This is a genomic window from Gammaproteobacteria bacterium (assembly GCA_013214945.1).
In the GTDB taxonomy this organism is placed as follows: domain Bacteria; phylum Pseudomonadota; class Gammaproteobacteria; order Enterobacterales; family Psychrobiaceae; genus Psychrobium.
This window is the reverse complement of the sequence record JABSRT010000025.1, coordinates 1-57,671: the sequence shown is the minus strand read 5'-3', so window position 1 is coordinate 57,671 and position 57,671 is coordinate 1. Positions and strand designations below refer to the sequence as shown.

Sequence of the window (57,671 nt, the reverse complement as noted above, 5' to 3'; positions counted from 1 at the left end):
ATTGATCCGTCATCTGGCATGATCTTAATGGCCGGTGTTTACTACGGTGCTATTTTTGGCGGGTCGACTTCGTCAATCTTAATTAATGCACCTGGTGTCGCTGGCACTGTAGCAACTTCGTTTGACGGCTACCCAATGGCCCTAAAGGGACAAGCAGGTAAAGCATTAGCGTTAGCCGCTTATTCGTCATTTTGTGGTGGCAGCATTGCAGCAGTATTTTTATTAATTGCCGCACCGGCGCTCGCAAGCGTGTCGTTGAGTTTTCAGTCGCCAGATTATTTTGCGCTGTTACTGCTTGGTTTAACCGCCATTGCCGCGTTCTCAAGCAAAGGCAGTTTCTTAAAGTCGATTATGATGACGTTGTTTGGTTTAATGTTATCGACCGTCGGTACCGATCAAGCGTCGGGAGTTGAACGTTTCACCTTCGGTAAAATTGATTTACTTGACGGTATTAGTTTCTTGTTAATTGCGATGTCGATGTTTGCGTTATCTGAAGCGTTAATGTCGATTATTCGTAAGAATAAAGATCAAGATACCATGAAGCAAGCCACTCCTGAGGTTGGCAGTTTAAAGTTAACTAAAGAAGAAATTAAAGACGTGATCCCAACCATTGGTCGTTCATCTGTCTTAGGGTTCTTTGTGGGTGTTTTACCGGGTGCTGGCGCAACTATCGCTTCTTTCTTGGCCTACGGCATGGAACGTAATCTTGCTTCAGCTAAAGAAAAACTTAACTTTGGTAAAGGCAGTTTACGTGGTCTTGCTGCACCAGAAACCGCTAATAATGCAGCTTGTAGTGGTTCATTTGTACCACTATTAACTTTGGGTATTCCAGGGTCAGGTACCACGGCAGTAATGCTAGGCGCGTTAATGGCTTATGGTATTCAACCTGGGCCTAGATTATTAATTGATAATCCTGAGGTTTTCTGGTCAGTTATCGTTTCAATGTATGTCGGTAACGTCGTGTTGTTAATCATTAACTTACCGTTAATTCCATATATTGCCCGCGCGTTAACCTTGCCTAAGCAACTATTAACGGTCTTGATCTTGTTCTTCTCACTAATTGGGGTATACCTAGTATCGTTTAATACCTTTGACATTGTGATGATGGCTGGGTTTGCTGTGATTGCGATTGGTCTACGTTTACTCGACTTTAGCATGTCACCACTGATCCTTGGTTTCATTCTAGGCGGTATGCTAGAGCAGAACTTGCGCCGTTCTTTAACCTTATTTGATGGTTCAATATCATTTATGTGGGAACGACCTATTACCCTCACCATTTTAATTCTGACCGTGTTAGTACTAATAATGCCATTGCGGGCTGCCTTTAAAAAGGACAATAAACAAGGTGCACAACCTCAGGTAGCTGAACTTTAACCTTGAACTTTAGCTCTGAGCTTTAGCTCTGAACTACAGCTCTGAACTACAGCTCTGAACTACAGCTCTGAACTACAGCTCTGAATTATAGTCCTGTACTTTAGCCATAAGTTATCGTGCATATTAAGCCGAACTTGAATTGCTCAAGTTCGGCGTAAAATAGTTCACTAAAAAAGCAACATAGAAGTTTACTTCTATGTTGCTTTTGTTGTTGTATGACTTGTTACTTTGGTCGCTAAAAAGGCCTTAAAACATCACCACACCAGAGAAAAGTCAGTTGTGATAAGCTGGCTTCTTATTTTGATATCAATACAGGAATTAACGGCTAGGTTATGAAATTTTTGACCTCTTTTAAAAATCAGGGTTTACACAATAAGTTGGCCTTTTTTTCTTCCGGCGTTATTGTGTTGCAAATTGCCGGCTTAGGCCTGTTTAGTATCTATTACTTGCAACAGAATTTAGAACAGCAAATCGGTCAGAAAGCACTTTCGGTCGCGTTGTCTTTAGCCAATAGCCATGAGATAAAGCGCGGACTGCTCAATCATGACAGTGCTTCGGTGCAACAATATGTCGATAATATTCGCACGGCGATTGATGCAAAGTTTATTGTGGTTGGCGACAGTCAAGGTATTCGATATTCTCACCCTGATCCCAACAAGATCGGTAAAAAGATGATCGGCGGCGACAACGATAGGGCCTTATTGCTTGGTCAGTCTTATACGTCTAAAGCACGGGGGTCACTCGGTGTTTCATTGCGTGGCAAGTCACCGATATTATCTAGCGACGGCAAGATCATCGGTTTAATTTCTGTCGGCTATCTTGAAAGTGATATCGACCTGATTGTTGATAAATACGAATATACATTTTTTTATGTTTTTGGCTTTGTGATTTTTTCTGGTGCCTGGTTAACCCTGTACATTGCCAAACGTTATCGTGATGAAATTTTTGGGTTAGAACCCGAAGAAATAGCCCGAACTTACACCGAACGCAAAGCGGTATTAGAATCTATTCCCGAAGGCATTATCGTGACCAATGAGAACGACCGAGTCACCAGTATTAACCCCAGTGCGTTAAAGATGTTAGGCAGTAGCGATGATGAACACATTGTTGGCTCAACTTTGGCGCAATTATTGCCCGATTATCAATCGCTATTTAGTAGCGATTCACTGCAGTCGTGGCGCGATATCGAGGTCGAAGTCAACCAACAAACCATGCTGATGGCCAAAACGCCATTAATCATTGCCGGTATTAATAAAGGCGTCGTCATTATTTTCAGGCTTAAGGACGACATTGAAGTATTAAGTCAGAAATTGTCCCAAGTGCAACAATTTTCGACCATGTTACGAGTGCAAACTCATGAATATTCTAATAAACTCAATACCATCGGCGGTTTAATTCAAATTGGTTCGGTCGATGAAGCACTTGAGCTTATTACCAGCGAAAGTTCAGGTTATCAGCAACTAATTGCTTTTTTAATTCGCACCGTGCCCGACCCAATTATCGCCGGGTTAATTTTAGGTAAATATGATGTCGCCAAAGAGCGCAATATTAAATTTATCATCGATACTGATAGTGGTTTAACCGAAGTACCCAAGCGGATCCCCAGAGAAAAGCTCGTTACTATTTTGGGCAATCTGCTTGAAAATGCCTTTGACGCCAGCATTGCCAATACCAAACAAGAGCCTAAGGTGCTGTTGTCGATGACAGATATTGGTCCGGATTTAATTTTTGAAATTGAAGACTCCGGTAATGGTATTAATGATCAGCAAATACAAGACATATTTGCTTTAGGCCAAACGACCAAAACTGACCCAGGACACGGTATTGGTATGTACTTGGTCAAAAACTGTCTCAAACAAATAGGCGGTTCGTTGTCGATTGCTAAAGCGAAAACTGGTGGTATGATAATGACCGTTTATATCCCTAAAATGAATTCGAAACACTTATCTGGCGAAGACACCCAATGAATGAACGCAGTGTATTAATAGTTGAAGATGATAGCCGCATAGCGAATATTTTAGCTAAAACCATCGGTAAAATTGATAATTTTGAGGTGGTTGGCATTGCAGCCTCCGCCAGTCAGGCAATAGATTTGTTAGATTGCTTTTCCCCCGAATTAGTCTTTTTAGACATTAGTTTGACCGACAGCAGTGGTCTTGACGTCATAAAGCACATTCGCCAAGCAAGCAATGGTGTCAATATCAGTATTGTGATGTTAACGGCGGCCAAAGATGTCGAGATAATTCAAAAAGCGATTTCTTACGGGGTATTTGATTACATTTTAAAACCAATCGCTTTTAGCCGACTTGATCAAACACTGCAACGTTATCTCGAGTATTGTAACCGACTCGACAGCAATGATGCCTTTGAACAAGAAGATCTCGATTTATTATTTCATAGCTCAGACAAGACACCCGCCAAGCCGCCAAGCGCGCCAAAAGGCATCGACACTATTACATTGGATAAAGTACGCCAGGTCTTTAAACACAACGCCAATACACCTTACACTGCTGAAGCAATGTCAGAGTGTATCGGGACTAGCCGCACCACCGCCAGACGTTATTTAGAGTTCTTGCTGTCCAGTAATGAAGTGGTGGCTGACATTGAGTACGGCACTGTTGGCCGACCAGAGCGCCATTACGTCTTAAGTTAAGATCCGCTAGCGCCATTGCACATCAAGGGTAAATAGATAACCAGCGCCATAAACAGTTTTGATAATTCGGGCGTTGGTATCATCTTGTTCTATCTTTTTTCTTAGCCGCGACATCCGCACATCAATGCTGCGGTCGAACGAGCTCACATCGTCACTCAATAAACGTTCTCGCGATAATATTTGCTGAGGTGCATTTAGAAAAATCATTAACATTTGTGCCTCTGCGGCGCTTAACATCTGAGAATGGCCACTGAGCTCGCTCAAGGTCAGCGTTGAGGGTTCAAAGGTCCAACGACCAAAGCTTGCAATTTTGTCGCTGGTTACCTGCTCAGCCTTACTGACTTCAAGGCGACGAATAATACTTTTAACCCGCGCCACTAATTCGCGGGGGTCAAATGGCTTACCAAGATAATCATCGGCACCAAGCTCTAAACCTAACACCTTATCGGGCAGGCTGTTGCGCCCTGACAAGATGATTACACCTATTTTTTTATCGTCAAACAACTCTTTGACAAGCGTTAGACCGTCCATATCAGGTAAACCTAAATCGATAATACACAAAGAAGGACAAGCATTGTTGATCGCGCTTAAGGCCTCGGTGCCAGTATTGAATGATCGAGTATCAAAATTGTAACGTTCGAGTGCTTCACAAACTAGGTTGCAAATGTCGGTTTCGTCGTCAATGACGTAAATTAATGGTCTAGTTTTCACTGCAAGTATCGCCTGTTATACAAATTGCATTCATTGAGTGATCATTTTTTAACGCTGATAAACGAGTTAGCGCGTCGAAAATGCCCCTTTTATTAATGCATTTGTTATTATTATTGTTTTTCTAATGCGGCTCTTAACTCTTCCCCGCTAAAAGGCTTACGTAAGATGCTTATTTTAGGATCTTGTTCGTTAGTTTTTTCATCATAAGCATAGCCACTCATTAACACAACCCTAGTGTTTTCTGAGCTTTGCTTGATTAAGTTTGCCAGTTCAAAGCCATTCTTCGCGCCTGGCATGCTGATATCTGACACCATCGCATCAATACCACTGACACTGGCAATCAGTTGCTCGGCCTCATCACTGTCTTGCGCCTCGATGACGTTAAAACCAAAAGACAGTAGCTGTTCTCGCACCACGGCTCTGACGTCATCATTGTCTTCAACTAATAAAATTAATTGGTCGCTAAAATCAGCCTTAATTTGTGGTTTCTGATTGTTTGAACTGTCAGCTAATAACAGGGGGCTAGCAAGCAATGGCAATAAAAACGACACAATAGCGCCGCCCTCAGCTCGGTTACCCAGTTTAATATAACCTTGAGATTGTTTAATAAAACCAAACACCATGCTCAAACCGAGACCCGATCCCTGCCCCACAGGTTTGCTGGTAAAAAAGGGCTCAAATGCGGTGATAATGCCCTCAGCAGAAAAACCACGGCCGTTATCTAAAATATTAAATTCGACATAACTGCCGCCAATTACGTTTTGATCCCAAGGTTGGAAATCGCCATCGACTTGGTTGATGACTTGTCTTTGCCTAATCTGTATTGTAATTTCACCAGCCTTGCCCATCGCATCTTTAGCATTTAACACTAAGTTTATTAAACAGTTTTGTAATTGACTGTCATCAATATACAGGGCTAAGTCTTCCCGGCTAAACTCAGTTTGAAGCGTGATAGTGCTAGGCAATGAACTTGCCAATAACTCAACCGTTTCGGCCACCAGCTTGTTCACTTCAATCGATTTAGGGCAAAGAGACTGACGGCGCGAGAATGCCAATAAACGATTGGTTATGTCACTGCCGCGCCGCGCTGCCTTAATGGCAGGTTTAAGGTGCTTATTAACTGTTGGATCAATGTCGAAACGTTGTTGTGCCAGCAGTAAATTGCCAATGATAATGGTTAATATATTATTGAAATCATGCGCCAAACCACCCGCTAATTGGCCAACGGCATTGATTCGTTGTGCTTGATGCAGCTGTTGCTGCGCCTGCAAGCTTTGCTCCATTACCTGATGCAGCTGACTATTAGTTTTGGCCAATGCTTGAGTCCTAATGGCGACTTTAGAGTCAAGATCGCTGATATTGGTGCGCAACTGACCCACCATGTCGTCAAAGGCATTCGCTAATACACCAAGTTCATCTGTTCTGGTTATGCCACTCGTCAGCGTTAAGTCGCCCTGACTGACTAGCTTTGCCACCGCGGCTAGCCGACTGATTGGCCGGGTGATCCATTTAGAAAACACAAAGGCGAGTACAATCGCAAAAACTAAGGCGCTTAAACCGATGATTAAAATTCGTTGACTTAACACTTCACCACTACGTTGTAGTTCATCGACATACACGGAAGAGCAGATATACCAACCCAACCCTTCTAAATAGCGAACTAACGACAGTTTATTATGGCTATAGTTGTCTGGATCGGTTGGTCGATCCCACTGATAAATCAGTTCATTTTCCGTGTCGGCGACATCAATTAACTCTTGCAGTATCGACTGATTCGTTAGCGGATCTTTAAGCGTTAACGCATTGGTGTCGTTAATGTTGGCATTGGGGTGGATCAACATATTGCCTTGCTGATCAAAAATAAATAAATAGCCCGTTTTGGCAATCACTATTTGTTCGATGGTCTGGCGTAATTCATTAATAGCCTGAGCCCGGCGCAAGCTAACTTCTTGTTCAATATCGTCAATATAAATGCCGGTGCCGACAAAAATATTCCATTGGGGTAAATAGCGCATATAAGACAGCTTTTCACCCTCGCCCTGCTCACCTAAGCGTTGCCATGGATAACGGTAAAAGCCGTCTCCCTCGGTGAGTACTTGCTTAATCACGGTTGGGATCACGAGATCGCCCTGACTATCGGTTAAGTTTGACGCGTCAAGCTGATGAAATTGGGGATCGGGGTGAGATAAAATAATCGCTTGAGCGTTAGCAATCCAAATGTAATTCTCTTTGCCGTATTTAAACTTTCGTAGCCCTTGATAGGCTTTCTCAAGCGCTGCTTGTTCGGTTAAATTATCTTGGCGGCCTTGGGCAACAATATTGTCAATGTAGGCAACCGTTAACTCGATAGCAGTAACCAAGTTTCGTTGATGACCCGCCAGCGCCTCTTGTCGATAAGCTGTTAGGTTAAGACCCATTTGATTGGCCAAATCGTACACATTATTTAAGGCGAGCCGACTGGCGTTTAATTCACTGTGATAGACCTCTTTATTGATTAATGGCACTGAATACCAATACACCACAATAAACAACACCAACAAAATTGAGGCAATGGCAGAAAAGAAAATACGCGATAGCTTATGTTGCAAAAATCCAAACTCCATTTTTATCAATAACTTCATTAAATAATCCAGATTTATACCATAAGAACATGCAGAATAACATGAGCTTAGCTTTGCGATATTAGATCAAAAAAGGCTGGATAAATCCAGCCAAAGGCCACAGCAAGGGAGAACTGCATAATAACTGTGGCCAACAACGTCCCAATATTAGGACTAAAATTTAATCATTGGCGAGCTCTCGTAATAAAAACTTTTGAATTTTACCGGTCGATGTTTTTGGTAACTCACCAAAAAACACGGATTTAGGCGCTTTAAAACGCGCCATGTTAATGCGGCAAAAATCAAAGACCTCTTGTTCGGACAAATCTTCACCGGGGATTAACGTAATAAAAGCGCATGGCGTTTCCCCCCATTTATCATCTTTTTTAGCCACGACCGCAACCTCCTGTATTTTAGGATGACGATACAAAATGTCTTCGACTTCAACACTCGAGATATTTTCACCGCCCGAGATAATGACATCTTTAGAGCGGTCTTTAATTTCAATGTAACCGTCACTATGCCATACCGCTAAGTCACCTGAATGTAACCAGCCACCAGCAAACGCACTGTCAGTGGTGGAAGGGTTTTTTAGATATCCTTTCATCACTACATTTCCGCGCATGAATATTTCGCCGATGCTGTTGCCGTCTTGCGGTACTGGCTTTAAAGTCTCGGGATCAGCAACCATTAACTGTTCTAACATCGGCGAACGGACACCTTGACGTGACTTTAGCCTGGCCTGCTGCTCGGCACTTTGAGTGTTCCATTTGTCATGCCAAGCACAAATAACCGACGGACCATAGGTTTCCGTTAAGCCGTAAACATGCGTTACTTTAAACCCTGACGCCTCCATCCCTTCAATGACTGATGCCGGTGGTGGCGCGCCAGCAGTCATTACCTTAACCTCATGGCTAATACTGTCCTTTAACGCTTGAGTTGCGCCATTGAGCATATTAAGTACAATCGGCGCGCCGCAGAAATAGCCGACGTTTTCGGTGTTTATTAACTCATAAATTAATTCGGTTTTAACATGCCGCAGGCTGACACTGGTACCGGCGGTTGCTGCTATAGACCACGGAAAACACCAACCATTGCAATGAAACATCGGCAAGGTCCATAAATACACCGGGTGCTCACTCATGCCCCATGACATCACATTGCTCACGGCATTTAAATAAGCGCCGCGGTAATGATAAACCACCCCTTTTGGATCGCCAGTCGTGCCAGAGGTATAATTAAGCGTAATAGCGTCCCACTCATTTTCAGGATTAACCGGACTAAAATCACTAGTGCCTTCGAGCAATAATTGATCGTAAGTTAAGGCGCCAATAAAATCTCCCTCGTTAAAATTGGGATCATCAATGTCGATCACCAGCGGTTTATGTTCGAGCATCCGCAACGCCTTATTTACCACCGGGCTAAATTCACGATCGGTTATCAGCACCTTGGTTTCGGCATGCACTAAAATAAATGCAATGGCTTGGGCATCAAGCCGAGTATTAATCGAATTTAATACGGCGCCGCACATCGGCACTGCAAAATGTGCTTCAAAGTGCTCACTAATATTGGGCGCAATAATTGAAACCGTATCTCCTTTGCTAATACCACGTTGTTGCAGCGCACTAGCAAAACGGCAACATCGCTGATATACCTGCTTCCAACTACGGCGAATATCCCCATTAATGGTGGCGATTTTATCGGGGTAAACAAATGCCGACCGCTCTAAAAATGAAATGGGATTTAACGCGACATAGTTAGCCGGATTAGGTTCTAGATATTGATCAAATATATTATGTTTAGTCATTGGTAATCTCCGGTGCGCTTATGCTTTGTCTGAGTCAGCAGTTGCCAGCTTGCTCGCGGCTTCATCGTCAAAAATGACATCTTCTTGAGCATTGTGCTTACCCAGTAATGTTGGGCGTTCAATGAAGAAATACAGCACTAAGCCAATAACGACCGCGTAAACCGTTGATTTAGGATCTGGCATTGCCAAGGTCACCGCCACAATGCCGGCGACGCCACGCTCAGTTGAATTTTTGAGCTGCTCCATGCCCACCATGATACAAATGTAAGCGGTTAAAATAAGCGTTAAAGACAACGCTATCGGCAATACCGGTTTAAATATCGTCACTAATGGCAAGGCAAATAAAGCCAATAGCCCACTAATCCAGAATGTTCCACCGCCGCTATAAATAGAGTCCATTGACGTGCGCCCCATTGCATAACGTTCGGCAACAGTCGCGTGAGCAGCGGTCCATAACGGCCCAGCAAGTCCAGGCCAAGGAGCAAAGAATGCATGAATTGCATTACGGATAGCGGTCACTAAATGAACACGATCGACATTCTCTTCAATGGCTTCATCGGTCCGAATATGGTCGACCCGTTTGACCAAAGTGAAACCAACAATAATGTCACCAAAGGCGATCACATAAGCAATCAGCGCCGTTGGAATAGCCAGTAAAAATACGTCCCAATCAGGAAAGCCGACACTAAAGACCAAATACTGCCACATTAATGAAAAATCAGGTTCGGTGATGCCCCACTTAACATCTGGTAATGGATATTCACCGACGACCCAGCCGATGACCATCGCAATGATCATGCCTGGGACCATGCCAAAGTTGGCAATTTTCTTGGCTAAGCTATTTTGGGCAACCACATTCTTAAAGGACAACGAAAACAGCACATAAGCAGAGATAATCGAGCCAACAATTAATGAAATTGGGGTGGCATCAATCCGGCCACCAAATTTTAACTCTCCCATCAATGCAGCCATGCCAGCACCAATAATAACGCCAGATTTTAGTGAATTAGGAATGAAATCGACCAATTTAGAGCCTAATCGAGTCACCCCTAAAAATAAGAAAATCAGTGACACTTCAATTTGCAATGCAAACAACGCTTTAATCGCTTCGGGCCCGGGTTCAAAACCTTTAAGATAAAGTAACACGACCGGGATAGCAGGCGTTATCCAGCCAGGCACCAGCGGCACCCCCAATAACGAAGGTAATATATAACCAACACCGGCAATAAAGGTGAAAGCAAGTGCCGCTTCGTAAGGCATGCCCAGATAAGTTTCGAGCAGTGGGATCATCGCCAACCCGACCACAAACATGAAAAATCCCTGAATCATTTCGGGAATTTCCCAGCGGTAGTGAATAAATGGCAATCTAATTTTGAATGGTCCGGCCGGCCAGTATGGCTGTTCGGCGCCTTCTTTACGCTGATTAACTAACATCGACTATCCTTATTTTTATGTAGTTTGGATTTATTGATGTATTAGTGAACTACTAAAGCGTGTCAGAATTTTTACCACAATGTTACAAAATGTAACAAGCGTCGTCGGGATTAAAGCCAATGACTCATTTAATCGAGGTGCACCATGCTCAAGGGCAAGGCTACACGGGCATTAACAAATATTGTTTACAGCGAGATTGATAACAAAAGTACGGCCAATAAATACCCAATTAATCTCACTAACTCGACTAAAGAATAGTGCCAGCATCGACAATTGCTAAGATTGATATTGCGGTAAGTAAGCCAAGTTCAATTGGCAGCAAAGCGCTCTGCAAGTGGCATTGATTAAATCGGAAATTGAACAAATAGGTGGAATGAAACAGCCTGTAGCAAGCTATTTTTAAAAATGAGATTTGAACCTCTGACCCTCACGCCCCCAGCGTGATGCGCTACCAAGCTGCGCTAATCACCGACGTCACAACAATAACGCTGCATAATAACCATTTCAGTATCAATAATATAAATCCAAAACCAGCTTAATTCAACAAACTCTAAATCAGATACTGCGGCAATGAAAAGCTAAAGGTCGTGCCTTGACGTTCAATGCTCGATACCGTGATATTGGTTTGATGCAGCGCTAACAACTCTTTGACGATTGCCAATCCTAAGCCGGCATTCTGGCTCGTGCCATCTTGGGCGTTGGCCGCGCGAAAATGCGCCTCAAATACCCGCGGCAATGCGTCTTTTGGAATGCCCGCTCCGGTGTCTGACACCCTGATTAATATTCGTGGCTGGTGCTCCAGCTCAATTGACTCAAAGGTTATCTCTATTTGGCCATCGGGCGGTGTATGGCGAATAGCGTTGGCGACTAAATTACCTAACACCCGCTCAAGTTTTGCGATATCAGCGTCAACCTGAATGCTCGAATCTCGTGGTGAAACGGTTAGTGTCACCTGAGCCGTTTGCGCTCGCAGCTTAAAGGACTCAATAATATCTTGTGCTAGTTCAGCCACAGCGACTGGTTCGCGATCAAGCTCAACACTGCCCGTTTCCAAATGGGCTAATTCAAAAACCTGTTCCACTAAACTGCTTAACGTTTTGGCATTTTTCAATGCGATATCAATATAATGGTCCTGTTCGCTGGCTCGCTGGGCCACAGGTTTGGCTTGTTGCTGCTGCCAAGTTTCCAAATAACCGGTCAGTGAAGCCAGTGGCGTGCGCAAATCATGAGAAATATAGGACAATAGTTCTTTGCGCTGCAGATCTATGGTGGCTAACTGTTCAAATTGCTCGTTAATAGTAACGGCCATTTGATTAATGACATGGTTTAGCTGCGCGACTTCATTACCCGGCGCTGGGGGCATTACATTGGGGCTAGGATCTAACAGTGCGCCTTGGCGCCAGCCTTGATTTTTATGATAAGAGACGACCTTTGAGTTAAGGGCTCTTAATGGTTTCGTTATCGCTAACACAATGATAATACTGGCCAATAAAGCAAATAGTAGCGCGCCGATAAAAATCGCGCCGGTTTGGGTTGCTATCTTGCTGCCTAAGAGGTTTTGATCGAGGTTATCTTGCAGCTCAGAGCCAATAATGACGTAGAGATAACCGAGTTGATTTTGGTTTTGATAAATTAGCGCTGCTGAAAATATTTTAGTGCGCAGAAGATGGCGCGGATCATCACCAAGTAACGGCCAGCTTACCTTTTGGCCAATGACTTGTTTGCCAACAGACGGCTTGTTTATAGACTGTTTATCAATAAATTGTTTAAGCGGTATCACATCAACCTTGCGTCGTTTTACTTTACCTTCTGGGGCCGAAAATGCCAAAATATTGCCGCTAAGATCGACTACATATATCTCAAAAGCAGGCCCGAGCAACATCATTGAATGAAATACGTGATCTAACACCACGGGATCAATCTTGCCCTTGGTAAATAATTGATTTTCCTTAATCATGTTTTTAGCCAGTTCTTGGTGTAGCGCCTGGGTTGTCACCTGTTGATTATGAACGGTTGATTGGCTAATAAACCACGCAAACAACAGTAAAATTATTACCATTAACGCGATAAATAGCCCAATAATCCGCGTCGCTAATGAGCTGGTTATGTTCATTAATATTTCCTTGGCCAGGTTAAATAAGTTGTTCAAATTTATAACCCACACCCCACACGGTATGGACATATTGTGGTTGCCCAGGGTCTGATTCTAATTTGGCCCGTAGCCGGTTAATGTGTGAGTTAACGGTGTGCTCATACCCTAGGTGATTATAACCCCACACAGAATCAAGTAACTGGGCCCGACTAAAAACCTGACCAGGATGGCTGGCTAAAAAATACAGCAAATCAAACTCGGTTGAGGTCAGAGGCACCGCTTTATCTCCCATCATCACTTTATGACTTGCTGGCATAATAGTCACCGACCCAACACTTAAATTACGCTGTTGCTCTTTAACCAACTCAATACTCGAACGCCTCAATAACGCGCGCACCCGCGCCATAAGTTCTCGCACCCCGAACGGTTTAGTTAAATAATCGTCAGCGCCGATTTCTAGCCCCATTACCCTGTCAGTTTCGGTGTCGCGCGCCGTTAACATCATAATAGGTGTTTGCTGGTCAGTTAACCGAACTTGACGACAAATTTCCATGCCATCAACGCCTGGCAACATAATGTCTAAAATAATTAAGTCAAATTGACCCGACAAGGCCAGTGCAAGCCCTTGAGTACCATCCTGGCTTTGCTCGGTCACAAAACCAGCCTGATTAAAATTGATCGCCAATAAATTAATCAGATCATGTTCGTCTTCAACAATCAGTACTCGTTGGGTCATTAGTTTTCCTTGTTAATCATACTTAATTGATTATTCAATTCGTTCAATGGTGAATTTAGCCACTTTTGATTCAAATCGATGTGACTGATTAAGCACTGAGCTTGTTAAGCCATCATCTTGAGTAACCACACCTTGATGCGCGGTAACAAAACCAACATCGTCTCGCGTCGCATCAAAGCCAATACCATTATCGGCAGGTCCTGGCATAGTGTCAGTACTTTCGGTGTTTTTCTCAGTGCCTGCATCATATACAGTTGCCAGCATTATCATTGACTCACCCGGCATTAAAGCAGAGATGTCATATTGTTTTAGACCGGTAAAAGCATCATTTGTATTCACCAACATGGTTGCCGCGCTATACATCAGCATTTGATGGTATGGAACCGTAATTTCGACCGACTGTGACATGCCGGGTGCAACGATGCCATCGCCAGAGTTTGCGGCCATAATGGCAGAGTCACTGAGAAAATCTGTGGTGTCTCCACCTTCAGCCAGTTTTTCTAGCCCAAGGCTAGCTGCCATTCCAACCTGCCATGGGTTATATTGCGCTTGATGCAACGCAAACGCCAAGGGTGAAAAAGGCTGATTATTGGTTAGGTTGTGCACCGTTAACCGATAACTAGCTTGCTTAGCATAATCATCGTCACTTTCATTGTCGGAGCAAGCCACCAGCGTTGCACCACACAATACCACGGCAGCTATTTTTGTTAATTTGTTCATCACCGCCTCCTATTGCACCGTAATGGTTACTTTTAAGACCGGATTTAACCAGCGATGAACGGTATTGTCTAAATCACTAAGCCCTGCTGCCGCGTCGTCATCGCCTAAACTGCCGCGATGAATATGAACCGCCATATTTTGTTCAGTGCTTGTCACGCCACTACCGCCCGTGCCTGATTTGCCACTGGGATCTGCTGGAATGCCTAATACTCCCGGCGCGCCAGAGTCTGCTGTGATAAGTTCGTTGTTCGCTTCGGTGCCAGCGTCATAGGCATTAACCATTAAAGTATACGTGCCGGCTTGGGTTGGAATTGACCAACTGTCGATCCCGGCAAACGCATCGTTGGTCGGCAGCAACATAGCGGCTAACGACAGATTGTCACCGGCATTAGCACTAATATCAAAACTGGCTACGGATTGCCCTGGCATTAATAGCCCGAGGTTAGGGTTTTTAACCACCATCGCCCCTGCCGCTACGGCGTCGGTATCTAATCCCGAAATATCGCCGCCTTCAGCCATCGCTTGCAGCGAGGTTGATGCTGCCATGCCAGCTTCAAAAAATTGATGGTCGGTTTGATGGGTTGCGACGATAAACGGCGTGAAATGAATACCTTGGGTTAAATTAGTAATCTCTAGGCTTAAGGTGGCGGCATGTGCCACCGAGCCAAACGCAAGCAGTGTGGCACAGCTAAAACTACGCAGTACGGGATATGTTAGTTTATTCATCGAGTTACTTCCTATTAGTGAGTGTGTTTAACACTATACAAAGCAGATCTCGCAAATTTATTCGTTAGTTATCACAAATTCATCACATTTGTTGTTTTGGCTAATAACCTATTCAATTGATCGCCCAACCAATGTCCATAAAGTCGACTGTCCATTCAAGCCAGTATCACTCAAGTGAACTAAATTTATGCTGGCCCCAATGCCAGGCGGTTTTTCGGATCTGTTAATGATTCAGCCTGACGCAGCTGGCTTTGACTGCCGGCGAGGATCAAGATAGCTAATATGCCAAATATTGGTAAATGACCGATAATTTCGGTTGGTCCAGACAATATCGTGGTGATAGTAAAAAACGACAGCAAGCACAACGCGATGAATCTTGTCGCCCAGCCTAACATTAATAAACCGCCTAACGTCGCTTCAAATACACCAGCGGCAAACACAAAATGTAAATGAGTATATTGCTCAAAACCTAGCTCGAACATAAAGTTATAAAAAGGAAAGTCTTGAATAAATAATAAGGCGGCGCCAGGTTCTAGCAATTTATTATTGAAGGCTAAGGTAATTAATTGTGCGCCCAAGGCGAGCCTAACGATCACAAAAGCTAAGTGTTGCAGCTGGGTTTTATTGATATAGCTAAAAATATCTAACCGCTGGTATAACTTGTGATCATTGGCGTTGATGGTTGGCGCAATGCAAAGGTACGCCAAACCAACACCAATAATTTCAAATAAATAATCAAAGCCGGTTGCCATTGAAAAAACGATTGGTAATGACAAGCCGACTAAGATCAACGCGACACCGGTTAAGCTAATCGAGATGCATGACAGTAAAATAGCGGCTACTTGTGCGACAACCCCAAGCATCATCAAAGACGGTGGTAAAATTAAGTTCGGCGCAAAAAAATCGCCCATCATTAAATTAGCAATAAATAATAGGTTTAATAATAAGATTAACACCAGCCATTGGCCGTTAAAAGCAACCTTAATGGGTTCACTAATCAAGTGATAAACTCTGCTAGCAAACGTGCAGGTGCCGATAGTGCAACGGTTGAGGCCATCGAGATATTGACTCACCAGCAGCAGCGTAATAGCCCCGCTTAGGGTCAGTAAGTTGATTGGATCTAACGCAAAACTAACCTGCGGGATCTCTCTGTCGATGATAAACCAACGGACATGAGCCGTGGCACTGCCACTTAACGTAATAGAAAATAACGTCAGTATCTGAATAATATATTTCATAATAAAGCCTTACGATCTTGGATAGCAGATTTTTTTATTGATTGTTGTATTGATGGTTTTTTGTTGGTGTTCATTTCAACAACTGGCGGTTGTAACCAGCTATTTTCGACGGCAGGTGGCGAGCTTAATGTTAATAAAAAAGCCTTGAGCTGTTTTAATTGATGCGGCATTAACCGCAACGGCTCTAAGTCATAATGAACGAGGTTGTTTCTTGGGCTTATCCCAGGCTCTAATTGCGGTTGAGCCTGATTATAATAGGTTAAAACAGCCATTAACGAACTGATGCTGCCATTGTGCATGTAGGGTGCTGTTTGTGCGACATTACGCAATGTCGGCACTTTATACGCAAATTTAAGTTCAGCTGAATTGCGTTTGGCAAAGGTTAACTCAGGGCAATTGTGCGGCGTATCACTGTAAATGCCACGGCAATTAAACGGACTTTGCAGCGCTAATTCAATGCCAGCAATCCGCCCAGTGTTTTTACTCGTCCCTTGATTGACAATGCCAGTCACCTGAAAGTCATGATTGGTAAACATGGGGCCGTTATGACAACGTAAACACTGACTGCTGTCGTCACTAATAAACAACTTTAACCCCGCTTGCTCCTGCACGGTTAAAAGGTTAGAAGTTTGCATGCGATTAAGCTCACTCGCAAAATGGTCAAAGCGAGATTTAGCTGGCATTAATAGCCGTTCGTACGCTGCAATGCTTTTACCAATATTAGCGAATACTTGGTTAACCTGTTGTTGTTGGTGCAAAGGGAAATTATGCCATGTCGCTGCGAGTTGCTTATCTAATGCCGTCGCGTTATTAGCATCAATCAATGGCATGGCATCTTTCGGCACATTAGGATCGCCTAACCAACCGGGCAACTGACCAAAGATAGCTTGATACTCGCTGTGATAATGGCTAAAAATTAAATGGGCTAATTGCAAACGATTAGCGCCGTGCTCGGCCGGATTTTCTAACGGGCCTAATGCTTGAGACCATAGGCTGTCGGCCCGACCGTCCCAAAATAACCACGCGCTGGTTGCCACGCCAATAATCGACGGAGTATGCATTGCCGTTATCCCGATGCCCTGTGACAACACCTGATTATCAGTAAATGCCTTAGCTGGGTGATGACAACTGGCACAAGCAACTTTGCCATTGCCACTCAAGCGTGGGTCAAAAAATAATTGATAACCTAATTTAGCGGCATTAAGATCATCACGCACTGCGTTACCAGGGTCGTAGAGGCTTGTTTTGGCGGCTAAGCTGCTTGGATCGGGTAAAACCAAACTATTAATCAACTTTATCTCATGCGCCGACCAAGACATCTGCTGGGTATTATCACAACTGACCAAAATTAAACTAACCAAGATCAGCATGACATATTGATAAAGTGTATTGCTAATGCCCACTGTTTAAGGCCTTAGTTCAAGGTTTAATTGTGCAAAGTCTGACAGTGTTTCGACGTTGATGTTAATCGTCCACTGGCCAAACATTTGAAATTTTAAACCTTGGATCAAAAAGTGAATTTGTTGATCCGTACCGACGCTAACTTCCCCAATCATTGGCTTGGTCGCTAAGCCATGACCATGAGCTGCCATGCCACCTGTGACTGTAATATTGTGGTGACTTATATCTGCATTGCTAAAATTGTTTGAATCTAATATCACTAAACTTACGCGCCAAGAATGCAGCTTGTTCAGTGCAATTGTACCAACGGGCTGTAGGGTTAACTCAAAGGAACCACCGTCTGAAATGATTTTATATGGTTGAGTGACCTGTTGATCACTAAGATTAATAACCATTTGCGCCGTGCTTTGCCATGGCAGCAACAATAAACAAATCATCACCATAAATCGACAATACCGCACAGCAGCAATTCTAGCCTCACCAATGTTTAAAGGCTGAGGCAATGGTCTATTTAACGGCTTAAATGGAGCGCGGTTGATACACATCGGATGACTTTACAAGATTTTATTGGGGCTCATACTAAAACATTAGAAAAACAAAAACAATGACACCAATCAATATCATTCCTATTAGCGTAACTAGAGTCAGTATGGGGCTAACTTAAAATCACGATGGGTCAGCAGGATTTATTCGAGTAAATGAACAAATTTTATTTCGGCCACTATTTTTGGCCTGATACAACGCAAAGTCGGCATTTTTATACATAACAGTCAAAACTTCACCTGGCGGGATGATGCAAAATAAGCCAATGCTAATGGTGCAGCTTATATATTGTCCTTGGTATTCTATTTGGGTACTTTCAATAGAGAGCCTTAATCGTTCAAGAATCAACTCAGCTTCGTTTAAATCTGTTTCGGCAAACAATAAACCAAATTCTTCTCCGCCTATCCGACCAAACACATCAAAACTACGGATACTATTGGCGCAGCACTGGGTCAGTTTAATCAACACATCATCGCCAGCCGGATGGCCAAACTGATCATTAACCGCTTTAAAGTGATCGATATCTAAAATTGCCAGACTTAATGGCTGTGCACTTCTTACGTGTTTGTTCCAATGTTTCTCTGCGGTCGAAAAAAATGCACCTCGATTGAGTATGCCGGTTAGTGGATCAATCCGGGCGATCATTATCAGCTCTTGTTCTAATTCTTTTCTATATTCTATTTCAGCTTTAAGCTTGATGTGTTCTTCTTTTAAATCAGCACTTATCGCTTCGCTTTTTTCAAGGAAGTAGTGTCTTGAGTTTTCAAGCCACATAGAAATTATGGTGCAAAAAACGTAGGTAATAATAAACCGTACTTTGAAACTAGAAGAATAATTGTAAACGTCTATCGACAGTATGTTTGTTTGGCTAAAAGCAACAATGGCAATAAGTAAAACAAGTGTTGACCACATGCCACCTTCCTTTTTACCAAATAAAAAGCAACAAATTAGTGGCACAACATAAGCCCATAATACTTTTGAACCATCGGTCCCGCCAATGATGATCATATAACCAACTAAAGAAACAAATATGAAAGTATTAACACGGTAGACTAAATTTACATTTTTAACGTGTTTAAGTAACAGCCCTCCTATCATCAAACCAAATGCTGCAACTAATGTGAAAATAAATATAAAATTGTTCGCTATGAATAGGTTATACAGACCAAAAATAAGCATGGTCGGAATACCCAACAGAATAAAAATAATATAGTGCTGAATACGAATTTTTTCTTGTTCAGAAACCTGGGCCGATGCTGAAAATTCGCTAATTTTAGCATGCAGCCATGTCAGGGTTTTTTTAAACATTAACGCTCCCTTACTTTGAAGACAACAAAGTAGTAGATTTAGAACACGGTCTAAAAGAACTATAGTACATGTATTGGTAACTTCGATTTTTGCTGGCACCAATATCTAAATATGGCTAGAAAAACGAGTATCTTTGGCGAGGAGTACTTTGATGTATTGAGAGATAGTGCCCAATAAAAATCTCTAACCGCTGCCGTTGTAAAATAAGCACATTTAAGTGATGGATTAAAAAGAATCAGGCCGTTTTAACGCATAGGGCATTACGGCACAGCAGTCACGTTGAAGATTAAAAATGGTAAGTTAAACCCTTAATGAAGAATTGCTGTTAAAGCGTTGCAGTAGTTTCTGTAATAATACTTCTGGCTACGACTATTATATGTCATGCTATGAAAAACCCGTCAATAAAGCGCATTAACCTGCTGAAATTATAAGCTAAATAATGAAGTTAGCCCAGTTAACTCTATTGAGCTTGAATCGCCTAATGGGACTAAGCTATAATCCAAAAATATAAGATTATTTTTCTCTATATAATATAAATTGGTTCTTAGTTTTATATTGCCGATTGTTGATATCAATCAAATGAGTTTCGCCATGAATCATAATTCTTCCAATATTAAAGATAATAATACCGTAACAGATCAAGCAGTTGACTGGTGCATGCGAAGACACGACAATGAATTAACTAAACAAGAGCAAGCAGAGTTTGATGCCTGGATTAAAAGTGATAACCGTCACGCACATGAATATGACAAAGCACTAAAAATTTGGAATTTAAGTGCCCAACTTCTGCCTGTTTTTTCCGACCAAGCCAAGTTCAATAATGATCTAGTTGATGACTCAAATGTTTACCAACATCCACGCTCAAATTGGAGTACATTCGCGCAAGTTGCTTGCATGGCAATGTTTGTTATTCCGGTTTTAGGCTTTGTTGGCTGGCAAACTAACTTAATACCTAATAGTTTTCATAGCTATACGGCAGAGCAAAGCAGGCAACAGCATACGTTACCTGATGGCAGTGTTGTAGAACTAAACGTAAATACACAACTGAGTTATGCTAATTACCGAGATCGCCGCCAAATTACACTTAATCAGGGCGAAGTCTACTTTGATGTCGCACATAACAAAGAACACCCTTTCAAGGTATCTACTGCCTCAGGAGAAATTACGGTCACCGGGACACGTTTCAATGTATGGAACTATCTAGACAATGTCGCTGTTTCTGTTACGCAAGGGTCGGTTAATGTTAAGAACTCATACGCTGAGACTAACCTAACCCCTGGATTACAAACAAAATTCAGCGCATCAAACCCACAACTTCTCGTTAAAAATGTAGAGACTAATCAGGTGCTTGCATGGCGAAATGGACAATTAATTTTAGATGATCTGTCACTTGCTGAAGCGATACCTCTCATTAATCGTTATTTGAAAGAAACACCTTTATTTTTAGCTAACCAATCAGTCGCTAACCTACGCATTGGCGGTATATATCACATTGAAAAAATGGATAATTTACTAACAATATTAGCGGAAATACTACCAATAAACATAAATCAACAAGATGATGGCAGCATGCTAATTTCTAATCAATACAGCAACTGAAATCGTTAATTTCAAAAATACACGTGTTAAAGACTACAAAAATTAACCCTACTACCAATTTAATAGGCCAGATCACCTAAAATATTGCTAACTTCGTAATACATTGAAAGTGTTAATGTTTGATAAAGCAAGTTTGTGCATCATGGATGCTGCGAGGGTTGAATTACAACGACTTGCTGTTGTAACAGCAATAATACCGAATGACCAATAACTGGCTGTTGAGAACGACATGGACAACGTTATCTATAGAACAAATTTACCTGTAGGTAACGTTACCTACAGGTCATAGGTAACATCGCTAAGGTTAAAATTTTCCTTTATATTATACTGGTGTAACAAATACTAGAGATAAAACAAACCAAGCCAATAGATGTCAGCCATTGTGGTTTATAAGTTAAAAGCAGCGACTGCAACAAGGCCACTAGTGTTAATAACCCCAAATAAACAACCAATCCGTAACCTAGACCTTGTACCGCAATAAATAGACTCATCGCCAGTAACAAAGCGGCATATCCGCAAACTCTAAAAATAAACAACTGCCGTAAAGAAGCCATTTTCTTTTGCGGGTAAAGCTGTTTAAAATGTCGTTTCATTGACAGGCTGATTAAAAAAAAGCCTAAAAGAATCAATCCAACAGCAATGGCGATCATAACCTTGCCTCATTTGTCGTACGCGTTACGTTATTCATGTGAATGTTTTGAGCAGATACAGTAGCAATTATTGGCGTTACTTCTTGCTTACCATGCATTCGATAAGCTGCGAGGCCAAAACACCCAGAAAAAAGCAACATCGTAAAATCAAAACCGGCCAAGACCCAATTCCCATTAACCAAGCTATTAGCCAAATGTACCTCTGTTGTTAGAAAATTAAGCATAGGCAACAAGCCAAAAAGCATGGTGGCAACAGCAAGTTGATCAACCCACATTTGCGTAGTGGAACGTTTGCCAGCAAGAAAATAAGGATAAGCTAACATAACCGCCCAACTAATAAACAAGCCGTTTATTTCCCAATGTTCTCGTCCTTCAAAGCTTGCAGGTAATAGTCGGTTAAGCCAAAAATAAACCGCAATGCCGATAGGTAAACCAACAAGCGTGCCAATGTTAATACGCTCAACAAAAATAAGGCCTTTGCTCGCTAATCCTTTTTTTTGCGCCCGCTCACGTCGTTTGCTGGCCCACAAAATCATGCCCGAAGCGATCATCCCTGCGCCCATTAAGCCCGAAATAAAATATAACCAACGTAACAGATAGCCAGAAAATTTACCTTCATGCAAAATGGTCATCGTGTCACGAAACGTCATTGCTGCACTAGATGACTCACTGCCCTGGCTGCTATGTTCTAATTCAGCCGTTACGGCGTTGTAAGTGAAGCTTTTGCCATCTGACAGGCCGTCATAGCCGTACTGGGAAACCTCAATATGAGCATTGATATCACCACGATTTTCAATACCAATGTAGGCAATATTGTTCTGCCCTATCTGCTTATCTACGTCAGGCAGTATACTGCTAAGGCTAATATTTTCAGCAGCAACGCCAGCAAAATCCTTATGCGCTTCACCTTGTGAATAGACAGCCTCGTAAAAACGGTCTTTATTGACTTCACCAACCCCATAAGAGGCGCCTATTAACCCTGGCATAGTGGTATACATTAAAAAGAGTAAACCACTATAAGTAATCATTAAATGAAAAGGCAGTGGCAAGACACTTAATACATTATGCATATCACGCCATGAATGCTGTTTTTTCCCAGGGCGAAAGGTAAAAAAATCTTTAAAAATTTGTTTATGAATAACAATACCAGTAATTAAACCAACCAGCATGAACATGCTGCATAAACTCGTTAACCAATAAGCTAATACAGTGGGCATATAATGTAAGGCGTAATGCATTCGGTACAAAGTGCGACCGCCCCCCGTCTTCCTAACGATTAATGGTTCACCAGTATCTAAATTGAGCACTTCGTCGTGCCATTTGTCGACCATTTTACCGTCTTTATCTTTAGACTTTTCAGTCCAGTAAATAGCTAACGCCGAGAACCGGCCGATGGGAAAGTCGACCCACCACTGTAACGAATCAGGCGCGACTTTGTTTAACCGCTGCTCTGCAACATTGAGCAACTGTTGTTGGTCAATTTCTGCGGCTTGTGGTATTTCCGGTTGCATCCAATAGGTTATTTCATCATTAAAATAGCCAACGGAGCCCGTAATAAACATAAAATACAACACAGTAGCAACCACTAAACCGGCCCAAGTATGCAGCCACAACATTGATTGGCGAAAATTTCCCTTTGCAGCACTCACTATGTTATCTCCGGCATAAATAGGTAAACAACACTGGCACATACCACACTAACTAAAATGATACTGCGCCAAACTTGCCGTAAAGACGCAACCGAATAAACCCACATAACGATTGCCGCATATATTAAATAACTCACTAACATGCCAGTGATTACACCTGAACCGTTTGGGCTAGCCAGCAGATAAGACAATACAATAGATAGCAAATTGCTCAGTACGTAGCCACCAATAATAGCGGCAAATGCACGAGAGCAAATGGCAAAAGATTCTTTTTGCATAATATTAGCTAAATGATTATTTATTGATGTTCTGTTATTAGCGTTATTCATATTAATGATTAATCTCTGGCGTCATCATCACTGAAAGCGGAATATAAATCGGGTAAATACGGCTGGTATGCTTTCCAGCGTTCTACCGAGCGAGTATATATTGGCTGGCGTACCTGCCAACGACTCGGTGTTTGTACCGCTCGCTCATTTTTATGGAAATTTAAACATTCGTCATGCCAAGGTACTCCAAGAAACTCAATTAAGCCTGACGCTTGACCCGCTAAATCGGCCACGGTGTTTTCATAAGGCATATCAAAAATTTGCAGTGGTAAAACAGCTTGCCAATGTGCCATTATTCGCTGGTATTGCTTTCTGTAAAAAGCTAGATCATTAAAGTCAGTAGACCATTGTTGATCTGGATTAAAGTTTTCCATCCAAATTGACAGCGCATTATCACGCCCATTACGATGACAATGAACCACTTTAGCGTTGGGAAAAAGTAACGCTGCAAAACCAAGTTGGAAGAAATTTAACGGTGATTTATCGCTAATTCTTACATGGTCTGTTTGTGTTCCATCGCGTAACGATTCAAGATATTTGCCTGCCAGCAGCCTACTTTGCATATTGCCATCTTTAGCACCCTCGGCTGTCGGCTCAGCTAACAGCAATGCTGCTTGCCACATCGCACTGTCTGCATCACCATTTTCTGATAATGTTAATGCCGCTAGTCGGCCAAGATCAGCTAATTCGCCAGCACCGTGTAATTGCGGATGTGCCGATAATATTTGTTCGGTTAATGTTGTGCCAGAGCGCGGTAAACCGACAATAAATACTGGTTGGTCGGTGCCTAAACCTAAACGTTTGTGCTTAGTAAAGAATTCAGCGGTATAGGTATTAATCATCTGGTCCACCCGAGCTGCCAAGGCTGCTCGATCTAATCGACCTGCGGTAGCTTGGCGTGCACTGCTCGCTAATAAACCTGCTGATGCTGCCGCTTGATAATCTTTACGTTTATTATGGTATTTAGTTAAGCCATAACCAATCAAGGCTTTGGCTTCATCTTTGACCTTCTCATCACGTAATGTCGACTCACCATATTGCATCCAGTTTGGCGTGTGTTGCTGCTGTGCATGCTTAGCTATCGGTAATAATTCAGGCTCAGCGTCTTTTGGTAATAACGACAAATATTGACCTAAGGCCATGGAATGATCGGGGCGTCGGTTTAATACATTTAAATACGCAGACAATGCACCATCGGCTTCTCCCATATCCTCAAGCGTACGGCCTAAACCTAGCCAACCTTCAAGATGATCAGGATTCATGCCTAATGATTGCCTAAATAGCGATTCAGCGCGTTTTACTTTGCCATTTTGCGACATTTGGTTACCTAAACGGCTACGAGCAGCAACCAAACTAGGATCTTGCTTTACTGCACGCTCTAGACACTCCAAGGCGTCTTCGAACTGACTTGCTTGAATTAATAACGTGCCAAGGTTCAAATATGTTTCAGCGCGGGTATCATCAATCAACAAAGCATTTTTTAGCGCGCTAAATGCTAAGTCGCGTTTACCCATTTGCTTGCATGCGGTGCCAAGGTTATGCCAGCCATCAGCAAATTTAACATCAATCGTTATCGACTCATTAAAACATAGGCAGGCGTTGTCCATTTGCCCTGCTATCGCATAAATTCGGCCTAAATCAGACCATGCCTGGGGATCATCAGGTGTTAAAGCACAGGCACGCTTACCTGAAGTAATCGCTGAGCCGGGTTTATTGCTGGCAGCGTGTAACAAACCAAGGTGTCGATGGGCTTGGGCATCTTCGGGATGTTGCTCAAGGTGTTCATTACAGACACTAAAAGCTAACACCGCATTGTTTTCATCTAACGCGGCATTCATCTTCTCAGTTAATGTTTGGCTGCCACCAGCCACTGTCACCGCGTCATTTTTAGCGGTGTTTTCAAATATTGTATCAGTCATGTTTGAGCTACTCCCCCAACTTGATGGGGTTAAATTATTGGCGTTAAAAGGCTTCATAAAAATATTATGGTTATGTTATATAAACGTACGAGATTCATAATAATTTAATGTATTTTTAATTACCTTTTATTACAACAACTTACAAAGCAAGAGCATGACTAACACATTGGCTAAAAAGCGTAACTGAACTTGGTAAACACCGTTCTATCGGTACGAATAAATTGCTGAGTGTCATCTTCAAAACCATTGTCGGCGTAACCAATATAAAACAACGTTTGGGGGTTAATAGTGTAAGAATATAAAAGTTGAGTCGTTAGGTATTCTTCATGTTTATTAATAGAATCGTCGTACAGGTATAACTCAGGATTTTTTTCAAGTTTGGTATATTGCATAATAAACCGTAATTGTTGACGGCTATTAAATTGCCAAATTAACTTAGTATCAATCACATCAGCATTATATAATTCGCCGCCATCAACCGTTAAATATGAATAGTCATATTCAGCCTCAAGTTGAAAGTTCTGATTAATTTGCCAGTTTATATGGCTCGCTATTTTAAAGCGGGTACCTAATTGCTCATTACTATAATCAATTTGATCGCCGTATCTCATAAAGCTTGAAACGGTAATATCAGCAATCGGCGTAAATTCTAGCCATAGCGTCATTTGATTTTCTCGATAATAGCGTTCTTGGTATAAACTATTAAGACTCTTAATGCCTAACTCGATAGTCGATTGTTTTGCACCTTCGAATGTCATCGAAAAATATGTACCTTGTTCTAATAACCTATTGTCTAGGTCCCAACTTTTATCCCAATCAGCACTGATTTTAAATTGATTCATCGAAATTGCCGACATCCAGGTATGTTCACTTGCAAACCAATCTTTGCTCCCTCCTAAACTTATCCCTTGAAAACTAACCTTTGACTGAAAACCTAAATCGGCACGAAAATCTGTATCAACTCGATTTAACTCGCCAAACAAACTGAAATCTGCACTGCGGTGATCAAGGTTTATCAAATAGGCTTGCCCTGATTGAAGCGCCTTTAAATCATAGTCTTGTTGTACTTGCTCAGGGTTTTTCGTATCACTGTTAGCGAGTTGGTAATTAACACTGGTTTGGTTATTAATCCAGTAAGAGCCATCAATCGATAGTAACCTGTTGTAATAACCGTCTGCTTCACGGCTTGTCAGTAACACACCGATGTTATTGAGTTTGCCCATGTCTAGGCGATAACGCGCTATTAGAGCCGTACTTTTGGCGTCTACTTTAGTTAAACTAGAACCTTGATTACTTGGAATTAATATATTGGTTTGCTGGTCATCAGCAACCATAACGCCATATAAATGGTCATTGGTTTTACCGGTCAATTTCAGACCATAAGTAGGATCTGCAATATTGCGACTATGGACAAAACCAAACAAAGGCGTTGTTAAGTAGTCGGCCCCATCAACAAAAAACTGCCGTTTCTCTTCATAATAAAGGGCATCGTTAGTATTAATCGCTAACTGAGCATCGTCTGCTTCTACTTGGGAGAAATCCGGGTTAAGCGTGGCGTTTAATAGTAAATTTTGGTTTATTCCCCAACGTACATTCAAACCCACATCTTTTTTCACCTTGCCTTGTTGCCAACGCTGTGCATTATTTGCGCCTGCAAGGTCTTTTATATCGGTACGCCCTACTGTTACCGTAGGGGTTACTTGAAAGTTTTGGGTCTTTTTAATATTTTTAAAACCAACCAATGGCTTATACTGACAAATAACACATTTACGGTTGTGATCTTGTTGATAGTTCGCAATTTCGACTAAGTTGTCTCGCGGATAATTACGTTTAACAGCAATATTCCAAGTCAGTTCTTTTCCGGTATCGGGAAACCTTAATACATGAAAAGGAATGCTCATTTCAACCACATAGCCCTCATCATTAATCTTACCGACACTTTGCCAAATAGCATTCCAAGAATGGTCTTCCTCTTCATCCTTATCGTCACTTTCTTTTGTGGTCATATCGGCCTGTGCGCCAAGCGGGTTAACAAAAAAACCAAAACCTGATCGTTTATCATTGTAAGTATCAATAATAATACCGACATTATCATCTGTAAAAATATTGTCGTGCTTACGTAAGTTAGCTCTTATATTTTTAGGATTTGGATCAAACGCTTGAATGGCAATATGTAAATGGCTGTCATCTTGATACAAATAAGCAATAGTTTTAACCGGTGCAAGGGCATTGTAGATAGGTTCGTTTTGATATTTTAATTCAATACGCGTAGATTGCTGCCATACGGGTTCATCTAATACACCGTCTAAAGTCGGGGCATTAGTACCATAATGCAATAGATACTTGGTTTGCATCGGCTTTTTAGTTTGATCTTGAGTAACTTCAACAGAAACAACAGAATAAGATGCTAACAATAGAATACTTGATAATAATTTAAATAACGTTAAGCGCAAGAGTTCACCTTTTTGAAGCCCCTTTACAACTGTTTAAAACTCATAATCAAGCGAAATAAGCATTATTGTTATTAATGCACATATTAACGATTTCATTACAGTGATTCATTAATTGAAAGGGAGTTATAGAATAAATACCATGCCTATATAACGAACTAGAATGTAAAATAGTTAATGTGTTTTGTTAAAAAACAAAAGATTATTCTATTTAATATCTGTAACACTGGCTCCGTCCTAGCGGGCTGCTGGCCCTATATTAATCGTGGAAAAAATCAGATAATAACTAAACTGGCGAATGTCTCTTGCAGTTGGTTAGTTGAAATACCGGTTGGCTGGTTTAAATCGTGGATTGGCACCGCGCAATATTTGCCGATGAAACACATATCTTTGGGTAGCTTTTCATGCAATGAAAAATTCAATCTAAACTGCACTTCTTTAGCTTCGCTGTCCCAGTGAATAACAGTTACAGCATTAAAATCAAAAAAGGCGTTAACGAGTGGGAAAGCCGCTTTATAAAAGCTTTCTTTCATAGAAAAAATAATCGTGAAAACTTGTTCTGGTGTCATTGTTGCGTGGCGTAAAAACTTGAGCTCTTGTGTTTGCAAGATGTAACTACTCGTTTCCTCAACCACGCTTGGTGTAACAGTCTTTTCTATATCAACCCCTAAGCCAACAATAGCTTGATCTTGAGAAACCACGGCAATAGCAAATTGTGCACTATGACTGATAGACCCTTTGATCCCCATTGGCCATAAAGGGTTTCTAAATTTTCCGGTACCTACTGTCGACGGATACCGGCCAAGCTTACTCAACGCTATTTTCGAACAATAACGACCCGCTAAAAATTCAGCCTTACGTTTAAAAACTGACCGCTCGAGTGCTAGCGGAAAGTTAATATTCCAAGATTTAAAGAGCTGGTCATCATAGGTTAACGCGTTAAAACAACAACCGGCTTGAGTAATGTTATCTGCCCCCAGCCAATCAAGCTGACCGAGGGGGTAAATGAAGGGTGTTTTCACACAAATGTCAGCGATCATGGCAATACAAGCGTCTTTCGTTCAATCACTATAGCTTGATTAATCTGCTGTTCGGTAAAAGGTATTATCGGCCAATGCTGTTGTGAAAATAACTTAGTTTGATCATTATAAAATGGCGAAGAAACTTCACTCGATTGAGAAAAGGCTAACAATCCTTTGGCTTGCGGCCCTTCGTTAGTAAAGGTGACCAGTTGAATATAACTGCTGCCTTTTTCAACGTGTAATGGCGCTGGTTTAGTATCATCTTGCTGCGCTGTTTCAAGAACATTATATATCCCTAAATCACCGTAGCCGCCAGGCAGGCTTATTTTATCTTTACCACGAATAGCCAACTGAATATCGCCCCAGCGGGCATTATCTGCAAGTTTGAGCTTTCTAATTCTTTCACCTCCTTCAATAAGCGCCTGCTTAATGCCATTAATGTTCGAAGGCTTGTTTAAATCGATGCCTCGCGGAGTATTTAAAGGGGCTTGAACATCAAAAGGAATACGCCAACCCTGTTTAGCGTTGTGGAAAAAATTCATGAATGCATCAAAATATATAAAACCTAAACCACTATCAATATTAGCCTGACCATCCCAACTTTTCAGACTTGAACAAGCCTGAGTCAAGGATTCATCTGATTGTTGTGTTACACAAAAAGCTAATAGATCAGCTAACACCAAGTCGGCTAAATAGACCTCATTATCAGTGACCATCTGCTCTAAAAATCTTTCGGTTAGCAGGTTATCACCTTGCAGCCGATTTAAAGCAAAGCGAGTTCGCAGCTTTAATTTGCTATCTTGACGCGTTACCAATGGGGAGAATCCTTCAACAGGATGCTTAGGGTTAGTAAGCCAAGCACTATCATTAGAATTTTGGACAAAGTCGTCACGTAATAAGGTCGGCATTTTCGCGGCAGGAGTAATGCCGGCTTGAGCAGAAGAAGGATCGACATGCCAGAGACATTGACTCGAGTTCCCTTTCAATCCAGGTAAGCCTTCGGCAGCAAGTTCAGGAATTTCACATGCTGTTAATTGCTTTTTCAACAAATAAGGAACCACCGACTGGTTCATATATAACGCGTTGCCTTTATCATCTGCAGCCAAGGTATTGACCCAAGGAATACCTTGAATTTTTTCTACGCTATCTCGTAATGACAACGTATCTTTAGCTTTATTAATTGCATACCATTGCTGTAATACTCTGGTATTAGACAGATTGGCATCTTGCAGAGCATAGGCTTGATTGTCACCCCAATCCATTAAACCAGGCCAGGTAATTAATGGACCAAATTTGGACAGGTAAAAATCATGGCTTATGTCTGACAACAGCCCATCGTCATTAAGTACTTTGATCTGTAGCGTTTGTTTCTTTAATGCATAGGATTTACCATCGACCAGGTATTTCTTATCGTCCTGTGGGTCAAGATCTAACCGATATATAGTGAAATGGTTCGAGCTATCAACCGTATGGGTCCAAGCTACATTGTTATTAAATCCGATATTAAGTAATGGTAAACCGGGTAATGCGGCGCCCATAACATCGAGCTGGCCAGGAATAGTTAAATGCATTTGATAAAAGCGTAATGCACCGCTCCATGGAAAGTGAGGGTTAGCTAATAACATGCCTTTGCCGTTGATGGTTCGACTACGACCAACCGCAACGCCGTTACTGCCCACGCCTAATTGTAAATTCCCCTGCCAACTTGACTGAGCAATATCGTATTGAGCTTCGCTAGTCGTGACATTATCAACTTTGTCCATAATCCATTGCCACCAACTTTTAGGTGGCTGAGCACCAACTAACGCCTGTGAAAATTTGCCAATGCCACCTTCTACCAATAACCGCCGGGTTAAACGCACCAAATCTTCATAGGTAATATCACCGACCCACGGCTGTTTATAACAGCTCATACTTTTTGAATTAGCTTGTGCTAAAAAAAGATTAAAACCTGCCGCATACCCCATAAGTAGTTGCTGAATATCATGGGGCTGAGCTTGCCAAAACTTTTCAATTTCTGCTGGTGAATTAAGCCAAGTGAAGAAGAAATCTGAAGTTATATTATTTAGCTTCGCTGACGATTCCCCATGCGAACCTAAATAACGAGCCCGCTCTCCACGTGCAGTTAATACTTCATCCATCAACAAACATGCATTGTCACGAGCATAAACATAACCAATTCCGTAACCTAAACCTTGCTCATCTTGTGCTTTAATGTGGGGAATACCGTAGGTAGTCCACCGAATATCCACTTTAGCCCCGTTGTTGTTTGTTACAGCCCAACTGTTTGTTGCAGCCCAACTATATGATGTAAGGCATAATAAAAAGAGATATAAGCAATTTTTCATTAACAGTAACCTTTGATGACCAATATTTTTTATCGAATATATTTAACACTGTGACTAATGAAACGTTATTAACCAGTTTCTAATAAAGATTGACTAAATGAAGTTGAGTCAGGTGCTGTTTGTTGTGCTAAGTAGGCATGCAAAGACTCTGCTATTTCATCGGAACGAACGGCTAAAACCGATAATAATGTATCACTTAAACCATGAGTCGATTCATTACTGCCTTGTAAGTATATTGCCGGCTTACAACGATCATCGGTTTGTAATCGATAATTTCTGTCTACGTTGTACTCACCAATATATTCAGCCAATGGAGCCAATAAATCTAAATGCTGGTTACGCTCATACCCCGTAGCGAGAATAACAGCGTCGTAACGTTGAGTTATCTCTGCACCAGTCGCACTATTGTGTGAAACGAGATCTATGCCTTGTTCCGTAGCCGTTACCTTAATAATGTTGGTTGAACAATGAAAACTATGACGCTGTACGCCTGATACCTTCTGTTTATAAAGAATATTATAAATTTGCTTGATCATCGGCTCATCAATTACTGAGTAATTAGTATGCTGATATTCTTTTAACTGGCGATCTCTTTCTGTTTGTTCCTTTTGCGTATACATCGCATCTGTCGCCGCCGGCGCAAAGACTTCATTAACAAAAGGGCTTGAGTCTGCAGGTCGTAGCGTCAGACTGCGCGATATCATATCGGCTTGTACTGAAGGGTAAGTATCATTGATATCAATAAATGCTTCTGCAGCGCTTTGTCCACCACCAATAATCGCAATGCGCATTGGCTTACCTTTAGCACAAGGCAGTTTCGACATATTCAACAAATAGCTAGAATGATGAAAAACACGAGAATCGGATTTAAGGTGTTTAAATAGCTGTGGAATACGAGCACTTCCTCCTGGGCTAACAATTAATGAACGGGTTTCACGCTCAAATTTGTTACCATTAATATCTTTAGCAATCACGCGCAGCGTTTCAACATGACCGTTATTTCCCTTAGAAAGAACCGGCTCAACCGACAACACTTCTTCACCATAATTAAACTGTTTAGCAAAATGTTTCGCTATCCACGAAAGGTAATCATTAAACTCTAATCGACTAGGGTAAAATGTGCCCAGGTTAATAAAATCAACCAAACGATCGTGTTTATGTAAATAATTAACAAAAGAATAAGGGCTACTAGGATTACGTAATGTGACCAAATCTTTCAAAAATGATACTTGTAAATCACTTTGTCCGGTAATGGTATTACCATGCCAGCGATAATTAGCCTGTTTATCGAGAAACAGCGTCGACAGTGCACCTTGCGACTTGGATCGCTCTTCTAGAGCAATTGATAAAGCAAGATTTGAGGGGCCGCAACCGACACCAATTAAATCGTAAACAGTAGACACAATAGAATCTTTCATATTCTTATACCTTATTTATTCGTGCGTTATTATTTATATTCCAACAGTCTGGAATACCTAGCAGTAATTATTTCTAAGCAAATATTTATAGTTAATAGATACGAAATTAAGCCAATTAAATTTAGTATTATTCGGCTTAATTTAAATTGTCAGCAATCGGTAAATATATATGTCCTGGCTAGTCCTCAATTAACTGGCAAGGAAATACAATTACTTATTCAGCTTCATGCTCCGTGCATACCATGGCCGACGAGGCACCCGTTTCATTAGGTCTGGCACATCGTCTTCACCACTAAATGCGATACTAAGCGCTAATTTCATCCCTTCAACATCCAGATCTACAGCCTTACTGTTAGATTCGACATTATGAGCACTATGTTCAACCGCCTCATTGCTGTTCCCAACATTATGATCACTATGATCAACCGTCTCATTGTCGTGGCCACCAGTTGGTGTGCTGTATCCAACTGGTGCGCAACCATGAGCTGACGAGCCCAACCAAGGGTCGTCCACTTCTACCCATTTACCGGCCGCAAACCAAGAAATCCCCTTGACTTGCTTTCGGCGTACTTCCCCTGGATGTAACCATTCGTGCGCCCGGAACCAATCTTCAATCCTGTCATCAATCCAGCGATGAAACATCCAAAATACGGGGTTAACATGAGAAGAAAATGGGTCACCTAAATAATCATTTTCGGGTAAAAACCAACGGGAAGAGAAATCTGATGGCCACCTGTCCCAAGGAACTGGCATATCGTTAGTAGGGTCACGCGTTATTGTCGCCCAGCGCATATGTAACCAATCATGCATGCCTAGTTCCATCTCAGAGCCAAACTCTGCTAAGGTTAAACGCGCCAAATATTGAGGGTCTTGGTATTGTGATTCCCAAACTTGATAGTTACTGTAAAAAGTATTACTGCCCTTAACGTCATTTAACCACTGGGTATATTCGTCGTCCCCCTCAGACTCCCAAGCAGGTGGAACTGAGCAACCATCGTTATTTTCGTAATAACGAATAAAACCGGCTAAATCTTGTTCAACAAATGGCGCAGGCAAAGGCAGTTTCGACCAGCCTTTTAAGTCGGGCTGTAACATACGTGCTTTATGAAGCATATCTCGATGCATAAAAAAGAAATCTTCACCAGAGCCATTCTTATGTTTATTATCACCACGTGCTCCACGTTCTTTATCGCGAACGCCGGGTTGCCACCCAAGGCGACGTAAAGCGTCACGTTTATCATTTGGTAGTTTGTGCCATTTATCGCGTACGGCATGCCATAACTGATGAAATAAACGATGCTCTGGCGACACCAGCCAAGCCGTAAGTGGAGCATTAAATTTAATTTTGTCTCTGGCTAAAGGGAAAGCTTGTTTTCGAGCAATAAACGGACAATCGCGTTCAGGTAAATGCAACGCGCGGTCTAAGCGTCGAATGCTACCACTTAAGGTGCCACTGCCTGAGCCACCCCACCGTCCCCAAACCTCATCAAGTAATGCGGTGCAGTCATAACTTGGGATAGCAGACAATGAATCTCTGGCAATTAATCGCCAACGGATCTTTTCAGGCTTGTCATCAACAATATCGCCTATCACACGGTATTGCGGCGTATCGGCACTGCGTAACGTTTCTGGCAAGCCAATATAACCTCTAATACTTCGTCCTGTTACGCCAACGTCAAGTACTAACTCAGCCCCCCTTAGTGGCAACCCTGCTAAACCAGAGTCTTTAAACTCTATATCCCAAATACCCCGTAATCGATTCGCAAGCAAAGTACCTTCATTTGTTGCTGGCTCTGGTACTGCTTCGCCAGAAGTTATGTCTTGCGCAGCGAGCTCATCAAGATGTTGTCGAATTTGACGCTGACCAAAATAAATGCTCGGCAATACGATGCTTGTTGCCGACAACCCCATTAAAAATTTCCGTCGAGAAAACGTCATGACTTTACCTGTAGTTAAACGGCACAGAACTCACTTTAGTCGCGCCTAATGCTTTAATAACGAAAGAGTAGTGAAAAAATTTAAGCTAAAAATTCATCGCTGCTATCACGTAAAAGCGATAAAACGCATTTGCTGGATAAAAACTTTTTAACTCTGATTAAATTTTCTCGTCTTAGGCACGTTTATCTACTAATTGACAACATCACTATTCAAATAGAAAAAGGTAGAGTATGAACACAGCGCACAGTAAAAAATCCCGATATTTTGGCATCCTCGCTCTGGTATTGGTTATCGTTGCTGTTGGCAGCTCCGCAGCATGGTATTTTTACAAACAAGGAATGAGCCTAACCGCTAAAGAGTTATACCCCAAAGAAATCATGAGCCATGCAAAAGAACTACAAGATACGATTATCTCGTTCGATGCCCATATAAATGTGCCTCTTGATTTTAATACTGAGCTAGTCGAAGCAAATACCGATACTCAATACCAATTCGATTTAATAAAAGCCGCGAAAGGTCGATTATCTGGCGGCGCATTAACCATACTTGGTTGGCCTGAAATATGGAATGGCTCTAACGCGCCTCATCGTCCAACGCTGGGCATGTTAGATGAAGCACAACAACAGCAAGAAGTTCGCTACAAAATTATTACCAATATAGTGCGCGACTACCCAAACCAAGCCGGCATTGCGTTTACCCCTGCCGACTTTAATCGCTTATACACGGAAAACAAATTCGCCATTATAATCAGCATGCTTAACGCCTATCCTTTGGGTAATGATCTCTCTCTTCTAGACACATGGGCAGCGCGTGGTATGCGTATCTTTGGCTTCAATTATGTCGGTAATAATAACTGGTCAGACTCGTCACGCCCGATGCCATTTTTTAATGACACAACAGATGCTTTAGAGGGGTTATCACCACTTGGTGAAAAAGCCGTGCATCGCCTTAATGACCTTGGCGTGGTGATAGATGTTTCACAAATGTCGAGTAAAGCGTTAAAGCGTGTTACTCAACTAACCCGCGCTCCTATTATCGCTTCTCATTCAGCGATGCGAGCCATTGTCGACATACCGCGAAACATTAGTGATAAAGAGTTACAACTGATTAAACGTACAGGCGGTATGGTTCATGTTGTTGGCTTTACGACCTACCTAAAGGCCTTAAGTGAACGTACGTTAAACAAGCTGAATATTTTAAGAAAAGAATTTAATTTACAACCCTTAGAAATGCAAGAAAACCTCGCCAATGCGCATATGCCTGGTGACGCAGTTATCGCCATTTGGTCAGAACAAAAATTTGGCGAATACGCAGGTTCTCTCTATAGCATTATGGAAAATGAGCCTAAAAGCACCCTCAAAGATTATTGTGATCATATTGACTACGCCGTTAAGAAAATTGGTATTGACCATGTAGGCATCAGCTCTGATTTTAACGATGGGGGGGGCGTTGAAGGATGGATGGATGTCAGTGAGATCACTAACATTACCGCCGAATTGATTCAGCGCGGATACTCAGACAATGACATACGAAAGCTGTGGGGGGTAAATTTCTTACGCGTTTGGAAAAAGGTACAAACACTAGCCAAACAAAATACTAATACAACAGCTTCCCAGTAACCGTATTACCTACGTCATATTAGCTACGCCACAGTATTTATATACGCTAGAAAATAGGATTTAACATCAATAATAAAAGCCTTGGAGTAGTGGCGGCAAACTTGTTACTCCAACGTTTATTCGGCTTGCACCACCAGCCGAAAATAAAACAATGTTCGCCCATGGCAAAAATAATAGCCTAACTTAAACCAATTATGCCGAGACAAATAATGCCCAACCGCACACACAGCTTGCTGCATGAAACACTGACCATACTTAAGCCCTTCCGGCTACTGGTTGCTTTATCAACTATATTAGGTGTTATTGGAGGGCTTGGTATTACCGCTTTGTTAGCAACAATGAACGAAGCAATGAATATGACTCATGGTCCAGATACCTATTTAGCACTAACATTTGGTGGCTTATGCCTTTTAGTATTAGCCTGTACCACGTTATCAAACCTTAGTATTAATTACATTGGCCAACATGTGGTACTAAAACTACGCCAACGTTTAGCAAAGCAGATCCTAGCAGCGCCAATAGTACAACTTGAGCGCTACCGTAGTCATAAACTCATTCCTGTTTTAGTCGGTGATATTAATATAATTAGTGCTTTTGCGCTTAATATAGCTCCGCTTGTTATATCTTTTGCGGTGACACTCGGCTGTCTCTCTTACCTAGCTTACCTGTCATGGCAGGTATTATTACTAACGCTTGCTACTGTTGTCGTTGGTAGTGGCGCACAATATATAGCTTTTCGCTTTGGTAGCTCACATTTAGGCATTGCACGCGACGCTGAAAATGATCTACAAAAAGCTTATCAAGCGCTTTCTGAAGGTGCTAAAGAATTACGAATTCAACGCCCTCGCCGCTTACATTTATTTTCAAAAAATATTCAAGGAACAACAGATAAAATTTGTAAAGCCAATATCAAATCGGCCAACATTTTTATTGGCGCAGAAAGCTTTGGTTCAATGTTATTTTTTGCCGTTATTGGTATGGCGATCGCCTTTCAAGCACTATGGCCAACAGCCGATAAAGCCATGTTAGGTGGTTTTGTACTTGTTATGCTGTACATGAAAGGACCGTTAGAGCACATAGTAGGTACCCTGCCAGAAATCGCCCTTGCGCAAGTTGCTTTTCAACGTATTGCCGACTTGTCAGAAAAATTTTCATCACCAGAACCTTACCTGCTGTTGAATGAGGATCAAGATGAAGGCCACAACGAAGCTAATAACACCGCAAAGCAGGCAAGCAGCAATACTTCACATGAAGAAACAAAACCCGCGACATTAAAAAGCCTTGAATTGAATCAGGTATTTTATGAGTTTCCCTCTGTTGATAATCTAGCACCATTCAAACTTGGCCCAATTAACATCAAAATAAAACAAGGTGATATCGTTTTTATTGTTGGCGAAAATGGTGGCGGCAAAACCACGCTAATAAAATTACTACTCGGACTTTACGTGCCACAACAAGGTCAAATAATGCTTGACGGTAAAACAGTAACCGCTCAATACATGGATGACTACCGTCAACTATTTACCACTATATTCTCAGACTTCTACCTGTTTGATGAACTGCTCAATGCAGAACAAGACTTGCCACAACAAGCGAACAAATATCTCAAAAAAATGAAGATAGATCACAAAGTAACCATCAAAGATGGTGCATTTACCACCACTGATTTATCAACCGGACAACGTAAACGCTTAGCGTTAATTAACGCATGGTTAGAAGAACGACCGGTCTTAGTTTTTGACGAGTGGGCTGCCGACCAAGATCCTAGTTTCCGCCGCATTTTTTACACCCAACTATTGCCTGATCTTAAAAAATTAGGCAAAACAATTATCGTTATTTCACACGATGATCGCTACTTCAATATTGCCGATCAATTAGTGAGAATGGAAAATGGTAACGTTATTAGTGAAGACGTTATAACTGAACCAGAAATTATTAGCGCTTGAGTTGTATAAAATTGAATAGGGGCGAAGTTCTATAACATTTAACCTTAGTCTTCAACTGGGCTGGTACCATATGCATTAACTGCTGCATATGGTACGCCAGTGGCCGATATTGCACTAACGGTTTAAATTCCTATACGCAAAGATCAGATGAAAACACAATGTAACAAAACCTACAAACATAAGACAATCATAACTATCCCCTGATTTAACGACAATTGAATCATATTTACGATATTTAAAACCACCCATCCCCTATCCTCCCCAGTGCTAACTTTGGCTAGTAGAGGTGATGTATGAACTGTAATCCCCCCGAAATTAATAACAGTCAAAAGTAGAGAAATTCCATATCCTAAATTAAAGGAATTTTTTATGAAAATATCGCGAGTCAGCGATAGCCAAATTATATCTTTCTTAAAAGAAAACGAAGTAGGAACAACCGTGCAGGATCTATGCAGGAAGTACGCTGTGATCAACACCAACCTTCACAAATGGCGCACTTGAAATAATTAAGGCTCCACTGCGTACTGAGCGCTTACCTAACTTGGTGAAAAGAAAAACGCACCATGATTATGATGCGTTTATTGGTTTTAGCTTAGGATTTACAGTTGATTACTAATTAAAATCGTACGACACAGTTAACAACACGGCACGCGGTGACCCGCGAAAGCTACCGAAGGCATATTTTGGTGTTGCTGATTCAATATAATTTTCATCTGTTATATTACGTACCAATAGTGATATATCCCAATTAGGAAGCGCATTATAACTTAAGTGCATATCTGCGCGATGATAACCTTCGAGGTATATTTGTTTCCCTCCCTCTATAAATTTCCGCTCACCAACATTAACAAAAGTTGCGCCAGCAGCTAATCCTTGTAGCGCGCCGGTTTGCCATTCATAACTCGCGTATAAACTAAATTGTTCATCTACAGAACCGTCAATAGATAAACCCTTATTATTATCGTCTTCTAAAAACTCATTTTCCTGCCATGAGGCCGCTGCTGTAACGGTTAACCCTTGATAAGGCGAGCTAGTAATTTCCAATTCAATGCCTTCGGTACGGTGTAAACCCGACGATATCGAGTATTGACCGCTAGTGTCATCGGGATCGATCATTGGTCGATTAGTTAAATCTTGCTGGTAAATAGCAAGTGTTGCACCAAGTTTATTGTCGAGCCAGTCTGTTTTTAGACCCAGTTCATAACCTTCTCCGGTTATTGGATCAAGAATTCCTCCTCCGTTAGCAGGCGATGCTATCTCGCCAGTAGGTTCAAACGATTCTGCATAAACCGCATATGCCGAAAAATTATCGTTAAAGCCATGCGTTAATCCTAATCGCGTAGTAAACGCATCCTGTTTAACTGCTGCTGGCTCATTTAGGTCGCCCCATGAAGTAAATATTAACTTGCTATAGGTTTTATCATAACGGCCGCTAATTAGTAGCTTGGTTTTTTCTTGTAAGCTTAATACGACCTGCGCGTAAATGGCGCTGTTGTCTGTATTATTGTCACGGGTAATAGAAGTTGGCACATCCTCTACAGGGACAAACGGATAATTGGAAAAATCACCAGAAAAAGATTCCGGCTCTCCTACCGTCATATAAGAATACCCCCAATCACGAGTACGGTGCTGATCGTTATGCTCTGCGCCTATAAGTACTTGGTGTGTTTGACCAAAAGCGTCAAATGCCCCTTCTAAGCGTAAATCTACTGCCCAAACGTCGCGTTCCCAAATATCTTTTTCTGCTCCTGTATATAAATAATCATCAAAAACATAACCAGCATTGCCTTTAATAATATCCCGCGTAGATTTATTGGCTTGAAGCAGTACGCTAGCCAACCAACGATCTGAAACTTGATGATCAACCCTAACGATTAATTCAGTGATTTCCGTTTCAGACTTATCACCGGTGCTGCCATAAAGTTCAGTGGGGGAAGAAAAATTATCATATCGCTTAATTTGATCGCCAACTAATTGCAGAGGTATACCTCCATTATTATCAAACTCATCTTTTTGATAAAGCAATTGTGTTAATATTCTGGTGTTGTCATTAATTATTACTTCAATGCTGGGCGCCAGCATAAACTTGTTATTATCTAACTCATCCACAAACGAACCAGAATCCTCATATACCATACTGACATGACCATTTAAGCTAGCATCATTGTTAAGTGCGCCGGTAACATCTATATCAGTACGTTTTGTATCAAAAGAGCCGACCTGAGCACTTACGTTGGCAGAAAATTCAGCCTGTGGTTTTTTACGTACCAAATTAATAAAGCCACCAAGCGAACCCTGACCATAAAAACCCGCAGGCCCTTTAAGTACTTCGACCCGCTCATAAGCAGCTAAGTCAACATTGTTGTTACCCACTTTAAAGCCATCAGAACGTACACTAGTTGGTTGACCACGCATCACAAACTTTTGATCGTATTGTCCAAGTCCGCCAAACATACCTGGGCCAGTTTGAAGCCCCATACTATCAGCACTATTGCTAACGCCGGCGATAAGTTCAACTGCGGTAGATAAGTCTTTAACCTGCCGAGCATCTAAAGAGTCTCGGGTTACCACTGAAATCGCCTGTGGCGTTTCTTTTAACGGCATTGCCATTTTGGTAGCGGTGGTTTGATACTGTGCTTTAAAACCGCCCTCTTCTGCTGGCGCATCACCAAAACTTCCTTCATTGCCGACAGTGGTTAATGCTAAGGTGCCGGCGATATTACTACTAGCGCCATTCATCTTTTTAATAATATAACCACCAGCACTGCCGTGTTTTACGGCCACTAAATTGGTATTCACTAAAAGGGTCTTTAATGCTTGCGCTATGCTATATCGACCTTTGATCCCTTGGGTGGTTTTTTCTTTTACTAACGCTGGCGAGTAGGCCAGCGCTTCACCTGCTAAATGTGCTAATTGATTTAAAGCGGGCGTTAACTGCCCTGCGGGAATATCGAAATTAATCAATTTTTTTGCAAGTGCATGTTCATTCTGATCACTCGACTGATTCGACTCGGCCTGAGCAGCTAATGAAATGCTCGATGAAAAACAAACGGCGGCAATAGCTATTGCTAATGGCTTATAAACAAACGGTGTGGGCATACAAACTCCATAGTTATGAAATTAACCGATATAAAGTGGTTAATTTCATGTTTTATCTTAGTTAATAGTGGTTTCTATTAGCTATGACGCACGACAAAGCAAAAACTATAGTGATAGATAATTTTATTTTAAAAACATTTACTCATCTATAGCCGCTTATCCATATTAAGTTAACGGCGCTTTGCTTTGATAATCGTGAACAATGGCGTGTAGGTAGTTACCTTAATGGGTAAACTACCTGATAACACCTGCAATGATTTCGTTAAATCATTAAGTGGAAACACCCCCGACACCGTATAGTTAGCCAATGCAGCTCTATCAATTTGAAGATAACCATAATGATAGCGACGTAATTGTTCTAACACTTTAAGTACCGGTTGGTTTTCAACAATTAATAATTGCTGTGACCAGTCATGGATAAATTGTGTGTTGATAGGTTGTGGCAATAACACCAGATTATTTTTAATGTGGGTTCGTTGTCCTGCCTGTAGTTGCTGGCAATGATCTTTTTGAAAAGTTGTTTTGTGATTGATTTTTCTTTTATTATTAGTAGCGCAGACCTCTACACGCGACTCAGTAACAGTCACATCGGTAATATCACCGCGTTCTTCAACAATAAACTGGGTACCTAGCGCGCGAGCTGTGCCTTGCGCCGTTTTTACGATTAACGCCCTGTTCGCATCTTTAGCGACATCAAGTTGAATTTCGCCTTGCAATAAATGGATAACACGTGACTTTTTAGTAAATTCAACATTGATTGCTGAAAAGGTATTTAAATGAATACGGGTATTATCACTTAAAGTAATAACTATATTTTCACCAATATCAGTATTGTGATCAGCAAATAAGTAGCCTGGGCTAATGTAGTTAACCAACCTATTATCTTGGTTTATATACGGCGCGCTAATAACTAGCCCAAAAACCAGTAACCCAGCCATGCCAAAGGTGTTAAACACATGCTTTGTTCGTTGTTGTTTGTGCCCGGTTAATACAGCTTGCAGTGTCTCTTTAGCTGGGGCTAAATCAACATCATCAATTTGTTGCCACATTACAGCCATACGTTGATAAGCTTGGGCATTTTCGCTTACTGCATGCCAAGTATTAAATGCCGCTTGTTCTGACTTGGTTACCGCACCTGATCGCATAAGTGTGTGCCAGTGCGCCGCTTGTTCTATCAATGTTATCGATAAATGCCTTTGTTTCGCGCCAGCCTTTACGTTGGTTGAAGTGTTTCTATTCACTGAATCCGTACTCATAGTTAAAACGGGTGCTCATTTCTTTCTATTCCGGCAGTCGCGGTGAGCACGCTATCGTATTCATAACAAATTTTATAATAGGCAACCATTGCTTTGGTAATGTATTGCTGCACCATGCCCGTAGAAACCGCTAACATTGTGGCTATATCTGCATAGCGCATACCATCAAATTTACTCATAATAAAAGCCTGCTGGCATTTTACTGGCAACCCTTCTAGCATTTGAATAATGGTGGCAAGTTTTTCGCTGACTAATGCAATATGTTCAGATGATAATGCCACCGCTTCGTCGTTACCGTGATAATAGCGGTAAGTTTGCAGATAACGTTGCTCTACTTTTTTACGACGCGACTCATCAATCAATAAGCGTGTTGCCGTGGTCGTTAAAAAACCTCTAGGTTCATTAATGTTGGCTAAGTTGGAAAAGGAAAAAAGTCGCAAAAAAGTATTTTGAGCAACATCTTCAGCATGGTATTGGCATCTTAGTTTTTTACATAACCACGCATATAACCAGCTGTGGTGATCACTATAAAGATGGTGAATTTCGTTGTGCTGATCTGTCGGTTCATTGTCTTGCTCTGACGATAAAGTAATATTGAGGGGTGACATAAACTACACGACAAACATAAACGATAATGATTACCATTTATATCAAATCTTACTAAGCTTTGCAATTGCGTGATACCAAATAACCATTAAAAGAATAGCTTACCGATATTCACTGGCTATAACCTGCGTTGTGCTATGGCTGAAATATTAGAGTACCCTCCTTGCTTTTAACTAAAGTTGCTGTCAGTTACACTATATTTTGCTAAACATACCTGATACAGAATTTACGACTAAAGAGAAACTTATTGTCGGTATACATTATTTATAATAACGAAACACCAGTGCTAACACTCCTTGTTTAGGTGTTAAAACGACGCTCACAATATGCAGGTAGTTTTTAACTCACCATAAAATAAATAGGTTTATATATATGAAAAGGATTTTATTAAGCTCACTCTTTGTTGTGATACAAGGCTGTTCAACTTACCCGATACAAAACACCAAAGTAACAGAGCAAGCTTGTACTGGCACTGTTGAATTACCACATGAACTAGCAAATCAGTTTAAGCCCGTTGACGATAAAGTTCTGCTTGCTGAAGCATTAGGAGAAACATTACAAGGTAAGCTATGCCAGGGTAAGGTTTACCAAAGTAAAGAGGCTGCCCAAGTGGTTATTTACCGGGCGTGGAATAGTACGAACCCTAACAGTAAACTAGGACAATGGTGGGCTTTCAATCAACCCGCTGGCCGTAGTGCGCAATATCGAGAAGATTACGAAATATGCTATCAATGGTCACCTTTAGACAAAATGGCCAAGTGTACTCTCAAATCTGGAACGAAAGTTGTCATAGGTAATGGTCAAAGTGCTAAATGCTCACAATATTTAACATACCCAGTGTCAAAGAAGCAGCAAATCTATATAGCGGATGCTTCAAATGCAGTCGTTAGCTGTAAAGTATATGATGGTGTCATGGCATGGGAGTAGATTTACTTACGCCATTGCTTACGCCATTGCTTTAGCTATTTCAAAAAATATAAAATAATGTACAAGCTCAGCCGAAATAACAATGTCATGATTGTTTTATCGCAGAGTTCTTTGTTTTAATTGGACACATTAGCAATGCCCAATTAACAGTATTTTATCTAAAGGTGTTCAATGGCCAAGTCTCTATTTACTAATTTTCATCAGTTATATCCTAAGACAATTAACGCCTTTGTTTTGTCCATGGCGTTAAGTTCTTGTGGTGGCGGTTCAGAAAAATCAACAAACGCTGCGCTCAATGACCCAATCAAAACACCAGACAAAATTCAATATGTCGATAACCCCGATTTAAATGAGACAGCTAATGGCATGCTTAATGCCGTGTTAACCAACCGTAATCCCGACTGTCGCACTTATGTCACTGACGCTAACAACGGCGATTATGGTTCAACGGGCATGAATGACAAATCAAACTCCGCAGTTGATGCACCACATTCGCCGGGCACAGATAATACAAGTATTGTTGAAATTGATTTAGTGATTGTTAGCGGTGGGTATATTCAAAGCCCAAGCACACCTGATATAGCCGGAGGGTGGAATTATGCCTTGGTGGTTGAAACAACCGATCTGGAGTTAGCCACACATTGTCGAATGCGGCACAACATGATCCCTAATCACGATTTAGGCAAAAATGTTGGCACACCTAACGAAGATGATGTTTGGGTGACAGAAATAGATCATGACGACATGCAACTCACTTATTTACCTGTTCACCCTAAATTATCAAACCCACTGATTGCTGATGATACGGACCGAAACCCGACTAACTTCATGGATTATGATGGTATTTTATTAAATGGTGTCGGTATAGCGATGGATTCGGGTTTTTGCTATAACCCCAACCATGCAAGAGTTAATGCGGCAGGCAACGCGACTGGCTGTGGTGATGGTTCTGTATGGTTTGAGATCCCAGCCTATACTTTGCAAGATCCTTCAGCAGAAAAAATGGCAGCCATTTTTGATGAATATTATGGACATGGTTTCGAGGGCACTTATCATTATCATGCGATGACTCATCCGCTGCAAACAAACAATGAAGCGACAATATCGCCAGCGCCTAATGGATCGCCGTTAATTGGTTTTGCAAAAGATGGCTTGCCTATTTACGGTCAGTGGTTTGTTAATACTGCAGGAGATTTGGTTAAAGCCAAGTCTGGTTATACGTTAAAAAACTCAGGAATAAATCCCGATGTTAATGGCTTTGGTCAATCGCGTAAACCTTACACCGACACCGCGCCCTTTAAAGAGCATGGTACTCCGCCGACGCCATGGGACGTATTAAACCGCCCTGCAGATTTTGATTTTGAGTTTACGAATGAGCCTTTTGGTCTACCGTTGGGTAGATATATAGATGATTGGGTATACAATGACGGCAACACAGGAAATTTAGATGAATGTAATGGTGCTACTGACATAAATGGTGTGTACGGCTACTACATTACCCAAGAATATCCTTATGGACCAATATGTACCTTTGGTATTCATGAGCCATCTTTTGGTAAAGTACCACCTATCCGTTGGGATGACGAACTTGCAGACCCAACTGCAATTATTGATGAACATGGTGGCAAAATTAATGGGCATTAAAACTGTTAGTTTGTAATTACTAAGTAAGCGCTGATTTTACATTGAGTCAATTTGTTTAAACGCAATGTAAAATCACTAACGCCATTACCCATTTTCACTTCCTACTCCAGCGTAATTTATTACTCAATGCCGTCCTCTGTTTTTTATAAAACAGCAAAAACACGTTTATAATCGTCGTAAATTTTACAATATGTACACAAACATATTCACCTTAACATGTTTGTGTCCAATACCAATTCCGTTAAATTAGTGGCCAATTTATTACGTCTGTAGTCATTCTACATAGAAAATAAATAACGCGTTTATCACTTGTTTTAACCGCTAATAATGATCGGTTAATTGTCGGGGTTGGCATAAACGTACTCAGTCAATATGTTTATGGATAAACGTATCTATTGCTTTTAATGTTTGCAGCCGTGATTCATTGCTTTGCAAGTGATGCCCTTCGTCTTCTAGTTCAATAAAGGTTACGATTTTATCTTCACCGCTTAGTTCATCGTACATCTCTTCGGATTGCTCTAGCGAAACAATGAGATCATTTTCACCATGAATGAGCAGAATCGGCATTTTTATTTTATCGACATAATTGATAGGTGAAATTAATTCAAGAAAGTCGTCGCCAAGCTTTTCTTTATCGATCACTGCTTGCCAATAAGAAACCACCCAATGATTACGACCATATTGGTTTTTTTCGTTATCAATCATGCTTTCAAGATCTCTGACACCATTAATTGACACTGCACACTTATAAACATCAGGCGTAAATGCAGCCCCTGCTAATGCCGCATAACCGCCATAACTCATGCCCACTATACAGACCCGCTCAGCATCAATAAGGCCTTTTGGGGCAAAATAATTTACGCCATCGGTTAAATCATCTTGCATTTTTTTACCCCACTGACCACGACCAGCCAACAAATGTTGAAGACCAAAGCCATAAGAGCCTCTAAATTGCGGTTGAATGACGACAAAACCACGACTGGCGAAATATTGTGCTAACCAATTAAACCCGTATTCATCGTATGATTCAGGGCCACCATGTGGCAGCATAATCGCGGGAAACTTTTTCGCGAGGGCTGGTTTAGTTAATAACACCGGAATGTTTAAGCCATCTCGTGCCTGATAAGTCGTAATTTCAACCGGATTGATATAGCGCTTTCATTGCCGACACTGATAGTTATCCGTTCTTTACAACAAATCATCGAATAGCGAGGGAAACCAAGTGCTATTCGGTGTGATAATGGCCCCGAATATATCAGCCAAGCGTTGATTGACTGGACAACGAACCACCAGATTACTTTGTTATATATTCAACCAGAAAAGCCAACTCAGAATGCATATGTCGAACGTTTTAATAAAACAGTCCGCATAGAATTACTTGAGCGACACCTCTTTGACGATACAGAGCATGCTCAACGACTAGCAACTAGATGGCAATGGACTTACAATAATGAGCTAGTTGAGATCATGTATGATCCGTGAAAGACATTCACAAATCGATTTAATTGCTAAATCTCCATAGCCAACCGTTAATAATAATGAGTTAGTTATGGCTGTCTCTTTTCTAATTCTAAAAAATCCCGCACTAGTTTTAACTAATACGGGATTTTAAATTCCGTTAGTTAGTCGTAAATCAACTAACTAATCAAAATGATAAGTCGCTTTAAACAATATTGAGAGCGGCGCACCATAGTATTGTGATGCGTGATTATTTGACGAACCACTCGCAATGTATTTTTCATCCAAAACATTACGTACCAGTAAAGACATATCCCAGTTTGCTATACCTCGATATGAAAAATCCAGGTCGATACGATCATAACCATCAATATAGGCTTGTGAATATGTTCCAGCATCATAAGGGAGTAGCTGTTGCTCTAAGGTATGTAACCACATAAAACCTGTGGCAAAGCCTTTTAATGGACCCTGCTGTAATTCATAATTGGCATAAAGGCTGTATTGACCTTTAGCAGAGCCTTCAATGGCAAAACCGACGAAGCGATCGTTTTCGTCAAGAAATTCATTATCCATCCAAGTTGCTGCCGCACTTATAGTTAAGCCCGGCATAGGCGCGCCGAATACTTCCAGTTCAAGCCCATCTGTTCGATGTAATCCTGCTGCAATACTGGCATCATTATCATTAGGATCGTTAACAGGCCGGTTTGTTAATTCTTGCCTATATACCGCTAACGTTGCTCCTAGTTTATTATCAAACCAATCACCTTTAAGACCGAGTTCATAACCATCACCTCGTTGGGCAGCAAGAGGCTGGCCATTGATATTTGTAGTCTCTATATTTGGTAAAAAGGACTCACCGTAGCTGCCGTAAGCAGAAATATTGTCATTTAATTCATGACTTAACCCTATCCGCATGGTCAGTTCGTTATCCTTGCTATCATTGGCGGACTGTGGAATACCTCTTTTATCTGTTGCATTATATTTTACTCGTTCATAACGGGCGTTAATCAGCAACTGGGTACGCTGCGTTAAGCTTAATACCGACTGCAGATAAAGAGCGCTATTAGTGTATTCTGACTTTCGACCATCTCTGTTATTGTTAGGAATGTCCGCTTTCGATACAAAACCAAAATCAGCCCAGTTATCCTGATAAATATCAACATAGGCAAAGTCACCATTGCCATCATACATATAGATCTCACCGGTGGTTCGAACTGATTTTTTATTACTATGCTCTACACCAAGCAGTATTTTATGCTCACGACCAAAGGCATCAAATGCACCATCAAGTCGTAATTCTCCCGCCCAATTATCTGTGTTAGTGAGGTCTTTATTTGCACCTCCAGTATGATAACCATCACCATAGTAGCCGTAATTACCGTCGATAATATCTCTGGTGGTCTCGCTGCGCTGCAATAGCAAAGTGGCTAGCCAACGATCTGACAATTCATGGTCAACCCGAATAGAGACATCCTTTATTTCTGTTTCGGAACGTTCATCGCCACTAGCACCGTAGTGATAAGAGCGTGGTAAATTAAACTGCTTAAGACTATTATTTTCATAATAACCCGGCTGACCGTTATTAACATCAAACTGTTCTTTTTGGTAAAGCAGTTGCAATAACACTCGGGTATTATCACTGATAATGGCTTCAAAACTGGGGGCGAAAACCGTGGTATCGGTGGCAATATCATCAACAAAAGAGCCTTCATCGCCGTAGGCCATAACCAAACGACCACGTAAGTTTTCATCTTCAGTTAAAGCGCCTGTAATATCGCTTTCGGTGCGGTATGTATTGTATGAGCCAACTTGACCGCTAATATTAGCGGCAAATTCAGCTTGCGGTTTTTTCCGTACTAGGTTGATAGCACCACCACTAGAGCCCGCGCCAAAGAAACCTGAAGGCCCTTTAATCACTTCAACTCGTTCATAGGCGGCAAGATCAAAACCTGCTAAGCTGCCTGCAGCAAAGCCATCAGTTTTAAGGCCATTATAATAATCAAGCGGCTGACCGCGAACATGATATTGCCTAGTATAAAAGCCATGACCGGAGAAAGGACCACTAGGTGCAGCCCAATTTCCTGTCCCCCCTTGAGTACCCGAGGTTAATTCTAAAGCTTGATCTATATTATTAACTTGTCGTAAATCTAGCAAATCTCGGGTTATCACCGAAATTGCCTGTGGCGTTTCTTTTAGCGGCATAGCCATTTTGGTTGCGGTGGTTTGGTACTGTGCTTTAAAACCGCCCTCTTCGGCAGGGGCATCACCAAAACTTCCTTCATTACCGACAGTGGTTAATGCTAAAGTGCCGGCGATATTTTGGCTACTCGACTTTTTTATCGCATAACTGCCATCTTTTAATTTAACGGCTTGCAACGCTGAGTTGTCTAGCAAGATTGAGAGTGCTTTAGCTACTGTGTAGTTTCCTGAAAGCGCGGCTGCTGATACACCTTTCAACAAAGCAGGATCCGCTGACAGAGTAAGGCCAGTTTGGCGAGCCAAGGTGTTTAATGAATTAGCCAATGGCCCCGCAGATAATTTTATTGGCCACTGGGTTTGTTCAGCGATATTACTAGTAATTAACTGTTGGCTATAGGCTGGCGATGAGCCAGTGGCAATAGCAATGGCCAATAGTGTAGGTTTAAAATAACGAGAGTTCGACATCTAGGTTTCCTATTAATAAATTATACATTTACCTATATGCCGCATGAGACAGGAACATCTGTAAAAAAAACTGAAATTAATTTTTCCTTATTACTAATATTTAGCCGCTAGCCTCGATTAACACACTTTAACGGTGACAATAGCGTTAAGGTTTTAGCGTCAGCTTAAGCCACCAGTTGGTGGTTCTCTCAATGTGTATTGGTAACGAATTTTGCAATGAAGTTAAGGCGCCATCAGTATTGTCTAAACGGAACACGCCTGATACTCGCAATTGTGCAACCTCATCGCTGTAGTGCAACCAGCCCTGATGATGCTGGCTTAAAATAGCTAAAACATCACCTAAACGCGCATTGTTTGCTTCAATAACATTATCTAGCCAAGCATCAGGTGCTAAACCATTCGCCGCTTGTTTACTAATACTATAACGAGCCTGGCCGCTAATACCTTGATTTGTTGCTTGCTTGTTATCTTTATGCTGATTAGCTGAAACACGCCAACGTTCACCAGCAAGGGCGAGCTTGGCATTTTGTCCAGCAGTTATTTGCACTTGCCCTTGGGTAACGGCAAGTTCACTGCTATTTGCCAGTTTACTCACCACAAAGCGTGTGCCAATTGGTTTGAAACGACCAAAATCAGTAATAATACTTGGTTTATTTTTACCCGTGGCAGCTCTAGAGTTCACCAGTAGCTGTCCGCTATTTAAATGTAATAATATGCCTGTGTTGGTGTATTCAACATCTATTGTCGTGTCACTACCAAGGTACACTTGGGCACCACCCTTTAAAACAAACTCTTGTTGTTCGCCAGTACCGGTCACATAGTCATAGCGCCAATGCTTGTGGGTGTAGGAAAGGCTTAAGCCAAGCATTAACATAATACTTAATGCGCTACCGACTGCGCTAGTGCGTTTGTTGCGGCGTTTGTTTACTAGGTTATTTAACACAGCGCTACTTTGCGTTGCTAATGTTCTTGCAGGGGTAAATTCTTGCTCAATAATTTGTATTCGTTGCCAAGCGATTTTATGAATGTATTTCTGCTGTCGCCAATGTTCAAATGCTTGTTGCTCTTCAGGTGACACATGAGTGTCGCCTAATATCATTGCCCAATGAAATGCTTGCTCAAGCACTTCATTAGGAATGGTTATAGCTTCAGCATCAGACATTCATTAACCTATTAAAATGTGATAGCAGTGTCGTAACGCTTTCGTCATTTCTTTTTGAACGGTACTTAACGAAACATCAAGTTGATTAGCAATCTCTGCATAGCCGATGCCTTCTATACGCGACATCAAAAAAATTTTACTAACTCGCGGCGGAAGATTTTCTAGTAACACATCAATACGCGCTAAGGCATCGATGATAATAATATGCTCTTCTGCTGAGGGTGCGTGTTCATTAGGTTGGTTAGCAATATATTCAAGCCAAGATTTTTCTACCGCTTTACGACGATGACCATCAATTAACAGGCCATGAGCAATGCGCGCTAGGTAAGCTCTAGGTTCATCAAGCTGTGGAAAATAACTTTTACCTAATAGACGGACAAAAACATCGTGGCTGAGGTCTTCTGCTGTAGAAGTACAGCTTATACGACGGCACAACATAGCAAACAACCAATGGTGGTGTTCACGATAAAGTTCATGGAAATCAGTTTGCTGCTTTATAACTGAACTCGACACGACGAACTCCTCTGCTCGAATAAATACCCGACTGTCTAAAACAAAATCTTATGCGAATAGCAATGTAATTATTCCTACTCGTTAAATAACTCACCTAATTAGCTGAGTTGCTCTTGTCTTAAAACGCATACAATTTTTAATGACGGCATTCTAATATGATAGCGTCGAGAAAGTAAACAACTAAGAATAACAATCATTAGTATTCGCAGGCGAATTACTATAATAACAATAGAATTTATACGTGTTTTTTATAATGTGACGGTAATATAGGAGCTGTATAACCGTGTCCAATACTCTCAAATATTATATTGAGCTCGTTGCGGTGATGTATGATCCGTGAAAGACATTCACAAATCGATTTAATTGCAGGCAGTGATTAGTCGACCGACTCATAACATTATCTGATGTTTTAAATTAATATTGCTGCTTATGGGACATTTCGACTTGCTAGCCAGTTTTAAACTAAATTCAGGTAACTTTGAAGAATCCCGCACTAGCTTTAACTAATGCGGGGTTTATTTAAAGAATTTATTAATCGTAAAGAAATTAGCTAATCAAAATGATAGGTCGCTTTAAACAATGCTGATCGTGGGGCACCATAATATTGATGTTTCGTTAGTCTTGATGCACCGCTCTCAATGTATGTTTCATCAAAGACATTACGTATCACTAAAGACATATCCCAGTTTGCTATTCCCTTGTAAGAAAAATCGAGGTCGACACGGTCATAACCATCAATATAGGCCTGATAATTACCAGAGGTATCTCTATCCCAGGGCAGTAACTGTTGATCCAACGTATGTAACCACATAATACCAGCGCCAAATCCTCTCAATGTCCCTTGCTGTAATTCATAATTAGCATAAAGGCTGTATTGCCCTTTAGAAGAGCCCTCAATGGCCAAGCCATCGAGAGGATCGTCCTCATCAATAAACTCATTGTCCATCCAAGTTGCAGTCGCTGTTATATTTAAGCCTGGTATAGGTGAGCCAAAGACTTCGAGTTCAATTCCATCAGTCCTATTCAAGCCAGTGGCCATTGAGTAGTTATCCCACGTTCCATCATTTTCATAAAGGCTTTCTGGATCCGTGATAGGTCTGTTAGTAAGGTCCTGACGATAAACGGCCAGTGTTGCCCCCAGTTTATCATCAAACCAGTCGCCTTTAACGCCAAGTTCATAACCATCACCACGTTGAGCATCAAGCGGCTGCTTATCGATGCCTCGGTCTGTTATGTTCGGGCTAAAAGATTCACCATAACTGGCATATGCCGAGAGGTTGTCGTTTAACTCGTGGCTTAAACCTATGCGCATGGTCAGTTCATTATCCGTTAAATCATTTTTTGATTCTGGGTTACCATATTTATCTGTCGAAGAATAATCGGCGCGCTCATATCGCGCGTTAATTAATAACAGAGTCCGCTGTGATAGGCTTAATACCGACTGAAGATAAATAGCACTATTGGAGTAATCCGCCTTGAACCCATCACTGCCTACGTTAGGAATGTCGGCTTTTGATAACATACCAAAATCGGCAAAGTTGTTCGAATAAATGTCAGCGACAATATTCCCGCCATTATCATCATAATGGTAAGTCCAGCCATTACTTTCCTCTGTCTTTTTGTTGCTGTGTTCTAAACCAAACAGCATTTTATGCTCGCGACCAAAAGCATTAAAACTACCTTCTAAGCGTAATTCTCCAGCCCAGTTATCTGTAGTTCTACGTTCTTCTGCTGCTCCAATATAGTGATTTCCATAATAAAAGTAGCCATAATTACCATCGATTATATCTCTTGATGTCTCGCTACGTTGCAGTAATAAGGTCGCTAACCAACGGTCAGACAATTTATGGTCAACACGAATCGATGCATCTTTTATTTCTGTTTTTGAACGTTCACCGCCACTGGCACCATAGTTATAAGAACGTGGGACATTAAGCAGTTTAAGACGATTATTTTGATAATAGCCCGGCAGGCCGTTATTTACATCAAACTCTTCTTTTTGATAAAGCAGTTGTAATAACACCCGCGTTTTATCATTTACAATAGCTTCAATACTAGGAGAAAAAACAGTCGTGTCAGTAGAAATACCATCAACAAAAGAGCCTTCATCTCCGTCGGCTATAACAAAACGACCGCGTAGGTTTTCATCATCGGTTAAGGCGCCGGTAATATCGCCTTCTGTGCGGTAGGTATCGTATGAACCGGCCTGACCACTAATATTAGCTGCGAATTCAGCCTGAGGTTTTTTACGAACTAAATTAATAGCCCCGCCACTAGATCCCGCACCAAAGAAGCCCGACGGCCCTTTGATAACTTCAACACGTTCATAAGCAACCAGGTCAATGTTTGATAAACTACCAGCTGTAAAACCATCAGTTTTAAGGCCATTCGTATAATCAAGCGCCTGGCCACGAACATTATATTGCTTCGAAAAATAACCACGGCCCGTGAAAGGGCCACTTGGTGCAGCATGGTAACCTGAGCCGCCTTGCGTGCCTGAAGTTAATTCTAAAGCTTGCGAAATATGGTTAACCTGCCGTAAATCTAACGAATCACGAGTAACCACCGAAATCGCCTGCGGCGTTTCTTTTAACGGCATTGCCATTTTAGTGGCTGTTGTTTGGTATTCTGCTTTAAAACCACCATCTTCGGCAGGGGCATCACCAAAACTTCCTTCATTACCGACAGTGGTTAATGCTAAGGTGCCGGCGATATTTTGGCTACTTAACTCTTTTATTACATAACTGCCATTGGGTTGTTTTTTTGCAACTAAACCACTCCCCATAAGTAGTTTCTTAAATATTTCATCCCCCTTTAGCATTCCTTTTACTGCAACGCTTGTTTTTCCTTTAATTAAACTTGCGTTATAGGCGATTTGTATGCCAGTTTTCTGTCCAATTGCTTTTATAGCACTGGCAAGTGGTTGGGCGGGAATATCGATAGCTTGTTGCGCAGCAACTCCTGTAGATATTGATAAAGCTAAAGCAACTGCTCCATAGCGCTTTGGTTTTATACTACTTAATTTACTGATAGCTAATTGCACGGCAAGTGCGCAATATTTTAATTTTGGGCCTGAAACCTTATTTTGGTCCAGTACATACATAACAGACATAACATTTCTCATTAAAGTTTTATAATCAATCTATTAACGATTTGGCTTGGTAAAAGTTTAATCAGAATTACAAGATATTAAACGGCTGGGCTTTCGCAGTAAAATACAGAGAAAGAATATTTAAATAACTGAAACATAATGGCCAATTTTACTTGACCACTTCAATGATGATTAATTTTTTTATAAATGATACTACCTTCCGAGGTTGTGTCATTAGGACATTTAGATGTCTAACAGCACCTCTTTTATCGAATTAAGTAATTTATTACTATAAACAAAATCCTCATGCCAAGCATCAATATGCCTGAACTTAGTATTTTTTATCTTGTTACCCATATAATGTTCTAACTGTTCTATTTCTCTTTCATTAAGACTGAAATTTGCCCACCAACAATCAAGCGAACAATTAAGATCCTTAAAAACAAAAGATTCTTCTAACTCCTCAGAGTTTTGTTGTATTTTATCCACAATATCCATTTCATCTTGATAACGATTATTATTACGAATATTTTCTACATCTCTAGGTAATATATTTTCTTGCTTAGCAATCCAAGCCGTAATTGCTATTTGTAGATTTTCTTTATTTACCTTTTTTTCTTTTTGAAGTTTATATTGCTCAAGTAGCATCTTAAAATTTACACTAGGAAATATATTAGCCACAAAGCTCAAGTATTGTTCGGTAGCTCTATCGATGTTAATTTTCTTGTCTTGTAACTTATTCGCTCCACTTACTTCATCAACGCTAAGTTTAGGTTTTAGAGTACCTATTTCTATTTCATTTATCTCATGAACGACCCTTGTATCGAGTAATCCTAAAAAGCTTACTTCTTCTCCAGACATTTCTAAGTGGTAGGCAATATCCATAGCTAACAATCCTCCTGAAGACCAGCCTAATAACAGATAAGGCCCTTTAGCTTGTTGTTTACGAATACATGCCAAATAGTTTTGAACCATATCGTCCCAGCTATGATCGAACCAATCAGAATAAATATAGCTACGATTCATAATACCAAAGACAGGGCGTTGGTTGTTAAGTGTCAGTGCCAATGAATAATAAGGGTATACATTTCCCCCAGCAGGATGAATACAAAATAGCGGGCTTGCATTACCTTGGTACGTATTAAGACGAACCATTGACCCATTAGCGCCATCGTCCTGATGGCATAAGTAATCAGCCAGCTGTTTAATCGTGGGCCTAAATATTACATCATGCATACTAGCTGTGTGTGGTGTATTGTTTTTTATCTTAGTAATCATCTGCACAGCAAGTAATGAATGTCCTCCTAACTCAAAGAAGTTATCATTTAAACCAACTTGCTCAACACCCAGCAGCTCTTGCCAGATTGTCGCTAATTGTTTTTCAAGTATTGTACTTGGTGCCACATAAGATTGCTGATGTTGACTAGCATCTGCTTTGGGCAACGCTTTGCGGTCTAACTTGCCATTGGGGGTTAGCGGGAATTGCTCAAGTAGCAACATATGCGCCGGTACCATGTATTCTGGTAAGACTTGTTGTAGTTGATTTTTAATATCGGCTCTAAAGCTGTTTTGTACTTCATTATCGGCTTCAATCAGTCCGCTATCGTTAGGAATAATATAAGCGACTAACTGCTGACCGCCATTGCCTTCTTGTGCCAAGACCACAGCATCGCGGATAGCGTCATTGGCTTGCAACTGTGATTCAATTTCGCCCAGTTCAATACGGAAACCACGGATTTTAACTTGATGGTCAATCCGGCCAACATACTCGATGGTGCCATCGCTTTGGTATCGCGCTAAATCGCCGGTGCGGTATAAGCGGCCGCCTGTATTGCTAAACGGGTCAGCGATAAAGCGTTCTGCAGTCATCATCGCTTGTCCGCGATAACCACGAGCAAGCAATTCACCACCAATGCATAACTCTCCGATAACGCCGATAGGTGCAGGGTTTAAGCATTCATCGAGCACATAAGTTGTTCGTCCTCCCAATGGGGTGCCAATAGGTATTGATGATGGAATTTCTTGCTCGCCAGTAACATACTGCCCACAATCAAAGATCGTTGAAGTGACAGTTGCCTCCGTCGGGCCATAGGCATTGAGCAATTCAACGTGGCTTAAGCCGGCCTTATTCCATTCAGTAAAGCCTTTGGGAGGCATAGCTTCACCACCAACAGTTACCTTACGAAGAGAGCCATAATCACGGCTTCCTTTTATCGCGAACTCACGCGCTATCTGATGCCAATAAGCTGACGATAAATCAGCAACACTGATATTATGCTCTATCACTTGCTGATAAAAATCTTCACTGCCCCAAAGCTCTTGCCCTCTTAATACAACTGATGCACCACAACATAACGCAGGGTATAACTGCTCAGCAAAGGTATCAAAACTAAAGACTGCAAATTGTAACACTGTGTCTTGTAACGTTAGATCTAACATTTCAATCGACGTGACGGTATGACGAGCCAAAGACGCATGGTCAATACAAACCCCCTTTGGACGTCCCGTGCTACCCGACGTAAAGATAATATATGCGAGATTATTTGGGTGAACAAGGTTAGGGATATTGTTTTCGCTATAGCCTATTGCTATACCGACATCTAACAGCAAGACATTGACGTCAGCTGCAACCGGTAACTTATCTATAACGTTATTTTGAGTTAATAGCAGTTTAAGACCACTCGCTTCAATCATATAAGTTAAACGCTCTTGCGGATAACTAGGGTCTAGCGGCACATAAGTACCACCGGCTTTAAGAACCGCCAATAAACTAATAATCATGTCAAACGAACGTTCAACCGAAATACCTACTGGCACATCAGGGCCAACGCCCAGCGCTAATAACTCACGTGCCAAGCAATTAGCTTTTGCATTTAACGCTTGGTAACTTAGTTTTTCATCATCTAAAATTAAAGCCGTTTTATCTGGGTTAAGCTCAACTTGCTGCTCGAACAACTGATGAATACAAACCTCGGTATCGTAACTAACCGCTGTGTCATTCCAGTCTTCGATAATGTGTTT

38 protein-coding genes and 1 pseudogene (1 of these 39 running past the window's edge) are annotated in these 57,671 nt (G+C 41.4%); 9 read left to right on the top strand and 30 right to left on the bottom strand.

What is annotated here, in order from left to right; genetic code table 11:
- The 3 genes from HRU23_17130 to HRU23_17120 form a co-directional block, all read left to right on the top strand.
- Positions 1-1,374 carry the 3' portion of a tripartite tricarboxylate transporter permease gene (locus HRU23_17130; protein NRA55864.1) on the top strand. It extends 156 nt beyond the left edge of the window, so 1,374 of the gene's 1,530 nt are visible here — the last part of the coding sequence; the start codon falls outside the window, past its left edge; it ends in the stop codon at positions 1,372-1,374.
- A 332-nt stretch (positions 1,375-1,706) separates the two neighbouring features.
- On the top strand, positions 1,707-3,341 hold the full coding sequence (locus HRU23_17125; protein NRA55863.1) for a sensor histidine kinase: 1,635 nt from the start codon (positions 1,707-1,709) through the stop codon (positions 3,339-3,341).
- On the top strand, positions 3,338-4,027 hold the full coding sequence (locus HRU23_17120) for a response regulator (protein ID NRA55862.1): 690 nt from the start codon (positions 3,338-3,340) through the stop codon (positions 4,025-4,027). The genes HRU23_17125 and HRU23_17120 overlap by 4 nt, the downstream gene beginning before the upstream one ends.
- A 6-nt stretch (positions 4,028-4,033) precedes the next feature.
- Here HRU23_17120 and HRU23_17115 read toward each other — a convergent pair whose 3' ends face one another.
- The 12 genes from HRU23_17115 to HRU23_17060 all read right to left on the bottom strand — a co-directional run bounded on the left by HRU23_17115 (position 4,034) and on the right by HRU23_17060 (position 19,442).
- Complete coding sequence (locus tag HRU23_17115; protein NRA55861.1) at positions 4,034-4,738, bottom strand: response regulator transcription factor; 705 nt, start codon at positions 4,736-4,738, stop codon at positions 4,034-4,036.
- A 110-nt stretch (positions 4,739-4,848) separates the two neighbouring features.
- Complete coding sequence (locus HRU23_17110) at positions 4,849-7,359, bottom strand: cache domain-containing protein (GenBank protein NRA55860.1); 2,511 nt, start codon at positions 7,357-7,359, stop codon at positions 4,849-4,851.
- Positions 7,360-7,519: 160 nt separating this feature from the next.
- On the bottom strand, positions 7,520-9,145 hold the full coding sequence (locus HRU23_17105) for an acyl-CoA synthetase (GenBank protein ID NRA55859.1): 1,626 nt from the start codon (positions 9,143-9,145) through the stop codon (positions 7,520-7,522).
- Positions 9,146-9,163: 18 nt separating this feature from the next.
- Complete coding sequence (locus HRU23_17100) at positions 9,164-10,579, bottom strand: xanthine/uracil/vitamin C permease (GenBank protein NRA55858.1); 1,416 nt, start codon at positions 10,577-10,579, stop codon at positions 9,164-9,166.
- Between the two features lie 550 nt (positions 10,580-11,129).
- Complete coding sequence (locus HRU23_17095; GenBank protein ID NRA55857.1) at positions 11,130-12,692, bottom strand: HAMP domain-containing histidine kinase; 1,563 nt, start codon at positions 12,690-12,692, stop codon at positions 11,130-11,132.
- Between the two features lie 19 nt (positions 12,693-12,711).
- Entirely contained in the window at positions 12,712-13,407 is a 696-nt protein-coding gene (locus HRU23_17090; GenBank protein ID NRA55856.1) for a response regulator transcription factor, read from the bottom strand.
- Positions 13,408-13,437: 30 nt separating this feature from the next.
- Positions 13,438-14,127, bottom strand: coding sequence for a hypothetical protein (locus HRU23_17085; GenBank protein ID NRA55855.1), 690 nt, complete (start codon positions 14,125-14,127; stop codon positions 13,438-13,440).
- A 9-nt stretch (positions 14,128-14,136) separates the two neighbouring features.
- Positions 14,137-14,853: a hypothetical protein gene (locus tag HRU23_17080; protein ID NRA55854.1), complete on the bottom strand. Its 717-nt coding sequence runs from the start codon at positions 14,851-14,853 to the stop codon at positions 14,137-14,139.
- Positions 14,854-15,038: 185 nt separating this feature from the next.
- Positions 15,039-16,091, bottom strand: a complete 1,053-nt coding sequence (locus tag HRU23_17075) for a hypothetical protein (protein NRA55853.1) — start codon at positions 16,089-16,091, stop codon at positions 15,039-15,041.
- A complete protein-coding gene (locus HRU23_17070) occupies positions 16,088-17,494 on the bottom strand; it encodes a hypothetical protein (protein ID NRA55852.1) in 1,407 nt (468 codons plus the stop codon). The genes HRU23_17075 and HRU23_17070 overlap by 4 nt, the downstream gene beginning before the upstream one ends.
- A 3-nt stretch (positions 17,495-17,497) precedes the next feature.
- Positions 17,498-18,037, bottom strand: coding sequence for a hypothetical protein (locus HRU23_17065; GenBank protein ID NRA55851.1), 540 nt, complete (start codon positions 18,035-18,037; stop codon positions 17,498-17,500).
- Positions 18,038-18,158: 121 nt separating this feature from the next.
- Positions 18,159-19,442, bottom strand: coding sequence for a GGDEF domain-containing protein (locus HRU23_17060; GenBank protein ID NRA55850.1), 1,284 nt, complete (start codon positions 19,440-19,442; stop codon positions 18,159-18,161).
- A 492-nt stretch (positions 19,443-19,934) separates the two neighbouring features.
- Here HRU23_17060 and HRU23_17055 point away from each other — a divergent pair, with 492 nt between their 5' ends.
- Positions 19,935-20,942: a FecR domain-containing protein gene (locus HRU23_17055; GenBank protein ID NRA55849.1), complete on the top strand. Its 1,008-nt coding sequence runs from the start codon at positions 19,935-19,937 to the stop codon at positions 20,940-20,942.
- A gap of 317 nt (positions 20,943-21,259) precedes the next feature.
- On the opposite strand, the gene HRU23_17050 is transcribed toward HRU23_17055, so the two are convergent.
- The 9 genes from HRU23_17050 to HRU23_17010 form a co-directional block, all read right to left on the bottom strand.
- Entirely contained in the window at positions 21,260-21,592 is a 333-nt protein-coding gene (locus HRU23_17050) for a DUF3325 domain-containing protein (protein NRA55848.1), read from the bottom strand.
- Positions 21,589-23,241 carry a PepSY domain-containing protein gene (locus tag HRU23_17045; GenBank protein NRA55847.1) on the bottom strand — a complete coding sequence of 551 codons (1,653 nt, stop codon included), beginning with the start codon at positions 23,239-23,241 and terminating at the stop codon, positions 21,589-21,591. The genes HRU23_17050 and HRU23_17045 overlap by 4 nt, the downstream gene beginning before the upstream one ends.
- The gene (locus HRU23_17040; GenBank protein NRA55846.1) at positions 23,241-23,519 is read right to left on the bottom strand and encodes a DUF3649 domain-containing protein; all 279 of its coding nucleotides are present in this window, start codon (positions 23,517-23,519) and stop codon (positions 23,241-23,243) included. Before HRU23_17040 ends, HRU23_17045 begins: the two co-directional genes overlap by 1 nt.
- 59 nt (positions 23,520-23,578) lie before the next feature.
- Positions 23,579-25,489 carry a sulfotransferase gene (locus HRU23_17035; protein ID NRA55845.1) on the bottom strand — a complete coding sequence of 637 codons (1,911 nt, stop codon included), beginning with the start codon at positions 25,487-25,489 and terminating at the stop codon, positions 23,579-23,581.
- A gap of 170 nt (positions 25,490-25,659) precedes the next feature.
- On the bottom strand, positions 25,660-27,942 hold the full coding sequence (locus HRU23_17030) for a carbohydrate binding family 9 domain-containing protein (GenBank protein NRA55844.1): 2,283 nt from the start codon (positions 27,940-27,942) through the stop codon (positions 25,660-25,662).
- A gap of 272 nt (positions 27,943-28,214) precedes the next feature.
- Positions 28,215-28,961 (bottom strand): 4'-phosphopantetheinyl transferase superfamily protein, encoded by a 747-nt coding sequence (locus tag HRU23_17025; protein NRA55843.1) that lies wholly within the window; start codon positions 28,959-28,961, stop codon positions 28,215-28,217.
- Positions 28,962-28,975: 14 nt separating this feature from the next.
- Entirely contained in the window at positions 28,976-31,213 is a 2,238-nt protein-coding gene (locus HRU23_17020; protein ID NRA55842.1) for an acylase, read from the bottom strand.
- A gap of 164 nt (positions 31,214-31,377) precedes the next feature.
- The gene (locus tag HRU23_17015) at positions 31,378-32,727 is read right to left on the bottom strand and encodes a lysine N(6)-hydroxylase/L-ornithine N(5)-oxygenase family protein (GenBank protein NRA55841.1); all 1,350 of its coding nucleotides are present in this window, start codon (positions 32,725-32,727) and stop codon (positions 31,378-31,380) included.
- A gap of 210 nt (positions 32,728-32,937) precedes the next feature.
- Positions 32,938-34,665 (bottom strand): PvdJ/PvdD/PvdP-like protein, encoded by a 1,728-nt coding sequence (locus HRU23_17010; protein NRA55840.1) that lies wholly within the window; start codon positions 34,663-34,665, stop codon positions 32,938-32,940.
- Positions 34,666-34,895: 230 nt separating this feature from the next.
- On the opposite strand from HRU23_17010, the gene HRU23_17005 reads away from it, so the two are divergent.
- Entirely contained in the window at positions 34,896-36,284 is a 1,389-nt protein-coding gene (locus HRU23_17005) for a membrane dipeptidase (protein NRA55839.1), read from the top strand.
- Between the two features lie 209 nt (positions 36,285-36,493).
- Positions 36,494-38,230 carry a cyclic peptide export ABC transporter gene (locus HRU23_17000; GenBank protein NRA55838.1) on the top strand — a complete coding sequence of 579 codons (1,737 nt, stop codon included), beginning with the start codon at positions 36,494-36,496 and terminating at the stop codon, positions 38,228-38,230.
- 612 nt (positions 38,231-38,842) lie between these two features.
- Here the strand turns inward: HRU23_17000 and HRU23_16995 are convergent.
- From HRU23_16995 to HRU23_16985, 3 genes and pseudogenes are all read right to left on the bottom strand, one after another.
- A complete protein-coding gene (locus tag HRU23_16995) occupies positions 38,843-41,329 on the bottom strand; it encodes a TonB-dependent receptor (GenBank protein ID NRA55837.1) in 2,487 nt (828 codons plus the stop codon).
- Positions 41,330-42,381: 1,052 nt separating this feature from the next.
- Positions 42,382-42,585: pseudogene (locus HRU23_16990) on the bottom strand (FecR/PupR family sigma factor regulator).
- A gap of 2 nt (positions 42,586-42,587) precedes the next feature.
- The gene (locus HRU23_16985) at positions 42,588-43,193 is read right to left on the bottom strand and encodes a sigma-70 family RNA polymerase sigma factor (protein NRA55836.1); all 606 of its coding nucleotides are present in this window, start codon (positions 43,191-43,193) and stop codon (positions 42,588-42,590) included.
- A gap of 370 nt (positions 43,194-43,563) precedes the next feature.
- Here HRU23_16985 and HRU23_16980 point away from each other — a divergent pair, with 370 nt between their 5' ends.
- Together HRU23_16980 and HRU23_16975 are read left to right on the top strand one after the other, a co-directional pair.
- On the top strand, positions 43,564-44,118 hold the full coding sequence (locus HRU23_16980; protein NRA55835.1) for a hypothetical protein: 555 nt from the start codon (positions 43,564-43,566) through the stop codon (positions 44,116-44,118).
- 171 nt (positions 44,119-44,289) lie between these two features.
- Positions 44,290-45,762, top strand: a complete 1,473-nt coding sequence (locus HRU23_16975) for a YHYH protein (protein NRA55834.1) — start codon at positions 44,290-44,292, stop codon at positions 45,760-45,762.
- Positions 45,763-46,125: 363 nt separating this feature from the next.
- Here HRU23_16975 and HRU23_16970 read toward each other — a convergent pair whose 3' ends face one another.
- Entirely contained in the window at positions 46,126-46,857 is a 732-nt protein-coding gene (locus HRU23_16970; protein NRA55833.1) for a S9 family peptidase, read from the bottom strand.
- Positions 46,858-47,028: 171 nt separating this feature from the next.
- Here HRU23_16970 and HRU23_16965 point away from each other — a divergent pair, with 171 nt between their 5' ends.
- Complete coding sequence (locus HRU23_16965) at positions 47,029-47,244, top strand: transposase (protein ID NRA55832.1); 216 nt, start codon at positions 47,029-47,031, stop codon at positions 47,242-47,244.
- A gap of 159 nt (positions 47,245-47,403) precedes the next feature.
- On the opposite strand, the gene HRU23_16960 is transcribed toward HRU23_16965, so the two are convergent.
- From HRU23_16960 to HRU23_16940, 5 genes are all read right to left on the bottom strand, one after another.
- The gene (locus HRU23_16960; GenBank protein NRA55831.1) at positions 47,404-49,884 is read right to left on the bottom strand and encodes a TonB-dependent receptor; all 2,481 of its coding nucleotides are present in this window, start codon (positions 49,882-49,884) and stop codon (positions 47,404-47,406) included.
- Positions 49,885-50,029: 145 nt separating this feature from the next.
- On the bottom strand, positions 50,030-51,046 hold the full coding sequence (locus HRU23_16955) for a FecR domain-containing protein (GenBank protein ID NRA55830.1): 1,017 nt from the start codon (positions 51,044-51,046) through the stop codon (positions 50,030-50,032).
- A 3-nt stretch (positions 51,047-51,049) separates the two neighbouring features.
- Positions 51,050-51,484 carry a sigma-70 family RNA polymerase sigma factor gene (locus tag HRU23_16950; GenBank protein ID NRA55829.1) on the bottom strand — a complete coding sequence of 145 codons (435 nt, stop codon included), beginning with the start codon at positions 51,482-51,484 and terminating at the stop codon, positions 51,050-51,052.
- 625 nt (positions 51,485-52,109) lie between these two features.
- Positions 52,110-54,671, bottom strand: coding sequence for a TonB-dependent receptor (locus HRU23_16945; GenBank protein ID NRA55828.1), 2,562 nt, complete (start codon positions 54,669-54,671; stop codon positions 52,110-52,112).
- 222 nt (positions 54,672-54,893) lie between these two features.
- Positions 54,894-57,671, bottom strand: a 2,778-nt coding sequence (locus HRU23_16940) for an amino acid adenylation domain-containing protein (GenBank protein ID NRA55827.1), incomplete at its 5' end; no start/stop codon positions are given.

Bases quoted from the DNA above. Each gene is read 5' to 3' on its own strand.
- HRU23_17125 (NRA55863.1), top strand. From the start codon at position 1,707: ATGAAATTTTTGACCTCTTTTAAAAATCAGGGTTTACACAATAAGTTG.
- HRU23_17120 (NRA55862.1), top strand. From the start codon at position 3,338: ATGAATGAACGCAGTGTATTAATAGTTGAAGATGATAGCCGCATAGCG.
- HRU23_17110 (NRA55860.1), bottom strand. From the start codon at position 7,359: ATGAAGTTATTGATAAAAATGGAGTTTGGATTTTTGCAACATAAGCTA.
- HRU23_17105 (NRA55859.1), bottom strand. From the start codon at position 9,145: ATGACTAAACATAATATATTTGATCAATATCTAGAACCTAATCCGGCT.
- HRU23_17100 (NRA55858.1), bottom strand. From the start codon at position 10,579: ATGTTAGTTAATCAGCGTAAAGAAGGCGCCGAACAGCCATACTGGCCG.
- HRU23_17095 (NRA55857.1), bottom strand. From the start codon at position 12,692: ATGAACATAACCAGCTCATTAGCGACGCGGATTATTGGGCTATTTATC.
- HRU23_17090 (NRA55856.1), bottom strand. From the start codon at position 13,407: ATGACCCAACGAGTACTGATTGTTGAAGACGAACATGATCTGATTAAT.
- HRU23_17085 (NRA55855.1), bottom strand. From the start codon at position 14,127: ATGAACAAATTAACAAAAATAGCTGCCGTGGTATTGTGTGGTGCAACG.
- HRU23_17080 (NRA55854.1), bottom strand. From the start codon at position 14,853: ATGAATAAACTAACATATCCCGTACTGCGTAGTTTTAGCTGTGCCACA.
- HRU23_17075 (NRA55853.1), bottom strand. From the start codon at position 16,091: ATGAAATATATTATTCAGATACTGACGTTATTTTCTATTACGTTAAGT.
- HRU23_17065 (NRA55851.1), bottom strand. From the start codon at position 18,037: ATGTGTATCAACCGCGCTCCATTTAAGCCGTTAAATAGACCATTGCCT.
- HRU23_17055 (NRA55849.1), top strand. From the start codon at position 19,935: ATGAATCATAATTCTTCCAATATTAAAGATAATAATACCGTAACAGAT.
- HRU23_17050 (NRA55848.1), bottom strand. From the start codon at position 21,592: ATGATCGCCATTGCTGTTGGATTGATTCTTTTAGGCTTTTTTTTAATC.
- HRU23_17040 (NRA55846.1), bottom strand. From the start codon at position 23,519: ATGCAAAAAGAATCTTTTGCCATTTGCTCTCGTGCATTTGCCGCTATT.
- HRU23_17035 (NRA55845.1), bottom strand. From the start codon at position 25,489: ATGACTGATACAATATTTGAAAACACCGCTAAAAATGACGCGGTGACA.
- HRU23_17015 (NRA55841.1), bottom strand. From the start codon at position 32,727: ATGAAAGATTCTATTGTGTCTACTGTTTACGATTTAATTGGTGTCGGT.
- HRU23_17010 (NRA55840.1), bottom strand. From the start codon at position 34,665: ATGACGTTTTCTCGACGGAAATTTTTAATGGGGTTGTCGGCAACAAGC.
- HRU23_17005 (NRA55839.1), top strand. From the start codon at position 34,896: ATGAACACAGCGCACAGTAAAAAATCCCGATATTTTGGCATCCTCGCT.
- HRU23_17000 (NRA55838.1), top strand. From the start codon at position 36,494: ATGCCCAACCGCACACACAGCTTGCTGCATGAAACACTGACCATACTT.
- HRU23_16995 (NRA55837.1), bottom strand. From the start codon at position 41,329: ATGCCCACACCGTTTGTTTATAAGCCATTAGCAATAGCTATTGCCGCC.
- HRU23_16985 (NRA55836.1), bottom strand. From the start codon at position 43,193: ATGTCACCCCTCAATATTACTTTATCGTCAGAGCAAGACAATGAACCG.
- HRU23_16980 (NRA55835.1), top strand. From the start codon at position 43,564: ATGAAAAGGATTTTATTAAGCTCACTCTTTGTTGTGATACAAGGCTGT.
- HRU23_16975 (NRA55834.1), top strand. From the start codon at position 44,290: ATGGCCAAGTCTCTATTTACTAATTTTCATCAGTTATATCCTAAGACA.
- HRU23_16960 (NRA55831.1), bottom strand. From the start codon at position 49,884: ATGTCGAACTCTCGTTATTTTAAACCTACACTATTGGCCATTGCTATT.
- HRU23_16955 (NRA55830.1), bottom strand. From the start codon at position 51,046: ATGTCTGATGCTGAAGCTATAACCATTCCTAATGAAGTGCTTGAGCAA.
- HRU23_16950 (NRA55829.1), bottom strand. From the start codon at position 51,484: ATGTTGTGCCGTCGTATAAGCTGTACTTCTACAGCAGAAGACCTCAGC.
- HRU23_16945 (NRA55828.1), bottom strand. From the start codon at position 54,671: ATGTCTGTTATGTATGTACTGGACCAAAATAAGGTTTCAGGCCCAAAA.